Annotated in this window: 32 protein-coding genes and 6 tRNA genes; 12 read left to right on the top strand and 26 right to left on the bottom strand. The window is 50.3% G+C overall.

Features of this window, described 5'->3' with window-relative positions; genetic code table 11:
- Positions 1-660: 660 nt before the first annotated feature.
- From ACN0YN_RS29710 to ACN0YN_RS29700, 3 genes are all read right to left on the bottom strand, one after another.
- On the bottom strand, positions 661-9,447 hold the full coding sequence (locus tag ACN0YN_RS29710; protein ID WP_417388511.1) for a GH36-type glycosyl hydrolase domain-containing protein: 8,787 nt from the start codon (positions 9,445-9,447) through the stop codon (positions 661-663).
- A gap of 208 nt (positions 9,448-9,655) precedes the next feature.
- Positions 9,656-10,888, bottom strand: a complete 1,233-nt coding sequence (locus ACN0YN_RS29705) for a putative sensor domain DACNV-containing protein (RefSeq protein ID WP_417388510.1) — start codon at positions 10,886-10,888, stop codon at positions 9,656-9,658.
- Between the two features lie 159 nt (positions 10,889-11,047).
- Positions 11,048-11,596, bottom strand: coding sequence for a ThiF family adenylyltransferase (locus ACN0YN_RS29700; RefSeq protein WP_417388509.1), 549 nt, complete (start codon positions 11,594-11,596; stop codon positions 11,048-11,050).
- On the opposite strand from ACN0YN_RS29700, the gene ACN0YN_RS29695 reads away from it, so the two are divergent.
- Complete coding sequence (locus tag ACN0YN_RS29695) at positions 11,583-12,524, top strand: bestrophin family protein (RefSeq protein WP_417388508.1); 942 nt, start codon at positions 11,583-11,585, stop codon at positions 12,522-12,524. The two genes, ACN0YN_RS29700 and ACN0YN_RS29695, sit on opposite strands and share 14 nt — an antisense overlap.
- Before the next feature lie 277 nt (positions 12,525-12,801).
- On the opposite strand, the gene floA is transcribed toward ACN0YN_RS29695, so the two are convergent.
- The 11 genes from floA to ACN0YN_RS29640 form a co-directional block, all read right to left on the bottom strand.
- On the bottom strand, positions 12,802-13,842 hold the full coding sequence (gene floA / locus ACN0YN_RS29690; RefSeq protein WP_417388507.1) for a flotillin-like protein FloA: 1,041 nt from the start codon (positions 13,840-13,842) through the stop codon (positions 12,802-12,804).
- Complete coding sequence (locus tag ACN0YN_RS29685) at positions 13,839-14,255, bottom strand: Na-translocating system protein MpsC family protein (protein WP_417388506.1); 417 nt, start codon at positions 14,253-14,255, stop codon at positions 13,839-13,841. The genes floA and ACN0YN_RS29685 overlap by 4 nt, the downstream gene beginning before the upstream one ends.
- Positions 14,256-14,598: 343 nt before the next feature.
- Entirely contained in the window at positions 14,599-15,468 is an 870-nt protein-coding gene (locus ACN0YN_RS29680) for a CBS domain-containing protein (RefSeq protein WP_417388505.1), read from the bottom strand.
- Between the two features lie 509 nt (positions 15,469-15,977).
- Positions 15,978-16,496, bottom strand: a complete 519-nt coding sequence (locus ACN0YN_RS29675; protein WP_417388504.1) for a hypothetical protein — start codon at positions 16,494-16,496, stop codon at positions 15,978-15,980.
- A gap of 365 nt (positions 16,497-16,861) precedes the next feature.
- Positions 16,862-17,758: a bestrophin family protein gene (locus tag ACN0YN_RS29670; protein ID WP_417388503.1), complete on the bottom strand. Its 897-nt coding sequence runs from the start codon at positions 17,756-17,758 to the stop codon at positions 16,862-16,864.
- A gap of 277 nt (positions 17,759-18,035) precedes the next feature.
- Positions 18,036-18,665, bottom strand: a complete 630-nt coding sequence (locus ACN0YN_RS29665) for a class I SAM-dependent methyltransferase (protein WP_417388502.1) — start codon at positions 18,663-18,665, stop codon at positions 18,036-18,038.
- Between the two features lie 85 nt (positions 18,666-18,750).
- The gene (locus ACN0YN_RS29660; protein WP_417388501.1) at positions 18,751-19,395 is read right to left on the bottom strand and encodes a spermidine synthase; all 645 of its coding nucleotides are present in this window, start codon (positions 19,393-19,395) and stop codon (positions 18,751-18,753) included.
- A gap of 236 nt (positions 19,396-19,631) precedes the next feature.
- Positions 19,632-19,829 carry a cold-shock protein gene (locus ACN0YN_RS29655; protein ID WP_145185730.1) on the bottom strand — a complete coding sequence of 66 codons (198 nt, stop codon included), beginning with the start codon at positions 19,827-19,829 and terminating at the stop codon, positions 19,632-19,634.
- Between the two features lie 214 nt (positions 19,830-20,043).
- Positions 20,044-20,328 carry an SDR family NAD(P)-dependent oxidoreductase gene (locus tag ACN0YN_RS29650; protein WP_417388500.1) on the bottom strand — a complete coding sequence of 95 codons (285 nt, stop codon included), beginning with the start codon at positions 20,326-20,328 and terminating at the stop codon, positions 20,044-20,046.
- A gap of 584 nt (positions 20,329-20,912) precedes the next feature.
- Positions 20,913-20,985, bottom strand: a tRNA-Lys gene (locus ACN0YN_RS29645).
- Between the two features lie 195 nt (positions 20,986-21,180).
- A complete protein-coding gene (locus ACN0YN_RS29640; RefSeq protein ID WP_417388499.1) occupies positions 21,181-22,482 on the bottom strand; it encodes an O-acetylhomoserine aminocarboxypropyltransferase/cysteine synthase family protein in 1,302 nt (433 codons plus the stop codon).
- A 110-nt stretch (positions 22,483-22,592) separates the two neighbouring features.
- On the opposite strand from ACN0YN_RS29640, the gene ACN0YN_RS29635 reads away from it, so the two are divergent.
- From ACN0YN_RS29635 to glmM, 4 genes are all read left to right on the top strand, one after another.
- The gene (locus ACN0YN_RS29635; RefSeq protein ID WP_417388498.1) at positions 22,593-22,781 is read left to right on the top strand and encodes a hypothetical protein; all 189 of its coding nucleotides are present in this window, start codon (positions 22,593-22,595) and stop codon (positions 22,779-22,781) included.
- A gap of 102 nt (positions 22,782-22,883) precedes the next feature.
- Complete coding sequence (locus tag ACN0YN_RS29630; protein ID WP_417388497.1) at positions 22,884-23,960, top strand: sialidase family protein; 1,077 nt, start codon at positions 22,884-22,886, stop codon at positions 23,958-23,960.
- A gap of 21 nt (positions 23,961-23,981) precedes the next feature.
- The gene (locus tag ACN0YN_RS29625; RefSeq protein WP_417388512.1) at positions 23,982-24,659 is read left to right on the top strand and encodes a lysophospholipid acyltransferase family protein; all 678 of its coding nucleotides are present in this window, start codon (positions 23,982-23,984) and stop codon (positions 24,657-24,659) included.
- A gap of 105 nt (positions 24,660-24,764) precedes the next feature.
- Entirely contained in the window at positions 24,765-26,114 is a 1,350-nt protein-coding gene (gene glmM, locus ACN0YN_RS29620; protein ID WP_417388496.1) for a phosphoglucosamine mutase, read from the top strand.
- A 79-nt stretch (positions 26,115-26,193) separates the two neighbouring features.
- On the opposite strand, the gene ACN0YN_RS29615 is transcribed toward glmM, so the two are convergent.
- Positions 26,194-27,036: a sugar phosphate isomerase/epimerase family protein gene (locus ACN0YN_RS29615; RefSeq protein WP_417388495.1), complete on the bottom strand. Its 843-nt coding sequence runs from the start codon at positions 27,034-27,036 to the stop codon at positions 26,194-26,196.
- Between the two features lie 26 nt (positions 27,037-27,062).
- The gene (locus ACN0YN_RS29610) at positions 27,063-27,716 is read right to left on the bottom strand and encodes a hypothetical protein (protein ID WP_417388494.1); all 654 of its coding nucleotides are present in this window, start codon (positions 27,714-27,716) and stop codon (positions 27,063-27,065) included.
- A gap of 243 nt (positions 27,717-27,959) precedes the next feature.
- On the opposite strand from ACN0YN_RS29610, the gene ACN0YN_RS29605 reads away from it, so the two are divergent.
- The 4 genes from ACN0YN_RS29605 to ACN0YN_RS29590 all read left to right on the top strand — a co-directional run bounded on the left by ACN0YN_RS29605 (position 27,960) and on the right by ACN0YN_RS29590 (position 34,146).
- Positions 27,960-28,820 (top strand): NAD(+)/NADH kinase, encoded by an 861-nt coding sequence (locus ACN0YN_RS29605; protein ID WP_417388493.1) that lies wholly within the window; start codon positions 27,960-27,962, stop codon positions 28,818-28,820.
- A gap of 122 nt (positions 28,821-28,942) precedes the next feature.
- On the top strand, positions 28,943-29,887 hold the full coding sequence (locus ACN0YN_RS29600; protein WP_417388492.1) for a DUF6263 family protein: 945 nt from the start codon (positions 28,943-28,945) through the stop codon (positions 29,885-29,887).
- A gap of 341 nt (positions 29,888-30,228) precedes the next feature.
- A complete protein-coding gene (locus ACN0YN_RS29595; protein WP_417388491.1) occupies positions 30,229-31,158 on the top strand; it encodes a DNA integrity scanning protein DisA nucleotide-binding domain protein in 930 nt (309 codons plus the stop codon).
- A 267-nt stretch (positions 31,159-31,425) separates the two neighbouring features.
- Entirely contained in the window at positions 31,426-34,146 is a 2,721-nt protein-coding gene (locus ACN0YN_RS29590) for a hypothetical protein (RefSeq protein ID WP_417388490.1), read from the top strand.
- A 41-nt stretch (positions 34,147-34,187) separates the two neighbouring features.
- Here ACN0YN_RS29590 and ACN0YN_RS29585 read toward each other — a convergent pair whose 3' ends face one another.
- From ACN0YN_RS29585 to ACN0YN_RS29545, 9 genes are all read right to left on the bottom strand, one after another.
- Entirely contained in the window at positions 34,188-34,784 is a 597-nt protein-coding gene (locus ACN0YN_RS29585; protein ID WP_417388489.1) for an HNH endonuclease, read from the bottom strand.
- 25 nt (positions 34,785-34,809) lie between these two features.
- Positions 34,810-34,883, bottom strand: a tRNA-His gene (locus ACN0YN_RS29580).
- A 22-nt stretch (positions 34,884-34,905) separates the two neighbouring features.
- Positions 34,906-34,991, bottom strand: a tRNA-Ser gene (locus ACN0YN_RS29575).
- Positions 34,992-35,076: 85 nt separating this feature from the next.
- A tRNA-Ser gene (locus ACN0YN_RS29570) sits at positions 35,077-35,161 on the bottom strand.
- 57 nt (positions 35,162-35,218) lie between these two features.
- Positions 35,219-35,291: transfer RNA gene (locus tag ACN0YN_RS29565), tRNA-Glu, on the bottom strand.
- A gap of 20 nt (positions 35,292-35,311) precedes the next feature.
- Positions 35,312-35,383 (bottom strand) — tRNA-Phe (locus ACN0YN_RS29560).
- 374 nt (positions 35,384-35,757) lie between these two features.
- Complete coding sequence (locus ACN0YN_RS29555) at positions 35,758-36,453, bottom strand: GntR family transcriptional regulator (protein WP_417388488.1); 696 nt, start codon at positions 36,451-36,453, stop codon at positions 35,758-35,760.
- A gap of 150 nt (positions 36,454-36,603) precedes the next feature.
- Positions 36,604-37,995: a DUF1501 domain-containing protein gene (locus tag ACN0YN_RS29550; RefSeq protein WP_417388487.1), complete on the bottom strand. Its 1,392-nt coding sequence runs from the start codon at positions 37,993-37,995 to the stop codon at positions 36,604-36,606.
- Between the two features lie 57 nt (positions 37,996-38,052).
- Positions 38,053-41,280 carry a DUF1553 domain-containing protein gene (locus ACN0YN_RS29545; protein WP_417388486.1) on the bottom strand — a complete coding sequence of 1,076 codons (3,228 nt, stop codon included), beginning with the start codon at positions 41,278-41,280 and terminating at the stop codon, positions 38,053-38,055.
- A 344-nt stretch (positions 41,281-41,624) separates the two neighbouring features.
- Here ACN0YN_RS29545 and ACN0YN_RS29540 point away from each other — a divergent pair, with 344 nt between their 5' ends.
- Complete coding sequence (locus tag ACN0YN_RS29540; RefSeq protein ID WP_417388485.1) at positions 41,625-42,815, top strand: sialidase family protein; 1,191 nt, start codon at positions 41,625-41,627, stop codon at positions 42,813-42,815.
- 132 nt (positions 42,816-42,947) lie between these two features.
- Here ACN0YN_RS29540 and ACN0YN_RS29535 read toward each other — a convergent pair whose 3' ends face one another.
- Positions 42,948-44,852: an MFS transporter gene (locus ACN0YN_RS29535; protein ID WP_417388484.1), complete on the bottom strand. Its 1,905-nt coding sequence runs from the start codon at positions 44,850-44,852 to the stop codon at positions 42,948-42,950.
- Positions 44,853-45,490: 638 nt separating this feature from the next.
- Here ACN0YN_RS29535 and ACN0YN_RS29530 point away from each other — a divergent pair.
- A complete protein-coding gene (locus tag ACN0YN_RS29530; protein WP_417388483.1) occupies positions 45,491-46,459 on the top strand; it encodes a hypothetical protein in 969 nt (322 codons plus the stop codon).
- Between the two features lie 47 nt (positions 46,460-46,506).
- Entirely contained in the window at positions 46,507-47,637 is a 1,131-nt protein-coding gene (locus tag ACN0YN_RS29525; protein ID WP_417388482.1) for a zinc-dependent alcohol dehydrogenase family protein, read from the top strand.
- Positions 47,638-47,829 lie beyond the last annotated feature (192 nt).

The following is a 47,829-nucleotide window of genomic DNA, read 5'->3' as shown; positions in this document are numbered from 1 at the left end:
TCAGATCACCAGCACAGAAAGCAGGAACTACATTACACACTGTGGCTACCGCTACGGTTATCTGTGACGCGCTCTAGCATTGGAGATGTACTTCTTCTCGTCAGGAATTTCTAGGCCGAGAAAAGCGATTCTGAGCGGCCTGGAGCGCTGACGGCTTTATGTTTTCTAAGACCTGCTTACCTGCAAATTAAAAGAGCAAATTAGGTACACTTTGAAAACGGCCGATTTAGGTACAAATCAGCCAGACCTAAAAAAATGCCATAACCCGTTATGAGCCTAGGCCTTACAAGCATCCGTCCAGGAATCGAACCTAGAACTTACTGATTAAGAGTCGTTGTGGTTGGTGGAGTGCAGGTAGCATCCTGGCTCTGGGCTGTTTGTCGTTGCTGGGGATAGCGAAAGATGGGAAACAATGATTTGGGAAACAGTCCTGGGACAACATTCCGAGAAAGACCGATATCAACATATTCCAGAGCGCGTCGCATTTTTCCGTAGCGTGTTTCAAACTAATATACTCGGTCCAAATGATCTTAGAGACACTACAGTAAATCTGGACAGGGGGGCTAAAAATTCCTCTACCGTTAAAATGCCTGATTAGACACGGGAAAGATCAATAAATTTCTGAAGAGAGAGAATCTCTTTTGTGAATTATTACTGGCACTAACTCAGATAAATATTGCTGTCAAACTTGCCTGCAATGGTCGTAATAAGTACTTCATGGTCCAGGTGGTCGTCGACAAGGGGAATGATAAGATCTGGCAACTCGGTACCATCCAAAGTCATCAGGCTGGCTTCTGTGTCGGAGCCGTTGTTGTGAATGGTGATATGATAGAAGGTTTCGCGATAGCGATAATGCATTTTAAAAGTGGCCCAGTCGGCAGGCAGGTGGGGAGTTATCCGTAGTCGATCCACTTCCAGTTCCAGCCCCAACAGGGATTCTACAATCAGGCGGTACATCCAGCCGGCAGATCCCGTATACCACGTCCAGCCACCTCGTCCGGTATGGGGTTCCACTCCATAAACGTCTGCAGCTACGACGTACGGTTCAACGCGATAGACTGAAATCTCATCCGGTGTCGATCCATGGGATACTGGATTGATGAGTGAAAAAAGTTCCCAGGCACGCCTGCTGTCTCCCATTGCAGCTGTCGCCATGACAGTCCAGATGGCACTGTGCGTGTATTGACCACCATTTTCCCGTACGCCGGGAACATAACCTTTGATATATCCCGGGTTGAGGTCTGACTTGTCAAAGGGAGGATCCAGTAACCGGATCAATCGATCGTTGTCGTCAATCAGTCGGCGATCAACGCTTTGCATGGCAACCGTCGTTCGGTTTTCCGAACCGGCACCAGACAGAATCGACCAGCTCTGTGCGATGGCATCGATCTGACATTCTTCATTCGCAGACGATCCCAGCGGCGTGCCGTCATCGAAATAGGCGCGGCGATACCATTCGCCATCCCAGCCGTGCAGCTCGATATTATCGTGTAGCCGTTCTGCTTCCGCTGTGTAGCGGTCTGCAAGGGCTTCCTCTCCCAATTTTTGAGCGAGCCCTGAAAACTGGATGAGAACGTGATACAGAAAGAAGCCCAGCCAGACACTTTCTCCCTGTCCTGCTGCGCCGACCAGATTCATGCCATCATTCCAGTCACCACAGCCCATCAGGGGCAAGCCATGCTCACCGAAACGCAAGCCATTTTCGACAGCTCGAATACCATGCTCAAAAAGTGTCCCAATTTCATCAGATGTTTCCGGTAAATCGTAGTTGGACTCTTCGTCTTCGCGTAAGGGGCGTGAAGTGAGAAAAGGCACGCTTTCTGTGAGAATTCCAGTGTCCCCTGTGATTTTCACGTAGCGACAGATTGCCAGTGGTAACCACAGATAATCGTCGGAGAAATGAGTCCGCACGCCTCGGCCCACAGGGGGATGCCACCAGTGTTGCACATCTCCTTCCTGAAACTGATGCGCAGCAGCACGTAATAGATGCTCTCTGAGAAGCTGTGGCTGGGAATATACCAGGGCCATCGCGTCCTGCAGTTGATCTCGAAAGCCGAAAGCGCCTCCCGATTGATAAAATCCAGAGCGAGCCCACATGCGACAGGCTAAGGTCTGATAAACGAGCCAGCCATTTGCCAGGAAATTAACCGATGGATCAGGTGTTTCCAGATGGATAACCCCCAGGGTTCGACTCCAGTAATCCCACACACCTTCGATCGCTTGATCGGCACTTTCAACCGTCCGGTACCTTTGTGCCAGCGTCTTCGTCTCTGCGGTTCCACAAGCAGCACCGCTTGTGAAAGTAATAATCCGCTCCTGACCATCCGCCAGTTGCAACGGCGTCTGAATTGCAGCACACGGGTCAAAGCCAGCTCCCACGCGACCAGAGAGACGCACACGCTGCATGGCAAGAGGCTTAGCGAGATTTCCATTGCGTCCCAGGAATTCGGTACGATCTGCGGTAAATGAATGATTCATTTCACTGCAATTAAAAAAGGCAACCCGATCACTAAATTCCGGGCTATAGACATTTCGTGCCAGAATCGCATCGCTCATCGGATCTTTTTCTGTCACGATGTGCATTGCCGATTTGCTGCGTGAATCCCCTAATACCAGTTCCCAGAAGCCTGTCACTGACAGTTGTCTTGGACGTCCGGAGCGATTCGTGATTTTAAGCTTACAGAATTTGACCGGTGCATCGGTGGCCACATAAACACACAGCTCTGTTGTTAATCCGTCTTCGGTATAATCAAAAATACTGTAACCAAAACCATGACGTGTTATGTAAGTATGCTGTCCGCGTGCCGGGAGAGGAGAGGGGGACCAGAAATGCCCAGTTTCTTCATCACGAATGTAGATGGCTTCTCCACTAAGATCGGATACTGGATCATTATGCCAGGGAGTAAGTCGGAATTCATGACTGTTTTCTGACCAGGTATAGGCACTGCCCCCTTCAGAGACAACGGTTCCCAACTGTGAATTCGCAATCACGTTCACCCAGGGAGCAGGCGTTGTCTTTCCAGCAGGCAGAATTGTCACATATTCGCGACCGTCCTGGCTGAACCCTCCCAGGCCATTAAAATACGCCAGATCATATTGCGGATGGTTTCCAGGAATTAGTGGTGTCGTCGAACTCCGAATGGGAACCAGATGAGGAATCGGGACTTCAGTTCGCACGAAACGTTCGGCCTGATCCTGAAGTGTGCCTCTGTCGTCTGTCAAAATGATGCGCGCTACTGACTGCAGTAAGATGCGGTCTTCCTCTGACATTTGTTCGACTCTGCGGATAAAGATGCCTCCCGGTTTATCACAAAACCCTGCTTCAGGACTGGCCGCTATCAGGTCGGCGATTTCGTCTTGCAGACTTTGTCGATATACCGAATCATCTTCGTTCCAGATGACCAGATCGACAGCCAGTCCTTTCAGTCGCCAGTAAGCATGTGCTTTTACAGCCTGCCTGACAAGCTCGATCCTTTCATGAGTGCGAATACGGACCAGAACAATGGGCAGGTCTCCCGAGATCCCGTATGCCCAGAGACCGGATTGCCCCTGCCGATTGAGGCTGAGAATGCTCTTATTGGCACGCCGGAGAGATGAAGCATATAGGATCGAACTGGATAGTCGGCCATAAACCTGCGCATCCATTTCCGAAGCACTCAGCTGTTGTAGTAGAATGTGCCCATGAGTCCAGGCAAGATCAAATACACGGTCGGCCAGACTATGATCACTGTATTTTTCGGACAGAGCTTCAACGCCTGTTCGCGACTCAGAGACACCAGTTACAATGTCAATGCGCACCGTTTCGCTGGGCGCTAATAATACCGTTTGCCGGATACTCACGATCGGGTCAAGCACAGGCCCGGCACTATTCGAAAGTGGAGTAAAGTCATCTAAAGCGGCTGGCGATGCAAGTGTCCGCTGACGACCGATAAATTTCATCCGATCTGTCTCGTAAGAAGGCGTTCCAGTGGTGACACCTCTGACGGTCATCATATGTGTCATCCAGGGGGGATGTTCCTCAAGGGAGCGAGGACGTCGCGTGCAATAAATGGCCTGGTGGCGCTGAACGATTTCCGTCTGCACAAACAGATTGCTGAATGCCGGATGGGCTTCAGCCTGGGGTTGAGTGGCCAATACGACTTCCGCATAGCTGGTTAGATCGATCTGACGCGGCTTTTCAGAACGATTGGTCAAAGTAATACGCCGCAGCTCGATATCATCCTCTGGCGAAACACTGATCTGGGTATACGTTTCGATCTTTTCATCAGAACGGCGAAATTCAGCTCGTGCCTGTGTAAAGATCGCTTCATATCCTTTGGCCGGACTGGTTATAGGCTGCCAGGTATTAGACCAGGTCGAACCACTGCTCACGTCGCGCAGATAACAGAAGCTCCCGTAGTTGTCCCGAGTTGCATCTTCGCGCCAGCGAGTCACTGCCAGATCATGCCATCTACTGAAACCTCCTCCTGCACTTGTCACGGTAACGTGATAACTGCCGTTGGAGAGCAAATGGGCTTCAACGGTTGCGCTGGCTGGGTTGGAAATCACGCGCATACTACCCGTTTCTTCGGGTGAAGCAAGTGGTGCGTCCCGTGTTTCACTTTTGTGTGGAAGAACCGGCGCGATGGCCCGGGGAACCCGTTCCTGTAACAGCTGATCTGCAGCTCGTAACACGGGGTCAGACAGAAAACGACGCTGCATTGGTTTATCAAGCAGAACATACGCTAATGCCAGCAGGCTCATGCCTTCATGATGAGACATGAATTGTCTTACAGTGGCGCTTGTTGTGCCGGGAGGTAGCCTTGATGGCGTATAATCGATGGCCTCGTAGAATCCACAAGTTCCCAGCTGACCATCTGCATCCAACTGTTGTAGATTAGCACAAGCCGCTTTAGCATCGACCATCAGGGCCAGCACACTGGCATAAGGGGCAATCACGAGATCTTCAGCCAGACCACGCTTCAATCCTAATCCGGGAACACCAAACGCCCGATACTGATAGATTCGATGCTGGTCCAAGGTGTTATAACCAGACTCGGATATTCCCCAGGGAACTTTCAGCTTGCGTCCATATTCGATTTGTCGGCGCACAACGGAATGATAGGTACGATCGAGCAGGGTGTTCTCATAATTGGGCATGACCAGTAACGGCATCAGATATTCGAACATGGAGCCGCTCCAGCTCAGAAGCGCAGGCTGACTTCCTGCACTGGTCAGCAGACGCCCCAATGCAAACCAGTGTTCCTGGCCGAAATGCCCTTGAGCGATGACGATAAAACTGGCCAGACGCGCCTCGGAGGCGAGTAGATCATAGAAACCGGGATCAAGTCGTCGTTCACTGACGTTATAGCCAATAGCAAATAAGTCACGCGACTTATCATACAGTAAGCCAAAATCCATATCGGCGAGGTCGTGACTTTGCATCGCCAGTTCCTCAAAACCCCGGATTCTGGCAGCGGAACGCCCGGCAGCAATGCTTAATGATGCACCTAACTGGATAAGCCAGTCAGTGTACTCAGGACTTGACTTTTTAATCACGACCTGGATCAGAGGGACTACCGTGTATTGCAGTTTGGCTACGTCGCGCAGTCCAATCGTATTGTCGAGGTGCTGTAGCGCAGAAGCAAATTGATTTATTTCCACTCTTTGATCATCAGACTGAGGCTGGAACAATCCGTCAGGGGCCTCAGGCAGAGTGAGCCAGACTGCCAGATGCAACAGGTCAGCTCGATGATCCTGACACGATCGCTTATAAGCACGCGCCCACCAGGCAAGTTCCTCGTCACAGTCCGCAGTTTCAGACAGTTCAGCTGCTTCCATTTCCAGATCAGCTAACAGGTCATGTGCAGCCTGTAGTGTGACAGGTGCCTGATCCAGTATTTCAAGCTGCCTCTCAATCTTGCGATAAAAGAGGGCATCAATAAGTTTCCCGTCGATTCGACGTGCTACATCGCATAAAACGCGAAGTGTGTCACTCAACCCTTTGAACATACGCCTGGGCAGAATACTCGCCTCGCTCAATTCCTGGCATCCACTCCCGAGTATCAACAGATTCGCTGCTAAATTACCACTGTCGACCATGGAGATATATTGCGGATGCAGTGGTTTCAGTGATCGTGTGTCATACCAATTATAAAAATGCCCGTGATATCGTTCCAACTCATCAAGAGTCTTAAAAGTATTTCTGGTACGAGTGAGAAACTGAGCTGCAGAACAATAGCCAAAGTCATAGGCAGCCAGATTGGAGAGTAATGCCATACCAATATTCGTTGGGCTGGTACGCGTTGCAATTACCAGATCAGGATTCTGCTGAATATTGTCTGGTGGCAACCAGTGGTCTTCTTTAGTGACATATTCCTCAAAGTAGCGCCAGGTTTTTCGGGATAGATTTTCCAGAAAGTGTTGTTCTGATTGTGAAAAATGAATTTTTCGCCTGATTATCGGTCGACTGAGCCACCAGGCAATGACTGGTGATGCAAACCAGGCCGCCAGCCAGGGAGCTGCCCAGGTGAAGATAACCGGATCTTTGATATACAGTAGCAATGCCGTACTGGCGGCTATTCCTGGGGCGACCAGCATCTGATAAATGGTATTGCTCAGACTGCCCGTATTTCCGCGTTCAGAGTCACTTGCCGTTTTCCATTCGAGGAGCCGGCGTTTTGTCCAGCTGAGACGTACCAGCGTACGCATGATAGCGTCAATGCAAATGTACGATTCGTAGGGTAAAAACGCGAGAGTCAGAATATTCTGTCCCAACGGTCGTCCCGTCGCCTGCAGTGTCTCTCGCGCATGCATGCGAAAGGGTAAGTCGACCGGTTTGTGAAACAGCGTAGTGACAAAGTCCAGCATTGTGGGCAGGAAAACAACACAGGCGATGAACAGCATTGTACTTGCTGCCATGGCAGGTAGTATGAACCAGCTCACGAGCAATAAACTCAACATGGTCAGCGAAACCAGGCTGCGACGCAGATTATCAAAGATCTTCCACCAGGAAAGGGCAGAGATCGGATTCCTTACAGACTGACCTGCACGATTTCGAACCCGGGGAAGCAACCAGCCGGCGATCTGCCAGTCACCACGAATCCAGCGATGCCGGCGGCCGATGTCCGATAGATAACGCGAGGGATACTCTTCATATAAAGTTACATCGCTGACCAGCGCGGAACGACAGTAAGCTCCCTCAATCAGATCATGGCTCAGGATCGCATTTTCCGGAAAGTTACTGCAACACCGCTCAAAGGAATCCACCTCGTAAATTCCTTTCCCGATAAATGAACCTTCCCCGAACAGATCCTGATAAACATCCGATACGACCCGCGTGTAGGGATCAATTCCCGCTTCACCGGCATACAACTGGACGAATCGAGACTGTTGCGCTCTATTCAGGCTCACCCCAACCCGTGGTTGAAGAATCGTATGCCCGTCAACCACACGCGATTTCTGGACGTCATACACAGGTTGATTCAGCCGATGCGCCAGTGTGCCAATCATCAAGCGTGCGGCGTCACGAGGCAGCTGCGTATCGGTATCAAGTGTAATGACGTACTGCACGGTTTGTAGAATTTCAATATTGCCGACGACTTCAGAAAAACAGTTTTCACCACCGCGCAATGTCGCATTCAAGTCAGCCAGCTTACCGCGTTTACGTTCCTGCCCCATCCAAACCCCTTCCTGGGCATTCCACTTTCGTGAACGGTGAAAGAGATAAAAGATATCGGAACGATCATGTGCGTATCTTTCCTGCAGACGCTGCATACCTTCTCTCATCAGATTGATAAGGTGTGCATCAGCAGGCAGAGATTCCAGATCAGCGTCAACGAAATCGGTGATCAGAGCATAGTGCAAAGAGGGATCGCGATTGGCCAGATAGCGTAATTCCAGCCCCTCCAGTAAATGTTCCACACTCGCTACACTCGTCAACATTGTGGGCACTGCTACCAGGGTACGATGTTCGGGGGGGATTCCCTGTTCATAATCCATGCGAGGCAACGAATGAGGACGGAGCAGTTGCATCGATAACCAGTTGATCAGGCTTACTCCTGCCTGAGAAGCACAGATCAGAACCGGAATCGCCAATAACAGAAACCACTGCCAGTTCACTGTGAAATATTCCGCCACCGACTTGAATAGTAGTGATACAAAAAGAGTGACCAGGGTAACTGTTAACAGGTAGCTGATCAGTGGGGCTTTCTGATTCAATTTGTCCAGCATCACTCCAGGTGTCAGATGCATTTTGGCCAGAGACTCCAAATTCGTACGGCCGCGATCAATCAGATAATATCCGACGTGGCTTGCACGCTCTCCGGTTTGACCGCATCTATGATTCTCTGCCAGTTGAACTGCTTTAAGGGCAATCTCATTCTCGGTAAACTGACTGCGACGGGAAATCTCTTCCACCATTCGTCTGTAGCGATCACGCGTAGCAAAATCCATATTTGAATAAATTTGAGCTGGGTCTCTGGCCAGAGTCTGCTCCACCAGGCTGTTGTTTTCAACAAACTGGCGCCAGTCATTGGAGTTCAGGAATCGCAGGCTGTTAATACTGTTGCCGATTGAAACCTGATCGGCTGCCTGAGTCTGTCCCTCGGAATGTACGACTTGCTCGATGGTTAATAACTGATCAGCCAGACGGTGTTCGAGCCAGCTGTTGGCAAAGGCAAAATTCGGATTTTGCCCCTGTAAATGACGTGTTAACTCAGCCAGGAATGCCCCAGATAGTGGCGGGTTGGTGCGCGCCATGTCGGCTAGAACAAGGATCAGGTCCGTGGGTTTCTGCTCAACGACTTTTACCATACGGTCGGCCCAGTCGTTTGCCAGATCCCGATCACGCCGGGCAGAAGCGATCCGTACAGAAACGCGTCGAAGATTTTCGATCAACGCCAGTCGCAGCATCAATGGTAATGCCCATAATTCACCCAGCTTGAGCGTCTCGACTGATTGGTAAGAAGCAATAAAGCTGGTGAGACTGTCGGCATCAACTCGGCCGTCGACGTGAGAGATCAATTCGAGAGCGATAGCGTAAATTCGAGGAAAACTGACAGCGGTGCCACTTACCAGACGCGGCAATTCCCGACTGTAAGACGGTGGCAGCAGACGTCGGATAGCTCGAATCTGCTCTTCGATCAGATAGAAATTGTCGAGTAACCATTCAGCCGCCGGTTCGATCCGGCGGTTTTGATCGGCGGCGGCTGTAACAAGATCGTATGTCTCATTTAAGATTCGATGATTCTCATCGAGTCGCGGTAGTAGTTCGTCACGCGCCCTGCCAACTGCCAGACTGTGTAATCCGGCGATGATTTTCGCATGGCGTTCGAGCTGGTCTATACTAAAAAGTTCGGCGCGAAGCGGCGTTTCGTCGACGGGATGAATAAGCGGAGGTTCCTGTTGGCGAAACTGCCAGAAGAAAATCAACCGAGACAGTTTTTGCCAGAGATCTGGAACATGCATTAAGCCTCCTAAAGCCCTGCTCCATCTCCTGGAGTAAGGGGGAATCGTTCGATTATAGAGCGGTACCGGTAAATAAGCAATCAGGTACGTACTCTTTGACTGGGAACGTTTCTGAACTTTGCAGATATGTTTCTAGTTGACTCTTGTCAGGTCACCCGCAGAAACTCTTTGTAGAGGCAAGTTGCTCGCTATAGATCTACCTGTCAATTTAATTGAGAATCCCATCCCAGAAATAAAGCTGACCTTGCTCAGCCTTAACGGCTTTGACTTCGCCGTCTTGAGACACAATTAATCCGATAGCCTGTTCACATTTATGACAGAACGAAAATACTGACTGGTGGCGTAATCCCCATTGGTCGCACGAGTACTTTCGGCCGGAAAGTGCATCTACTATTCTTGAACCTGGTGGTAGTAAAACAGGAAACCGCACTCCAAACCCTTGAACCCGCAAGTGATCATCAAGGATGACCGCGCCATCTACAGCCGCTAACAGGCTGATTTGACTAATCCCGCGAATTAACTGCTGGCTCGCCCGTCTGAGCCCCAGTTCAATTTGACTGCTATGAACTTCGGCAGAAGACTCTGAATCTGTATCAAGATCACGTAACTGATTCACAAGATATTTATAGGCAACAATTTCATCGAACAATCCAGTATGTTCAGAGACAGTATAAGTAATATGAGCGAGTTGCTGGTCAAATGAGACTGGTGCGATGACTACGCTCCCTCCGTGTCGTTTCAAGCGGATTCGCTCCAGTATGGCCAGGATAGAAGTTGTATAAATATTCTGCAATGAGAATTGTCCCTCAGTCTCATCGGCGTTTCCTGCTAATTCCTGATACTGATCTCGAGTCAAAAAACGATTCACTAATTGAAAAAAGAAATCACCCAGTGGATTTCCTGTGGTCTGGAGCAGATTCACCTGCGGAAAAATCACTCTGCCGTTTCGTAAACGCACCAGGCCTGTTCGTCCCTGGGATACTGTCAATGCACCTGGCCCTTCTATTGTGATCATCAAACAGTCAGGTGGATAATCACCTGGTTGCATTGGTACCGCTGGCGGGTCACCTGCTGAGTGTCGTACCCACGCCTGGCCATGTTCGAAGAATCCCCAAATACCAAGCCATTCATCCACTTGATAACAACCAATAACGGTCTGACGATGTTGTGTTACCGGTGACAGGCGGACAAGTTCAGAATCCGTCATTTGCACAAGCTCAGTGAGCCGTAAAGCTTCTTGCGGAAGATCGTCAATGGAAACATATGCCACGACACACTGGACAAGTCTCTGCTCGCTGGTACGAAACGATGCATGATAACAAGTCTCTAGGAGCCGACTGAGAATTGTGTCTTCAGGCAATGAGAATTGTTCATCAGGAATGTTTTGCCAGCGTGTCTTAATGCTATCCAGCAAATCTCTGGGAAAAGAGTATTCACTCATGATTTCACCCTGATGGAACGGGTTGCTTGCTCAAGTTACATTAGCGGTTTGTGATCCGGCCCTGGAATCGTTTTTTTATAGATATGCCATTATGTCCGTCACCGCTCTTTTTACATAATGACTTTTTCTTAAAATACTGGCAAGACGCAGCCTGTTAAATCATTGGTTTCCTGACAAACGTGTAATCCTGATGTAAGCATGGCTGTCAGTCATGCGATTTGCGATGGTAGGGGCTCGTGCAAAATGATTATTCATAATGCTGACCGGGAAAAAATCGGTCACACACGTAGACGGACGAAGCCGATCTGGAATCGTCTCCACCTGAGTCAATTCATCAAGCTTCTGAATTGATCCGGCTGTTGCTTCTACTTTCACCTGACCCAGTTCCTGTCTCCGATATCCCTGAGTCGTAATATTGGTCAACTCGACCGTATCAAAATCTACAAGCTGAATCTGCGATGCCCCAATCGTCGCTAGTTGCAGGACCATCTGACGGCCGATGGCTCCCAAACCAATGACGATAGCCAAAATCGGAGAAATCATCTCCGTATCCGTCATCACGCCGCTGAAACATTGGGTGAAAAATTCGTTTATTGCACAACCTATCAGCGCCCGCCCGGTATTGTTATCATCCAAAGGTTGTGGTGTGCCCACCCGCAGCACTGAAGTATTTGCTTTTCCGGAAGGCCCAAGCATGTCATCAAACATAAAGTCACAGCCCTTCAATAAACCAAGCTATCAAACCCGAAAAGGATTCTGGAGGGAGGCGATAGCTCTTCAAGGTTCTGTTACCGTTCAAGTCATACCGTCCATATTATTCTGTGGTTTGCTTGCCATTGCTGTCTGTGGGATTGTTTGGCTCATACGGAGGTTGTCCGGCTTTTCCTTTAATCTTGATATCAGTCTCTTTGGTATTGCTGGAGCGGTCTTGGGGATTCTCCTCGTTATTCGCTTGAACGCAGGTTATGACCGCTGGTGGGAAGCTCGTACTATATGGGGAGGCATTGTCAATCAGTCACGCAATCTCGTAGTCAGTGCAATGGCTTACGGACCGAATGACCCGGAATGGCGAGACAACTTGGTTCGGTGGACTGCAGTTTTTCCACATGCTGCTCACCACAGTCTTCGAAATGAAGCTCCGTTTGCTGAACTTGACAATCTCATTGGCATTGAGAATGCAAAGCAGTTAACCGCAGCAGACCACATGCCGAGTTATGTAGCATTGCGGATCGGAGAGTTACTACGGGAGGCTACTGAACGATTTGATATGGACAAATTCTTCTACTTACAAATCGACCGAGAGCGGGGCTTGCTACTCAACCATATCGGGGCATGTGAACGAATCTTGACGACTCCGTTACCACGGATATATTCCATCACCATCCGGCGTTTCATCCTTTTGTTTCTCATAATGCTTCCAATAGCACTTGTCGATCAGGTTGATGAGGGCTGGCTCGTCCCGGTCATCACCATGTTCGTCGCATACCCACTACTAACTCTGGATCAGATCGGTGTAGAACTTGAGAATCCATTCTTGTCAAGTAACCTTAGTCATTTACCGCTTAATGACCTATCGGCGAAGATTGAACGGAATCTGTTCGCTGTCTTGAGAATAAAGCGGGCAGAGGCTCCTTAAAGAGGGGGATCGGATAAGGGGTGATTACTACATGACGTGATGTGATCAGATAAAGAAAACAGTCATGCAGAAAAAAGAACCCTGTTGCATTTGTCAAAGACTGTGAACCTGCAAAGGTATGAACTTTAACAACACGGAAATACATATCGTCAATTGGGATGTTCTCGGTCATGTGTTACAGCCTCGACAGTAAGACTGTGAATTGATCTGACTTTTGAAAATGTGATCTACCACATTTTTCAGATGTGCAGGTCAGTGAAAATGATCACAGAGCAACTTACCCAATGTTTTTCTGATTTCGAAACGAATAGTATTTGAGAGCGGGAGCAAAACTCGATTTTCTGTCCTGTTTGGTGTCCTTTGTCAGATCGACTTTCTGTGTCCGGCCTCGCTCCTGTAATGGTTTTGAATACAGTAGACCTGCCCGGAATGTATCAGCCATGGCGAGTGGTATTTGCGCCTCTGCCAGCACAACCAGGGCCTGGTTCTCTTGAGTAAGGGCCACCATTTCCTGTTCCCGGGCCACTGCCATTGCCCGCCGTCCTTCTGCTTCTGCACGAGCGACATTAACATCGGCATTGGCCTGTGTGATTCGCAACTGAGCTCCAATGTTCCTGCCTACTTCTATGGAAGCGATATCAATGGAGATAATTCTGAATGACGTCTGTGAATCCAGGCCTTTAGCGATGACTTTTCGAGAGATCAATGTCGGATCGGCCAGCGCCTCATGATAACTGTCACAGGCACCGATCGCGGAAACGATTCCTTCACCAACTCGCGCAATCACGGTCGATTCCGCGGCACCGCCGATGAGTTGGGTGAGATTGGTCCGGACAGTCACCAGCGCTCGAACATTCAGTTGAATGCCGTCTTTGGAAACGCCGTCCAGTGTGCTGCGGACTCCAACGATCTCCTGGGGACAGTAGATCACTTTGGGATTTACGCTGACTCGAACTGCTTCCAGGATATCGCGTCCCGCCAGATCGATGGCAGCTGCGGTATCCCAGTCAAGCTCAATCTGAGCGCGTTGAGCCGCAATCAAGGCAAGTGTAATGCGACGTACGTCTCCCCCTGCCAGATATTGTGCTTCCAGTGCGTCAGTCGAAATATCGGAGAGCCCCACCTGAACGGCCATGATTTTGACCTGGACAATGACTCGTGGGTCGACTTTTCTTAGAGACATCATGATCAGAGACAACAGGCGAATGCGAGTTCCCGTGACATAGGCTTGTAGCCACAATGAGAAATATCTCATTCCAGCAAAAAACAGAACACTTGCGATAGTGATTGCGATCACCAGAAACCAGAAATTGTTCATGCTGAATCACTTTCACTTCCGCTCCATGTTTCCCCGGACAATCCACCTGTGAGCTTAAACACTTGCAACAGAGTTCCTGTAGTAAAAATATGGACGATATCACCCGTTGCCGGTTCAATGTCCGCTACCACTTCTTGCAGGGCAACTCCGGCGATTCGTTCGATTTCTGTTCCCAGAGGTCCGAGCGAGCCCCGGATCAAATCACGATGAAAGTCCCGTAAGTCGGCCAAACCTTTGTCAGTCTGACAGAGAATGAGTTCTGCCGGAGTCAGTGCCTCATGTAGCGTGACCACCATCACCCCTTCACTGAGAACTACTGTTACGGATTTGGGAGTATGGCCAGTGCGCTGTTGTTGAAAGTCGCGTACCGTATGAGCCACTTGAGCTGTCATGGTGAGTGGGGAATAATTCATATAAAGCTCTCCCTGCAGCTAACGCAGCCAGTCTCTGGCAGGTCAACTTCAATGTTATTGATAACAATGGTGATACCACATTGTTTCTTAACAACTTCCTGGACCTGTTGTTTACTGTAATACGTGCTGACACGTCCCCAGAGAGTCACACCAGTCGTACATTCGTCGATCCGAAAGCCATCAATTAAATATCCTAAACGATTTTGCACACACGAACTGATCTGCTGAATTAAATTTTCATTCAAGTTCAGTTGATCGATCGGATTAGTATTGGGAGAAAGCATGTCGTCTATAGCCTGATGTCATTCCAGCGGAACCGTAAATCCACTTATTTAAAGGTACATTACTTGAAAAGTTTGATTGCAGAACACAATACATCACATCGATTCACCAGGCCAATGAGATTCCCTGCTTCGATAACCGGGAAACGACGATGTGGTGAATCAAAAAACAGTTGCGCGACTGAGAGCAGACTCATTTCAGGGCCGATCGTATTAGAATTCTCTTCGATGAATACCGAGACAGGCCGATCCAGGAATGTGTCGTGTGCTTTTAAATAAGACGCAGTCCTTGCCTCAGGTATTCCGTCATCGATATGAGGTGCATTCAGCCGAGATTGCATGATGTTGGAAAGAATTGTGGAGTGCTTGAGCACGTCTCGTCTGGAAACCTGTCCGGCGATTTTATCGTTCTGTATGACAGGCAGACGACCATAGAAAGTCTCATCAAAGATGCTTGTAATCTTATGGAGACTGGTTTCCGAATCAATTAGTCGATTACTGTCCGCGTCGGTAAATCCCTGCACCTTCGCAGACGGTACTCTACTGTAGATCGCTTCGATCACGAATCCGAGACATGTTCTTTCTGAGAACACTCCCAAACAGCGTCCCTGTGAATCAACCACTGGTGCTCCTGTGTATTTTTTCTCAAGCAATGCTGAAATTGCTGAGATGACATCGTCTTCCGGATTCAGCATGAACAGTTTGTGACGGGGAATCATCACATCAGCAGCCCGAAAAGAAGTATGCTGTTTGACGTCAATCAAATCCGCCAGGTTTGAGATGATTTTTACACAACATTTTTCAGAAAACATTCCGCAGTACTCGCCTGACTTGTTCACAATCGGCATTTCAGAATACGGCCCGGTCAGTAACTGATGCATCCCCTCAGGAATGGGAGTGGCTGGTAACAGGGAATGGAGCTGCTGCGACATAAGATTTCGCGCAAGTACCAATTCCGTTAAAGGTTGATTGAGTTTCATCCTGCCGGCTTTCAAAATTCAATTGATTAAAACAGGGCATCAAAACAGGCAAGTGTGAAATCTCTATAAGCAATTTGATGGACCAGAACTGCAGATAATATTCAGCCTGATGCAGCCCGTTGACAACCACATCATTTTTTTGATCTGCAAGATCAAAATGAGACTCATAGTTCCGTTGAGCCAGATTCCTGCCCCGGAGAACGGCGATTCAAGTTCCTGAGAACTGAGAGGAACCCACTTGTCGGAATGTATAAATCAAATACACTTAGGGACATTTCCTCTTCCTGTATGTACCTGTATTCCGATGCAGGTGACTGCAGTTGTAGCGAAAGGATTACTATTGGTTAACAGCAGGTTCAAGCAGAAAATGTAATTTCTTGTGAACACAAATGTCGTAGTTCATCACGTGACTCGTTTCAACATTAGAGTACTCTAGCGGCATTGTTCTTTCGAAGAATTACCTACGCTTCCATCGATAGTTTTTGAGGATCAACGCAGTTATCGAACTGCTCACATTTTTCCTTGACAGACAGAAACGGCATACCCTCTGTTTTGCGATAGCGTTCTCCTCGGTTAAACCAGAATGCCAGTCCTCCCGTATTGTGTCTGGGGGTTCGGGTTTTCCTGGGGGATCTGACCCCTAGTGAACCTTTGCGGCCAGTCTTCTCCCATCCGTGGGCTTCCATGATGATTCGTACCAGAACTCCAATGGCCTGGCGGAATCGCATACTTCGCTGGATATGGACACCGGAAAGAAACTGATCGACTTCCGGTAAGGCTTCAAGTTCACGAACGACGCCAGCCAGGGGAGACCGATCGTGATGCAGTTCAGATTCTTCCATCCTGCGTTGCCGATCCGGACATTCAAAAAATCTCAGGACTGCTTCAAACGGCGCATCAGATTCATTAAACACATCTGAGAAAGTTCGGCCCTGACTGTCTTCCAGAAATTTCTTCTTTGTAATTTTTACTTTCTGCATCAGTCAGATCCTCTGTTTTAAGGTATTGCATAGCTTTTTATTGCAGGTACAATATTGGCACCTGCAATTATTGTATCTCCACAGCACAGGAAGGCAATAGCAATAAACAGGGATTGTATAAGTAAGTAAGACAGAGCTAGAGATTCGTCAGCTTATCGGCCCGGCGTTGACCAAGAGGGGGAGGTGAAATATGAGCGGGTTTTATTCGAATTTCGAATCGATTAAATCCGATCATCTCAAAGTTCGGAGAATCTATCTTGAGATCAGGCGCATTTTTGCCAGAAGTGCTCATGTGCGTAATGCGACCATGTAACTTTCAGCTGCAAGCTCGATCTGTCAGGGATGTCCTCTGCTCATCAGACATCTCACTGTTTCAGATGCAGGAAACTCAACAGGTTTCGTTCGATCGTTGTCGAAATATCATTAAGCGGCAGGTGGCTATGATTTGCTGTCGAAAACGGATTCTCTAATTCGACGCCAATCTGGTCGAGCGATAACAGGGGGTAGGCGATGAGCATCGTGAGTATTGGGATCCACCAGCTTGTATTTAACTGAGGGATCATGGCCACAGGTAGTATCAGCAGGAACAGAAGAATAAAATGCCTGATTTTGAGTGAATAAATTTGAGGAAGTGGCGTCAGCACAATTCTTTCGCAAGCTCCCAGATGATCGATCAGCAATGCACGTTCTCGATCAATTTGCATAAATGCGAAACTGTCTAATTCCCCTTGCTTTGTAGCGGTATGAAGCAGTTCTCCTATTTGCATCGCCACGGCGCTTGGCATATGCCCAGAAGCTGTGAGATTACAGGGAGCGTCTGGGCCGATCAAATTAATGACTTCATCCGAAAGAGGCTCACTGCGCAGAGTATGACGAGCCACATGCGGAAAGGCTGCCGTCCACCTGACTATGTTATCTCGCCAGGTTTTGCTCTCTGGCCCGTATGTAATCGCACTAATGATAAGATTGCGAGATTGGTTGACAATGCCTCCCCAGAGCGTGCGAGCTTCCCACCATCGGTCGTAGCCAGCATTCAATCGAATGACCAGCAGTATTCCCAAAGCTACTCCAGCGAATCCAAAAACACTAATATCAAGTTCAAACGAAACTTGAAAGTGATCCTTCATAATTGAAGCAGCACCACAGATAACACTTGAAAGAATACCAAAAATCAGTACCGAGGGAATCACTTTAAGTGTAACCGCCCCTTCCAAAGCAAAGGCCTCATGCCAGAACCCTTTGCGAGTTTGATAACTTGTCATTTTCTTTCTCCTAAACGCAAGACAGAATGTCAGAATTACGACATGCATTGTACGTGGTATCTAATTAACTTCTTTCACACTATTCACATTTTAATTTCCATTTTTATTTAGTGGTTCTAGTCTTGCTCATCCACTGAGAGGCACTTTGAAAACTCAATGTTGATCGTGAATTAATTCAGTGCAGGGGGAACCGTTTCTTCTTGAAATCAAACGTCAGAAAGTCAATCTATGCTTTGGGATTGTGCAGGGAAACCCGAGTAACCTACGAACCCGCTGGCTATTCACCCTGCTTCCTGAGCAGGCGTATTGTTTGAGGGTAGTCGTACGTCAGCAACAGTGCCCCCTCGGCGGCATACTTCTCAAACAGACTCGTAAATAGATAATCTTCGCCGGGCCAGGGATAGGCAAAAATTATGTCAAACTCGTTGAGACCACGTTGGAGTTCTTTATAACCCTCTTCCGCATCAGTGATGAGCCAGGAAAAGACGGAGTTGTTGTCGGTATAGGCTTCCTCAGCAAGTGCTGCGGCACCCGCGGGAATAAAGCTGCCCTGAACGAACTCGACGGGGAGGCCAAAGTCATCTGCTAGTCTGCGGGATTCTTCTACCAGATCCTGTTCGATCTCAATGCCACAGGCCATAAGCTCAAGCATTGAAGCTAACGACGTTACCACTCCGAAACCGCTCCCCCACTCGCACAATGACGTTCCGCAGGCAAGGCTTTCGTCCGTGATTGCTTGCAAGGCGTGATAAACTTTTTCGAAATGACTCGGGACGAAACCTGTGGCGGCGCACGGACTGTTCTCAAGATAATGGCGGATTCTTGCTTCAGCTTCACTGAGAAAATCAATGATCGCATCGGGCAAGACTGCAGTCTGAATTGAGAGTTCAATTTCCACCAGAGGCACAATATGTATTCCTGTTAGATTTTCATTTAAGGGCAGGGGGCCACGGCTTGTTCAGAAACAGTCGATCAAATTGGTTGCAGTAGACTTAGTCACGAGCAAAAAACAGCCAGTCGGTCTGCTGTTCGTTGATCAGATTGTTGAAAACAGTCACGGGTTCAATCCGAACTTCGCGGAACACCTCGTGCAGTGCATCGACAAACCGGGAACTCTCTGCGTAAGACCAGACACCGAGCACCCCGTTTTCTTCCAGATGGAGCTTTGCCCGCTGCAATCCATCGGCTGTGTAGAAATGGCCATTCCCATCATCGAGTTTCTCATCCGGTGAATGATCCACGTCGATGAGAATCAGGTCATGCCTCTTGTCCGGCGGGCTGGCGAGTTGCTGATAGATGTCACTCTGGGTGATTGCGAGACGCTTGTCTGCGTTCAGCTTTCCAGACAGCGGAATCATACCTTGCTCCAGCCAGTTGATCACCTGTGGTAGAAACTCGACCACCTCGCATTCTGATACGCGATCAGAGTTCAGCGCTGTCCAGGAAGTATACCCCAGACCAAGGCCACCAATCAGCACGCGCAGGCTGGCTCCAGGGTGCATCTGCAGCGCGATTTCCGACAGGGCCATCTCGGAAGATGTCAGGTAACTGCTCATCAGAAATTCGTGGTTGAGTGTGACTTCGGTGACGATCGTTCCTGGTTCGCACAGCAACTCACGCCGCCGTAGACACAACATTCCGAGATCCGTGGGTTCATAGGCGAGTATCTCGAAGAACGGAGGTTTCATTGTAGAGCGGCTTTCGTTGCGTATGAAGTTAGCCGCCTGACAGGCAAGAGCGAGGATCTGTCTGTTATATTCTCGTGTTTACGTAATCCGGGCTAACCTTGGATTCAGCAGGACCTTCAAGATGCAGACCCTGTTCGCTCACGTTCATTCTGCGTTGATTTAAAACTGAATTTCTCTCAGTTCCGTCAGATCGGTCTCACGTTTTCAGCACACGGCCCTTTGGGGCCACGTCCTTCAGTGTAAGACACTCGCTGACCAGTCTGGAGCTGGTCGAATGGTATTCCTTCGAGATTCGACGAGTGGAAGAACAGGTCCTTACCAGTTCCGGTGTCGATAAATCCAAAGCCCTTCTGCATCACTACCTTGATCGTGCCTTCAGCCATATTAAGTCCTGTTCCTCTAAAAGAGATACTATGCGGGGCTGCCTGACACTACATTGGAGAGACCATTTCGCCGCGTAGACGAATCGTACCGGACTGAAAGTTGTGAGGTCAACAGGCAGAGGCAGTGTTTGTTTTGAGTTCTAAGATTAAAGCAGAATGTCTGAACTGAGAGCTTAGAAGAAATTCCAGGGGTGAGTTCGAGAAACGGAAGTGCTTACCAGTCCAAAAAAGTTAAGTGTACCTGTACCAGAAAAGCGGAAAATCGTGGTTTCAATACATGAGCGACGGTCCCCCCGGGTGCGGAATAGACGCCGGTCTCACGAATGAGCTGACCGGCGGCGACAAGGGGACAAGACGGTCTGCCCTCGTCAGGATAGATTCCGGCGTTGTTGATAAGAACGTCCAGGCGGTCAGCGATCTCTTCGAAGCGGCCAGCGGCGGCCTCAATGCTTTTAGAACTGCTGACATCCAGAGGCAGAATGCTTGCCTTCTCGCTCACAATAAGTGCATAGCAGTCAACAAGGGAGGCAGGCTATCCTCCAGTGAGCCCAGCTATGCCGAGGACGGTCACCATATCATCGAACTAATCAAGTTTCTTCAGACAGAGTCTTCCGTTAAGTGATTAAATCCTCCACGAATCTCATCAATTCGCAAATGCACCAAAAACGACCCTTTTAGCTGGCGCATCATCTTGGCCTGGAATGACTACGTTAAATCAACAGTGAATCTCATGCTCGAGCGGTTGAGAATGAACAATCGGTAAGCTTCGCCCCATCCTGATTCGACAAACAAATTACCAATTGACGCAAATTGCTGAATAACTTCCTGTCATGATATCAGTCAGTCCTCGGACAGCCTCCAGAGATGCTCCCAGAGCGATTCAGGAAGGTTCACGTTTGCAGTTTAGCAGGCAAGAGAAGTAAATTCTGGGCTGCCTGGAGCGCTGACGGCTTTATGTTTTATAAGACCTGGTTACCTGCAAATTAAACGAGCAAATTAGGTACACAGTGAAAACGGCTTATTTAGGTACAAACCAGCCAAATTAAAAAAGCCGTAACTCATTGTGAGTCACGGCTTTAAAAGTGCCCCCGCTAGGAATCGAACCTAGAACCTACTGATTAAGAGTCAGTTGCTCTGCCGATTGAGCTACAAGGGCGTTTGTGTGGTGCTTATTCTAGTTCGGAGAAAATCATCCGGCAAGAGTAGCGCGGCACCTTCTCTCGGGTGATACTAATAATTATCGTCCGAGAGGTCGTTGAACATCGATAAACTTATTTGAAAATCAGGAACCGGCTGCGATTTCACAGCCGATTCCTGCATAAAATCTGAACTCGCGTCAAGCGGGCCGGGATCAGATCTGATCCAGAGCCTGTTTGAGGTCGATGATCAGGTCTTCCTGATCTTCGGTTCCGACTGACAATCTGATGAAATCAGGTGTGACGCCGGAGCTGGCCTGTTCTTCCGGCGTTAACTGCTGATGCGTTGTGCTGGAAGGATGGATAATCAAGGATTTACTGTCTCCCACATTGGCCAGGTGTGAGAACAGTTTGACGCTGTTAATCAGTTTCACGCCATTGGCCTGTTGTTCTTCAGGGGTTGCTCCCTGAATACCAAAGCCGAAGACTGCCCCGGCTCCCTTGGGCAGATATTTTTGAGCCAGTTTATAGGAAGGATGTGATTCCAGTCCGGCATAATTGACCCAGGAGACTTTAGGATGACTTTCCAGGAATTTCGCGACAGCCATGGCGTTCTGACTGTGACGCTCCATTCGCAGGTGCAGCGTTTCCAGTCCCTGCAGGAACTGGAAGGCGTTGAACGGACTCATTGCCGGTCCCAGATCCCGCAGCAGTTGCACGCGGATTTTCAGGACGTAGGCGATATTCATGCCACCAAAGGTCTCGTAGAATTTAAGACCATGATAGCTGGGATCGGGTTCGGTCATGCCGGGGAATTTTCCGTTATCCCAGGGGAAGCCACCCTTTTCGATGATGATACCGCCGATGGAGGTTCCGTGACCGCCAATGAATTTCGTACAGGAAGCCACAATGATGTCGGCTCCATGCTCGAAGGGACGAACGAGAGCAGGGGAGGCGAGGGTCGTATCGACGATCAGCGGGATACCTGCTTCGTGGGCGATGGCAGCGATGGCTTCGAAATCGGGAATGTCACATCGAGGGTTGCCGATGGCTTCGACATAGACGCAGCGGGTGTTCTCGTCGATGGCCTTCTTGAAGTTTTCGGGATCGCTCTGATCGACAAACTTGGTCTGAATACCGAATTTGGGGAAAGTGTAGTGGAACAGATTGTAGGTTCCGCCATACAGACTGGAGGAAGAAACAATGTTCTGACCGGATTCGACGATGTTCAGAATTGCCAGAGATTCCGCAGCCTGACCAGAGGCAACCGCCAGGGCACCGGCTCCCCCTTCGAGCAGGGCAAGACGTTTTTCGAGGACGTCACAGGTAGGATTCATCAGGCGGGAGTAGATGTTTCCGAATTCCTGCAGGCCAAACAGTCTGGCCGCGTGATCAGTGTCGTTGAATGTGTAGGATGTTGTCTGGTAAATGGGAACGGCGCGGGAGTTGGTCGCGCTATCGGGTTCCTGGCCGCCATGCAGACACAGAGTCGCTAGTTTCAATGCTTCGGCATCCATTAGTTAATACCTTTTTATTTGATAATTCTTCAGGCTTGTTTAAGCACGATTGCTTTCAAGGGAGCTCATCTGTCGGAAAAACACAATTGGAGTCGGCAGAAAGATCCGAGATGAGTTGGAAAGAGGCGGTTTTCCTGCTGGAAATGCCTCAATTGGTAATGAGCCATCGTATCGATGTTGATCGTAAAAAACAATTCGCCCGCGAGATGTATCGGGTACTAAAACTCAAGCCTGAAAACCACCATTATTTCCAGACTTACGATGAAATCCGTCACTATTTTCCGTTTTACGAAGATTAGAATTTCGTTCTAATTCCACTTTTCTACAATGAATGATACTCTGAACAGAGAACTCTGTATTCCCATCTCAAACTGCTGCCCCCTGGTGAAGAAGGTACCACTATGAGACGCTTACCAATTATGAAACTGTCGGCATGTCTGCTGTCTGCTCTGACTGTCTGTGTTGTGAGCCAGACTCAATCGTTTGGAAAAGGGCCGGAAAAAACCACTCCCGATCAGCCGGGGCTTGTCATGCAGGAATTCATCTACGACCAGGCACCGTTTCCGTCGTGCCATGCTTCGACGATTGCTGAGACTCCTGAAGGCATGGTTTGTGCCTTTTTTGGTGGAACGGCCGAGAAGAATCCGGACGTCGAAATCTGGCTGTCTCGAAATACCGGGGATGGTTGGTCGGCTCCTGTCAGCGTTGCGGATGGGGTGAAAGATGAATCGAAACGCTGGCCGTGCTGGAACCCGGTTCTGTTTCAGACGAAGCCCGGCACACTGTTGCTGTTTTATAAGGTCGGCCCTAATCCGAGTGAATGGTGGGGCATGCTCAAGATATCTCACGATAATGGTAAGACCTGGAGCAAAGCCCAGCGTCTGCCCGATGGCTTTGTCGGACCGGTCAAGAATAAACCGTTCCTGCTGTCGGATGGCACATTGCTCTGCCCGGCGAGTACCGAACACAATGGCTGGCAGTTGCAGATGGAATGGACGCCCGATCTGGGGAAAACCTGGCATCGCACTGGTCCTTTGAACGACGGACGTGAAATTGGTGCCATCCAGCCTTCCGTGCTTCAATACGGCGATAAGCTGCAGATTCTCTGTCGCAGCCGTCAGGGGAAGATTGTTGAAGCCTGGTCCGACGACAACGGTCGATCCTGGAGCAAAGTCACGCCGACTTCGCTGCCTAATCCGAACAGTGGAACTGATGCAGTCACTCTCAAAGATGGGCGGGCGCTGCTGGTCTATAATCCTACGAAAAAGGGACGCAGCCCGCTGCACGTCGCGATTTCAGAAGATGGCAAGCACTGGCAAACCGGCCTGGTACTGGAAAACAAGAAGGGGGAATACTCTTACCCGGCTGTGATCCAGACAGCGGACGGCAAAGTGCATATCACCTACACCTGGAGACGGGAACTGGTGAAGCACGTGGTACTCGACCCCGAACAGCTGGAACTTAAAGAGATTGACTGAGAGGCGGAGAAATTGGCTGAAGTGAATCAGGTTTCTCCTTCCCGTAGAAATCGCAGGAATCTTCCCTGGATTCTGTTTCAATGGATCCTGCAGGTACTCTTTGCGATCTGGCTGCGCTATCAGTCACGGGGCAAGGAGAACCTGCCGGCCGAGGGAGGCGGGCTGCTGGTGAGTAATCACCAGAGTTTTCTCGACCCGTTGCTGATAGGCCTGCCTCTCAATCGGCCCGTCAGCTTTATGGCCCGTGATTCTTTGTTTCGAATACCGATTCTGGGACCGTTTCTGCGTTACGAATTTGTGATTCCGATTAATCGTCGGTCTGCGAGTTCGCAGAGTTTCCGTGCCGCGATTCTGAACATCGAGAGCGGGAATTATGTCGGTATTTTTCCCGAGGGAACGCGTTCGACCGACGGCGCCGTCCAGCGTTTCAAACCCGGATTTCTGGCTCTATTGAAACGCACGGACAGCGCCATCTACCCGATTGGAATCGCAGGTGCATTTCGTGCATTACCCAGAGGTGCGTACTTTCTGCGTCCCCGTCCGGTCCGGGTTGTCTTTGGCGAACCGATTCCCGCAGACTTAATTCGCGAGTACTGCGAACGCGGTGCAGAAAAAGAACTACTGGAGCTGACACACCAGCGGGTGATCGCATGTCAGCAGCAGGCAGAGTCCTGGCTGAACCCTGATTCCGACAATTGAGTTTCTATCCGAGAAGGGATTGTCAATCTCAGTCATCTAGACTATGTTTCTCGTAACATCGATAGATTCACACAACCTTCTCCTCCAGCTCAATCAGGTAATTTCATGTCAGAACGGATTCTCAGTATTTCCGGTTTACGCGGCGTGGTTGGTAATGGACTGACTCCCGATTATTTAACGCGATTTGCCGCCGCCGTGGGTACGATTGCGAATCAGGGAACGGTCGTTCTGTCACGTGATGGCCGAGGCAGTGGTGAAATGGTCCGCCATGCGGTCATCAGTGGACTGCTGGCAACCGGGTGCCGCGTGATTGATGCAGGGATCGCCACGACTCCCACTTGCGGCGTGCTGGTGACTCATTTAAAAGCGGCCGGGGGAATTCAAATCACCGCGAGCCACAATCCCATTCCGTGGAATGGTTTGAAGCCGTTCTCGTCTGAAGGCTCTGTTTATAATCAGGAGCAGGGGGAAAAGCTGCTTTCTGTTTTGAACGACGAAACCTTCAATTATGTCGGCTGGGACCAGTTGGGATCGATAGAAACTCTCCAAGATGCCGCCGGCCCGCATATGGCTCGTGTTTTTGAACTGGTGGACCGGGATAAGATCAAACAACGAAAATTCAAGGTCGTTCTGGATTGTAATCATGGATCAGGGGCGGTTTCGACTCCCCAGTTTCTTGAGTCTCTGGGCTGCGAAGTCATCGTACTTGGCGGAACAGCAGACGGGAATTTCGCCCATACGCCTGAGCCACTCAAAGAGAATCTGACCGGCTTGAGTGAAGCCGTTGTGAAAGAGGGAGCCGATGCCGGTTTCGCTCAGGACCCCGATGCCGACCGCCTGGCGATTGTAGATGAAACAGGCCGCTACATCGGCGAAGAGCTCACACTGGCTCTGGCCGCTGATTATGTGCTCGCACGGACACCCGGCCCGGTGGTCGTGAATGGTTCCACCAGTCGCGTGACTGCAGACATCGCGGCGAAATACAACTGCCCCTTCTTTCGTTCTTACGTAGGAGAAGCCCACGTTTGTGCCAAAATGAAGCAGGAATCAGCAATTCTTGGCGGAGAAGGAAACGGAGGTGTCATCGATCCGAAAGTTGGATATGTACGTGACAGCTATGTGAGCATGGCGTATGTTCTGGCTGGACTGGCTACCTCAGGGCAGAAATTAAGCGACTGGGCGGATTCGCTGCCGCAATACAGTATCGTAAAAAACAAAATCACCTGTCCTCGAGAAAAAGTGGACGTTGCCTGCAAAGCTTTAGAAACGCATTTTGACAGCGCGACCGCATCTCAGGGGGATGGTCTGCGTCTGGACTGGGATGATCGCTGGGTACAGGTAAGGGCCAGTAATACGGAGCCGATCATTCGTGTCATCGCGGAAGCACCTGAGAGCGATGCGGCGGAAGCGCTCTGTGAATCAGCCATGCAGATCGTCGCTGAAGCTGTGAACTGAAATAAAAAATGGAGTAAACATTCAGCACGATGTTTACTCCATTTTAGTCTGGTCAGAATTCTGAACTACTGAAAAGGATCTAACCTTCCCAGCGGGATTTCATGAATTCCAGCCCCTTTGTTGCCAGATGCTCTTCTGAAGGGAACATTTTACGCCAGATACGAGTGGCGGCAGCGAGATCAGGCAAAGCCAGACCGAAGGCCTCAATCGTCATCCAGCCATCGTAGTTGATTTCTTTCAGAGCAGAGAACGTCTCATCCCAGTTCACACCCCCTTCACCCGGAGTGGAGCGATCATTTTCCGAAATATGCACGTGCACCATCTGGTCGGCACAAGTCTTAACAGCGGAGGTGATGCTTTTCTCTTCAATGTTCGCATGAAAGGAATCGTACATCATTTTGAGATAGGGGTGATTGACTTCGCGCGTGAACTGTGAACAGTCTTCGGCGGTATTCAGGAAGTAGCATTCGAAGCGATTCAGATATTCGCAGACGAGCATCACCTTGTGTTCCTGAGCATAGTCGGCTGCTTTGGCCAGAGTCTCTTTGCCGTACTTCCATTCATCGGCAGTTCGACCTGAGCCGGAGAATTCACCCAGAGCCGAATGAATCGGTCCACAGAGATGAGTCGAACCAGCGGCGGCACACATATCAATCATGCGTTTCAGGCGTTCCAGACCGGCTTCGCGGATTTTCGCATCACCGGAGATGGGGTTTTCGTCAGGAGTACAAACTGTGACCGCTGTACTTTCCAGACCCAGCTCAGACAGTTTCGCTCCGACCTGAGCAAACTTCTTTTCATCTGCTTCAAATACGGGAAGTTCAACGCCGTCGTATCCCCAGCCCTTAATCTGTTCCAGAAGTCCAAAATGGGATTCATTGACATCCGAGGTCCAGAGCAGCATGTTTAAGCCGTACTTCATCGTTGTTATCTTTCAATCAATTGAGATTAAAAATGCTCAGGCGGCAACAAATCGTTGAGACGCTTTTCGACGATCTTCCGCCCTGTATTTAAAACCGATATCGTTTCTGCGGGCAATGGTTGTAGTTTGACCCGATTCATGACCTGATTCAAGCGTACCAGCATTCTTTGTGAATCGAGGTAATCCTTTAAAAAAGCTTCTTTAGAAAAATGGCTCAACCAGAGCTTCAGTTTGTCGGTTGCTTTTGTCGCCATTTTGTTAGTTGCGATTTCTGTCTGCAGGGGATCAATTTCATTGAAGGCAGCGTAATACTCGTCAATGAGTCCTGGATTTTGTTCGATTAAAACACGATCCAGTAATAACTCGGTGACAATGTGCCCCAGGAAACCAACCCGGGCTGTTTCATCATGAGCAAAGATCTGACGGAATAAAATTGACAAGTCGGTACTGATTTCCAGGAACCCCTGAGTCGAATGGAACCAGTGATCGTCGTCGAGATGCTGCTTGATCCCCGATGCCAGTTCTGCTTCGATGGAAGCATCTTCACTGACAAAAGGGGCGACATTCCTGATTCGCAGTCGCGCGCGTCGATCGACCACCGCCATCAGATCGGGCAGGGCAGTTCCGACCATAAAATAGGGACGGTCGACAAACCGCATTCCATGAGCAAAATAATTCATATAGACACAACACCATTCAACTTGATTCACGATGCCCGAGCACGCTCAATCCTAGCTCATCTGAATTGAAATTCACAGTTTGCCCCTGCTGTATCCTCACTGAACGGGTCGTTTTGTGGAAATTATCACAAATGCAATAAACCAGAAGCAGAGCCACATGATTGGATACTGATTCCAGTATGCGTATAATGCCTGACACACGCCTGTGTTCAAAACTCATTGATTCCGTGCTGAAAGTGGGATATGTCTGAATCGCCATTAAATCTGATGTTTCTTCTGCGTGATCAAAGTACGCATATCCAGACTGCCTGGGAGCAGATCCATACCTACATCAAGGCACAAACTTCCGTTTATGTTTCTTCTGTTTCGGTGATTGAAGATTTTATTCCCGATGATTCCGAAGCCGATCTGGTCGTCGTCCTCGGCGGAGACGGAGCGATTCTCCGAGCATGTCGACAGATGCGTCTGAAACAGTTACCCATGATTGGTGTCAATCTGGGACGGCTGGGATTCCTGGCAGACTTGACTCCGGAGGGATTCTGCAAAAATTTTTCGCTGCTGCTGGATCGAAAATATCGCATCGTCGAACACCTGATGTTTGAATGCAAACACTTTCTCGCGAACGGAACCGTCAACACGTACCTTGGCTTGAATGAAGTCGTAATCAGTTCCGCAGGCGCCATGGCAATGATCGATGTCGAACTGGCGGTCGATAATGAAATGGTGACCACCTATAGCGGCGATGGGTTGATTATCAGCACTCCGGTAGGCTCGACGGCCCACAGCCTGTCTGCAGGCGGACCTATCTTAAAACAGGACCTGCAGGCGTTCGTTATTACACCGATCTGTCCTCATACCCCTTCGAATCGTCCGCTGGTCGATAACGCTAATGCCCTGTATTCGCTGACTGCTGCGAATGTTCCTGAAGGGGCCATGCTGGTGATTGATGGACAGATTAAAGTCCCCTATTCCTCCGGTGATCGACTGGAAATCACTCGTGCTTCTGTGACATTCAAACTGGCGCGGATTCCCGGTTTCAACTACTATACAAGGCTCAATCGCAAACTTGGCTGGGGCGGACAGCCTAAATACGGTGCAGAATAAGCTTTTCTGTCAGATTTTCTGGCCGCGACTGAAAAATGCCCTCCCCATAAATTGACGGATCTGCTAACTTTCGCACAGGTTAAGGAGATTTATCAACCAGTTTAAGAGGGAAGGAGTCCCTGATGCGGTCTTTTGTGTTCTGTCTGCTTTCACTTTCTATCTGCCAGTTACTGGCACCTGTTTCTGTATTACATGCAGAAGAAGACGCAACCAGCTACTCACTTCGCTTCAAGTTTACGCCTGGTGAATTTGTGCATTACACAGTGGATGCACAGAATCAGTTCACTGTCCAGTTAAATCAGGATAAAGAAACCACAATCAACTCGACGCAAACTCAAAAACACTATCGGGTGGTAGCCGTTGATGAGTCTGGCAATGCCACGCTGGAAACCATGATCGACCGCGTGCAGATGAGCGTGCAGTTCAATAATGGTACTCCTGCCACGTTTGACAGTATCCAACCCGTGGAAAAAGATCTGGAACAGTTTATCCCGATCCGCAGAACCATCGGTCGCCCTTCACGTATTGTTTACTCACCAACAGGTGAAGTCATCGCGGTGCTCGAACTGCAAACAACTTCCGAAGGCTCTACTTTTAAAGAGACCACAAAAAAAGGACCGAAAAAGCTCGAAAATGACAAAACTCGCAGCCTGGGATTCCTGATTCCCCTTCCGGAAGATTCAATCAAAGTCGGCGACAGTTGGAATGAAGATTTTGAAGCGGAAGTCTCAGTCGGCGACGTATTGCGCAAAAAAGTTCCCATCCGCCGGATCTTTACTTTGAAATCGGTTGAGGATGACGTGGCAGTCATCACCTTCAAAACCAAGATCATGGAACGGCTCAATGACCCTCAATTCAGTATCCAGTTGATTCAAAAGACCCCCTCCGGAACAATCAAGCTGAACCTTGAGAAGGGGGTAATCACTTCCCAGGATGTTTCCCTGGATAAAGCTGAGGTTGGAGTTTTCAATGGACAGGGAGCCATGCGGGCTGTGACGCACGTTGTGGAAACCCTGGTTGATCCCGCTTCCCTGGCTCAAAAAACGGCTGAGACAGACTCTGAGTGAACCGTTCTCAGGGCTGAAACAACCAAATCTCATCTAACCTGTGGAAACGTCTCATTTTTTGAGTGCCGACCGGTGGTTGTGCGTTGACGCTGACAAGAAATATTTTAAACTTGGAGATCGCCGTAAAGGTATGTAAATCCTTGCAACCAACCATTTCACGTAGCAAACAGCCTGGTCCACCTCACACGTGAACACAGACTGTACAATGTCCCTGCCTGCAGTGTACATACACCGCGACATAAGCAGATAACGCTATCTTATTAAATGGTCAAATACCTGAAATGGCACGATCAACGAAATCACTGTGTCATTAACCACCAGCGCTGCGATTGAGACCGGATATGAAACGGGTAGAGCTTTCTCCACAATTGACCAGCTTGTTAAAAGCGGCCAAGCGCCTGGCCAGTGATTGTGAGATTGAAGTCGTCTTCCTGTTAGCAGACATTCCTTACGACTTCCTGGAAATCAGTAAATCGCTGAGCAAATTGCGACTGGTCGTCTCCTCAGATAAGCCAGATGTCCAACGCGCTGCCCAGGAAGATGGAATCGCTTTGGTTCCGTTGATCCATGAACCGCAGACACGGCAGGTTCAGATCAGTCAGGCCATCCTGGAAGCCATCGCAGATGAGATCCTGGCTTCCGGTGATCGGATTATTGCATTGTATGCCGGCTTCGAACGGGAACATGCAGATTCACTCAGCATTGTCAGTCTGGCTGACCATCTGGCGAAACTGACTTCGCGGGACTTGCAACGCCTGGAAACCAAAGTCCCCCTGCAGACATTACGGGCCGTCGTCGATCTGGCCGTTGAGATTGGCCGCGAAGGACGTGAAGGAAAACCCGTTGGTGCCTTATTTGTAGTGGGAAATCATCGTAAGGTCCTGGCAGCCTCACACGAACAGGTTCATGATCCATTTAAAGGCTACTCCCAGAAAGACCGCATGGTAAATAACCCGCGCGTCAAAGAGAGTATGAAAGAGCTTGCTCAGATTGACGGAGCCTTCATCATCAGTTCCGATGGAGTTGTGCAATCAGCAGGACGAATTCTAAATGCCTCGGCTGAAGGGTTAACCCTTTCCAAAGGCCTGGGAGCCCGACACTGGGCTGCTGCTGCCATCTCTAAAGAAACGGGGGCGATTGCGATCGCCGTTTCAGAGTCGACCGGAACTGTACGTATTTTTCAGGACGGGTATGTCGTTCTGCGTATCGAACCGATGAGCAGCGCCATGAAATGGTTCGATTTTGATACCGAACCTCCGCAGTCTGAATAAGCCGCGCGTCTTCTGATTTACGTGCTGAGAGCTCTATCATCATCTTTTGCAAGCAGATACGTAAATTTTCGCAAATATTCTCTTCCCCTGAATTGTAAATTTTGCTATGAAACCCCCGCATGTTGTGGTGTTCATGTTTAAATAGAGTCTGAGACCACATTTTGCAGCATCCGAGGTAACAGAAAACGATCTGGATATCATGTAAGAAATTGATGCCTGTCAGGTTTCTGTAGAACTTAAGAGCTTATTCACCGGGAAGGGAGTCCCATGCCGAATGTAGCAATCAAGCTGGTCGCTGTCGCCGGAGTCGTAGGGCTTGGCGTATTAATGTTTCTTCAGGCGCAAAAAGGAATTCAGTCCGGCAGTCTGGAACACCAGATGAGCCAGATGAACGTTCTGGACTCGGAACAACCATCAGCAACGCCTGAACTTTCATTGGGTGAATCCGATTCAGTCCCCTCGGATCAGGTACCTGCTGAACTTTCTGAAATGGCAGCGCGGAATGCACTCCCTCTCAAAGCAAAGAAAACCGTCAAAGATGATTCTCCGTTTGCCCCCAATTCGAATTCCCCGCTCTCAAAAATCAGACTCACTGCCGCCACACAAGAAACTGCTCCCAGTGATCAGGAATCAACAGCTGCCAGTGAATTTGAACCCGTCGAGAAGGCTGAACAGCTTTCCCCGGTAAAAGGTCTGGATTTCCGGGAGCCTCCCGAAATGAAAACCCCTGATCTCTCAGAGAACCCTTTCACCATCCCTGAAGACAGCCCCGCTGTTTCTCAGAAAGAACCTGCAGTTCCTTCCACACCGGTTCTCCCCGAATTCGATGCGGGCCCCCAGTTTGGATCTCCCACAACAGGGAATGCTGTCGTCCAGGAAAACCCGGTTACGAAGGTTCCCCCGAGAGAAGCCTTTGCCGAGAAGTCAGAAGCTTCAAATCCGTTTGACACACCAACAGCCAATCAACCTGCAACTCGTCCCGAGCCTGCCCGAATCAATCTGGAACCAGAAACGGAAGAAAGCCCTTTCAAATCAGGCAGTTTGCCAGCCAAAATGGAACTCCCCGAACCCGATAACGGCCCCAGACCTGTCGAGTCGCTTGAGACGCCAACACCTGCCGTCGAGCGGAACCCCTTTGAAGATGCACCGAAGAATGAGCCTCAACCAGCTCCAGTAGCCAAACCGGAAACTCCCGTACCGACACCGACTGTGGAACCGGATTTCAATCCGTTTCAGTCCGAACCGGAGTCTACTCCCGCCAAACCGGCAATGGAACCAGAGTTTAATTCCACTCCCACTCCAGAACCGGAGCCAGTGAAATTACCTGAAACGAAACCAGTCCCATTTACAGTGGAACCATCTGCGAAACTCGAACCAGAGCCGGTCCCTGCTAAAGCAGAACCGGATGTTGTCATTATCAAAAAACGTCAGCCGGAATCGAATCTGCAGGAGCCCCCTTTATTTTCTGTTGAGGGAATGGACAAAACAGCAAAGGCATCACAACCACAGCCGATTGAGATATCACCGGCTGAAAACACAAAACCTCTGAGCCTGGTAGAAGGTAATCAACCGCTTACCCGCGAACCGGCGGCTGCTGCAGTCCATCTGAAAACTCAGTCCCCCAAAATGACCATTCAGAAGATGGCGCCCCCTGAAGCGGTGCTGGGCCAGCCATTCATTTATCATGTTCTTGTCAAAAACAGTGGCACAACATCAGCCCAGTCGGTGATTGTAGAAGACCGGATCCCCCAGGGAGCAAAGTTGACGGGAACCATTCCCCGTGCCGAGCAAATTGGCGACCGGATCATCTGGCGACTGGGAGAAATGGGCCCGGGAGTGGAAAAGAAAATCTCAATCCGCGTCATCCCGGAACACGCCGGTCAGATCGGCAGTGTCGCCACCGTCAATTTTGTGACGGAAGTTGCAGCAGAAACAAAAATCACGTCCCCGAAGCTGGTGATTAAGTCGGATCAACCCGAAGCCGTAAAACCAGGCGAAATCACGGTCGTCAATTATACAATTACCAACAGTGGAACCGGTGATGCGAAAAACGTGTATGTCCGCAGTATCATCCCCCCTCAGTTCTCACATCCGGGGGGAGACGATCTCGAGTACAGTGTCGGCATCATTCCCGCTGGTGAAACCAAACAGATTCAACTGCAGCTCAAAGCTGTAAAACCTGGTGCCGGCAAAAATATTTCCAGCGTGGTAGGCGATGGGAATCTCAAAGCAGAAACGGAAGTCCCCCTGAAAGTCATCGGGAATGGGGAGCAGTTTTTGCTGACCCGCAAAGGGCCCAAAAACAGATATCTGGGGAGTAAAGGGGAGTACGAGAACTCAATTACCAATAACACCGAAAACACGATCCAGAATATCTCGGTATTTGAGTCGATCCCCCCCGGCATGAAGTTTCTGTCTGCTTCCAATAACGGCAAGTTCGATCAGGTTCGTAGCGTTGTTCAATGGGACCTCAAAGAACTGGCTGCCGGCAGTACACAAACTCTTTCGATTGAACTCGAACCAACGGAAGTCGGCAAAAAAATCAGCACTCTCCAGGTAGTCACTGATAACAACACACAGTTTTCCGCTAATCTTCAATCGGAAACCGTTGTGATTGGTCAAGCATTACTGAAAGTGGAAACCAGTGAATTGAAAGGTCCGCTGGAAGTCGGCGAGAAAATGGCCATGCAGGTGCAGCTCATCAACCAGGGAAGCGCCTCTGCCACCAATGTTGAGTTTCGGGTCAAAATTCCGAAAGAACTGGTCTTTGTCGCAGCGAAAGGACCAGGACGCTATCAGCAGGCCGGTTCCTATATCATCTTCGAACCGGCTCAGGAACTGGCAGCTAAACAGGCACTCAACTTTGAACTGACACTGGCAGCACGCGACAAAGGAGACGCGCGTGTTCTTGTTCAAGTGCAGTCCAAACAGATGGAAAAGCCTCTCAACCAGGAAGAAGCAATCCCCGTCCTCGACAAACTGCAATAAAAAAGTCCCCCTGAGCCATCACTCAGGGGGACCGGTCTGCTTTAAGATTCCAGTTCTACATTCCAGTAGGTCTCGCTGATAAAGCGCGACCAGCTGTCAATCCGCATATTCTGCATGGCGTAGAACGGTTTCCATTTCGGTCGAACCGGTTCCTTCTGCAGCTTCATACCAGCCTGACCGGGAGTACGGGCCGCTTTGCGCGAATTGCATTCCACGCAAGCCAGCACACAATTGCTCCAGGATGTTTCACCCCCCTGAGAACGGGGAGTAACGTGGTCAATCGTCAGCTCTTCACTTCCGGGCTGACAGCCACAATACTGGCAGGTGAAGTGGTCACGTTTAAAAACATTCCGTCGACTGAACGTCACCACGTTGCGGGGCATTCGGTCATATTTCAGCAGCGTGATCACTTCGGGAACCCGGAACCGGGAATGACTGCTCTGGATAGCCAGCTCGTCATCCTCTGGTTTGAGCTGCGCCCAATCAGCCCAGGAATAGGTCTGATAGTCAGACGGATCAACGATCCGCGCCGTCTCGTTCCAGATTTTAACCACAGCCCGGGCCACCGTCGTTACACCGACTGGTTGCCAGTTTCGGTTAAGTATCAGCGTTGGCCGCTCCAGCGTTGATGACACCATGTTGGATTCCTGTCTTTTCTAAAGGGGTGTTCGGGGGGAATTGAACCCGCCTCTTTAACAGTCACAGTGTTATGTGCAAAACCATTACACTACGAACACCATATCGTATCTGGTTATAAAGCGGAAGGCATGGGATTCGAACCCACACACCCTGGCAGGCACACGCATTAGCAGTGCGGTCCGGCAAACCGTATCCGGCTACCTTCCAATTACTTAAAATTCACGGTTTTTTCATCTTTTTCAATCCAGCTGCAGACCTCATTCAGACCTGCAGTCTGTTACTACATTCAAGCGGAAGCCGTGGGACTCGAACCCACAAGCACTATTCAGCGCCCCCTGTTTTCAAGACAGGATCCTCATCCGGCCGGTTGACTTCCTTGATCTGTTTCATTGGTTGAAATCTATGATTCCAGTCACATTTGAAATAACGTGAATACCCCGTGCGGGAATTGAACCCAGCGTCTCCGGCGTGAAAGGCCAGTATCCTGTCCGTTAGAAGAACGGGGCGGAATTCTCTGTAATAAAAGTGGATCGGGAGGTGCTCGAATCCTCGTCTGCGGTTCTTCAGACCGCCGCTAAACCATCTCAGCTACCGATCCCTGTAAAAAAAGCCCGATGTCAGAGAACACCAGGCCGATATGACGATGCTTATGGAACGACCTGTTGCTACAACGGGAGCGTAAAATCTCCCTTGGACTCTTCACTTCTCAAATGAAGAGTTCCATCACTGCCGTTCTGTAAAGCCAGGTATCGCATTTTTAAATTCTATCCTCTGTTGTTCCTAACGCTCACTCTGATGCAGACGACTGCCAAGTGATTCATCTTAAAGACGTCATGACGCAAGAAAAGTTCGCGCGCGGGATAGCTTTTTTTGAGCATAGTCAAAATTCAAAAGAGCAGGCACATGACTCAGAGGAGCCCAGCAGAAATAATTCAACCGGAATTCTTCTGGCAATTCGAAACTCGATTCGAACTATTTATTGAGAATTCGATCCTGCATATGTTTCTCAACCACTTCGGCTGTCTTGCGAATATGCTGGTCCATCTCTGCAGCCGCGTTCTCACAATTCTGGGACTGCAGGGCAGCTATAATTGCGGTATGATCAGACAATGCGATTTCCTGTGCCTGGCTTTCATTATCTACGACTTCCCGAATCGCCTGCACCAGCGTATTATATCGCCGTAATTCGTCCTGCAGTCTCATGCTGCCACAATGCTCGGCAATCAGAGTATGCAGTCTGATGTCCAGCGACATCGCCTTCTGCGACCAGTTGACGTCGCGCGGCTCATCTTTAATCGCCTTGAACTCACTCGCCAGTACGGACAGCTGCTGCGGGTCAATCTGACCACAGGCATTGCGGACCGCTTCGACTTCGAGGATACGCCGCAGTTGATAAATCTCGCGAATCTGCGTGACGCCAAAGTCGCGCATCACTGCACCACGATTGGGAAGATTCTCGACTATCCCAATGGAAGCCAGTTCGACCAGCGCCTCACGTACGGGCGTGGCACTCACTCCGAACTGCTCTGCCAGATTCTGGATCACCATCCGGTGCCCGACAGGAAATTCGCCGCGGATCACTGCTGCCAGAATTCTCTGCACAACAACTTCGCGAATATTCCCTCGCGGTACGAGCGAAAAAGAACCGGGGAGATTGGATGTCGACATTTCGTTTCCTCAAACAGCCTTGTAAAGGCTTATCATAAATAGACTAACACTGCGTGTATATTATATATGATTCATTGAGGAGAGAAAAGGAGTCTCTGCAGAGAACTCAAAAGTGAAGAGAACTGAGACAACAATCAACCATAATCTGCATCAGGCAATGATGTTATGTACAACCTCGCCGGCGACATCCGTCAGTCGGAAATCCCGACCGGAATAGTGATAGGTCAACCGCTCGTGATTGATGCCCATCAGATGCAGGATCGTCGCGTGCAGATCGTGGACGTGAACCTTATCCTGCATCGCACGGAAACCGAATTCATCCGACTCGCCATGTACGGTTCCCCCTTTGATCCCACCACCGGCCAGCCACATGCAGAATCCGAACGGATTGTGATCCCGTCCGTTAATCCCGCCCTGCGCCGTTGGGGTACGGCCAAACTCGCCTCCCCAGACCACCAGTGTTTCGTCCAGCAGTCCACGCTGCTTCAGGTCGGTCAGCAGTTGTGCAATCGGCTGATCGATATCCTTACACAATCGCTCGTTGCTCTTATCATGATTACTGTGCGTATCCCAGGGCTGACGATTTCCATAGTAAACCTGCACAAACCGCACGCCGCGCTCACTTAATCGCCGTGACAATAAACAGGCCTTGGAAAATTCGCTTTTACCATAAGCTTCCTGAAGCTTCTCTGGCTCTTTAGAAATATCAAAGGCATCGGTCGCTGCGAACTGCATCCGGTAGGCCAGCTCCATTGATTTGATGCGTGTCTCCAGCTCATTGTCGCCGGCACGTTTCACCAGATGCTGCTGATTGATCGCCTGAACCAGATCCAGCTGCTTTTTCTGTTCGGCAGAAGTCATGACTTCGTTCTTCAGATACGGAATCATCTGCTCGGGAGTCAGATCTTTGTTGTTGATATGGGTCGCCTGGTGTTTACCGGGCAGGAAAGCGCTCCCCCACAGCTTGGGACCCACAACAGGTTTCCCCGGACATAACGCCAGGAAACCCGGCAGATTCTGATTCTCCGTTCCCAGTCCGTAAGTCAGCCACGAACCCAGGCTGGGTCGAGTGGGTGTCAGCGTTCCCAGATTCATCATACACAACGCCGGCGCATGATTGGGAAAGTCCGTATGCATCGAACGAATGATCGCCATATCGTCGATATGCTCTGCGGTTTTTGAAAAATACTCTGAGACCGGAATCCCGGATTTCCCCGCGTTAATGAATTTGACAGGGGAGGGAAGCAGGCCCATTGTTTTAGACGCAGTTCGAATATTGGCAGCAGCAGGACGCTGGCCTTCATACTTCTTCAACAACGGTTTCGGATCAAAAGTGTCCATCTGAGAGGGACCACCACTCATAAACAGAAAGATCACCCGCTTCGCTTTCGGTGCGAAATGAGGTTTCTGCTGTGGCGTTTTCTGAGCTGCTCCCTCGGCGGAAGCCAGCATGCCGGCCAGGCTCATCATGCCAAAACCGCTGCCGACCTTCTCCAGAATTTCGCGACGATTGAACAGGTCCTGTCCGTTTATATTCATCATGACTCAGATCTCGTTTTGTTTTTGGAAAAAGTGCTGACCAGACCAGGCGACTCGAGGTCAGTCAACATACATCATTTCATTACTGCAGAGTAACGCCAGGCAGTATCGCTGCCAGCTTGTCAATTGTTTCGGATCAATGTCCTGGCGTCCTTCGTAGACACCATTGTTTTTGTTCCCTGTGATATCCACGGCCTGGGACAGATTGGGATTATCAGTCCGCAATGGCCAGCAGGAAAGGGGATCCGAAGCCAGAACCGACGCGACATAATCTGCATGCACCAGTTGATCCTGCTTCAGCTTTGCAGCAGCAAAATGTTTCTGCACTTCGTCCGTGCTCAATGCACGATTGAAGACAGCGACTGCTCCCAGTTGCCCTTGGAAATTCGAGAAATTGTCATTGCGACCGGCGATGATCAACTCAGCGACACCATCAGCATATCCGGGATCTGCTTCCCCCTGTATTTCCGGCTTCGGGTTGCCATTCAGATAAACTGAGATCTGTTTTTGATTGCGAATCAGCACCACGTGATTCCACGTGCCCGGCTGGATGACAGAGTTTCCAAACAACGCGTCCCGTTTCAAATCGCCATTGTAAAAGAACAGTCGTCCGGCTTTGTTGGGACGATACTTCCCGGCGATCCCCAGATGATCGCCGGCTGCCTTCGCCGCCGCATCTTTACCCCGGGAGAAGAAGTAACCGGTAATAATTCGCTGCTCGTTGGGAATCTGATTCTTAACCCATAATTCGACGGAATAAGAATCGCCCAGTTCTTTCACGTCGGCTTTCATCCGTTTGCCGGCAAAAGTCGGAATCTGTTCGATCTTATGTTCTGATTCCCCCGTGGTATCGCTGTTTTCCAGGAACTTCAGGCCAATCTGCACTTCAGAAGGTGTCGGCTCCCGCGAGAACAATATCCGGTAAACATCGTTGACCCGTTTTTCAGAAGATTCTCCCTCCAGCCGAGAAGCCAGTTGCTGAGCCTGTTGCCTGACAAAAGGAGAGTTCAACACAAACAGCTGCTGCAGCGGTGTCGTTGTTTTGGATCGACGAGCCGCATGAATCGCCGGATCAGGAAAATCATAAGACTGCAGGAATGTACTGAGTTTATGCCGAGAGACGGTCGCATAAATTCCACGCCTCTGAAAGGCAGGATCATCAATATCACCGGAAGGCCCCGCCTGTCGCGCATCCAGATTGTTCCCCGCTGCCAGCAATGCATCACGATAAATTTCCGCTTCCAGCCGACGACGATTGAAATACGAGAGCAATCGGTTGTTCGGATCTTGCTTCATTTGCAATTCCGACAGTTCGACATTGGAGGACTGCTGATACGTCGCCGACAGCATGATCAATCGATGCAGTTTCTTCATCGACCAGCCTTCGTCCATAAACCAGACAGCGAGATCGTCCAGCAGTTCCGGATGACTGGGCAGGGAACCCGTTTTCCCAAAATTACTCGGCGTATCGACGAGTCCTTCACCAAAATGATGCTGCCAGATCCGATTCACCATCACGCGGGCAGTAAGTGGATTCTCCCGACTGGCGATTTTCTGAGCCAGTTCCAGCCGACCGCTGCCGTTATGGAACGGTTCGGGCTGACCGTCTGACAGTACCCGCACAAATCGACGGGGAACCAGTTCTCCCAGATTGGCCGCATTTCCGCGAATGAAGACATTCAGGTCGCGCGGCTTGGGATAATAGACGATCTTCATCTTATCTTCGGTGATCTCTTCCACTCGCACCTGTTCTTCGGTGAGAGCGTCTGCCAGAGGCAGCTCAAATCCCGGCGTTGATTTCTTGATCTCTTCGGCCTGTTCTTTATTGTCTTTGATCGTCTGGTTATGAGCTGCAATCAACGTTGTATTCTGTTTCAACTCTTCAGGGGGAATCGGAAACCGGACCGTCGTCTGCTTCTTGACATCTGGACGGGACGCGATCAGCGGGAACCCGGCATCACCGGCCTGTTTGATCAAATTTTTCAGCTCGGCATTTCGTTTCGTCAGTTCTTTCACTTTCGCCGCCAGATCGGTATTTGCTTTATTTAAAGCGTCCACTTTATCCCGGGCAGGTTGTGTCTTCGCGACTTCTTCCTCAGGAATAATCGGTCGTGTGGTCTGTCGTACGGAAGCAAATACTCCCGCAATCCCATAATAGTCTTCCACTGTTAACGGATCATATTTGTGATCGTGGCAGCGGGCACAGGCCATCGTCAGCCCCAGCAATCCTCGGCACAAACTGTCGACGCGGTCTTCCCAGTCATCCGCATAGCGGTTTTCCAAAGTCAGACGCGACAGAGCCACTTCCTTATGATAGGAAGGTCCCAGTCCCATGAACCCCAGGGCAGGGTAATCTTCGGGACCGGTTTCCGGCAGGAAGTCCGTTGCCAGTTGACGAACCACAAACTCATCGTAAGGCATATCTTCATTGAACGCCTTGACCACCCAGTCTCGATAGCGATAAGCATGTGGGTACGGTCCGTTGTGCGGCCCCATATTCGTATTGTCTTCCGCATACCGTGCGACATCCAGCCAGTGTCTGCCCCAGCGTTCCCCGTAATGCGGAGACTGCAGCAACTGATCGATCAGACGTGCATAAGCATCCGGAGATTCATCTTTCAGGAAGGCATCAACTTCAGCAGGAGTGGGTGGCAGCCCGATCAAATCAAAGTAGGCCCGTCGAATCAAAGTCTGCTTCGAAGCTCGCGGAGCAGGGGTAAAACCTTTCGCTTCCTGTGCCGCCAGGATGAAAGCATCAATCCTGTTTTGTGGCCAGGCTTTCTGTTTGACTTCAGGAGCCGGGTAATGTCGAGGCACCTGGAACGACCAGAATTCTCGAGCCTTGTCGAAATCGATCTCTGCCTTCGCTGTCTTTTTTGATGACTCAGTCCGCGGATCTGCGGCCCCCATCGCGATCCATTTTTCAAAGTCGGCGATAATCTCATCGGACAGCTTCCCTTTCGGAGGCATCTGGTAGCTGTCTTCACCGTACTTCATCGTTTCCAGAAGCAGACTCTCACCCGGTTTTCCCGGAACCAATGCAGTCCCCGAATCGCCGCCGTCCAGCAGTCCCTGTCGGGAATCGACCAGCAGACTCCCTTTCAGATTTTTCGAATCGGCCGAATGGCATTCGTAGCAATGCTGAATCAGAACAGGTCGGATCTTCTTCTCGAAGAAATCCAGCTGCTGTTGAGTTGCTTTCGAATCGGCAGCGGAGAGAGAGACAGCGGAGCAGAGGAACAGGCTCAAGCATACAATGACGGCTGTCACTTTTCGCAAAGTTTTCATAGTCATGTCTACGATGTTAGAGTCAGGTGGGAAAAAGCCGCGCAGGCTGGGGATGATTCAACTGTATCTCGTTAATTCACAATCAGATACATCAAGTCATATTGATATCGTATCGGGAATTCTGTCGAATAACAATATATTATTTAAAAAAGGCTCCGTAATCGGGAAAGATTCAAAGTTTTCCGTTGATTCAGGACATTTACCCTGAGAACCAGTATTGAACCCTCCTCAGCGTGACGTTAGTCTTAAAATACATGCTGATCAACAATACAACCAGCAGGACGGGCATTGTGATTCAGGTCGATTTACTCTGATTTCAAACACCTCTGACGTAAGGACTTGCCATGATTCCTCAAGTGTCCCTCCCCGCGAAACTGGCAATGTGTTACGCCCTGATCGTCAGCGGACTCCCCAACGGCCTGATCGCAGCTGATCCCCCGCAAGCAGCGCCCAAGGCACCCGGATTCAGCATCCCTTACATCGACCTCGATGCCCAGTCGCATCGCCAGACCGTCGTCGATCGCGAAGAAGGCCAGTACCTCGGTCATCCCACCACCGTTTTACTCGAAGACAATAAAACCATCCTCTGCGTCTATCCTAAAGGCCATGGGAAAGGAGGCATCGTTTACAAACGCTCCACCGATGCCGGAAAAACCTGGAGCGACCGTCTGCCCACTCCCGCATCTTGGGCAACCTCCCGTGAAGTCCCTACGCTGCATCGCGTCGTCGATGCCTCCGGTAAAAAACGAATTATCATGTTCTCCGGTCTGTATCCTGCCCGCATGGCGGTCTCCGAAGATGACGGCCAGACCTGGAGCGAACTCAAACCGATCGGCGACTGGGGCGGCATCGTCGTCATGGGCTGTGTCGAACCGCTCAAAACCGGCCCCGGTCATTATATGGCTCTGTTTCATGATGACGGTCGTTTCATCTCCAAAGATTCCAAACAGCAATCACCGGTTGTATTCACTCTATATAAAACTCTCTCTACAGATGGTGGCTTAACCTGGTCAAACCCGGAAGCCATTCACAAATCATCCGAATACCATATCTGCGAGCCCGGCATCATTCGCTCTCCCGATGGCAAACAGCTGGCCGTCCTCCTCCGCGAAAACAGTCGTCGTCACAATTCACAAATCATCTTCTCCAACGATGAAGGCAAAACCTGGACCGAACCCCGTGATCTGCCCGGCTCGTTGAATGGTGACCGACATACCGGCAAATACGATCCCGTCAGCGGTCGTCTGCTCATCTCCTTTCGCAGTAACACTCCCAAAGGCCACACTGCTCCCACCGAAGGAGACTGGGTCGCCTGGGTCGGAACCTACGATGATCTCGTCAACGGCAAAGAAGGGCAGTACCACGTCCGTCTCAAAGACAACACCAAAGGAGCCGACTGTGCCTATCCCGGCGTTGAAGTCCTTCCCGACGGCACTTTCATCATCACCACCTACGGCCACTGGGAAAAAGACAAAGCCCCCTACATCCTCAGCATCCAGCTCAAACTCGCCGAACTGGATGAACTCGCAAAATAACGAAACAACGTTTGCACTCAATTTCTCCCCCCATCATGGGTGGTCCCGAATGCAATTCGGGATTGTCGTAAGACAACAGGAAATAACTGTGTAAGCCTGCAATAAAGTAAAACCATCCTTCTCAATCACAGTCTAAGCCGTAGCCGGTATCGATTCCTCATCATCCACAACCAGAGTTTTCGAAGTATCCACACACAGCGATGCCACACCCGCGATCAGAAACGCAATCGCACACGTGATAAACGCCATGCTCCAGTTGTGTTCCTTGCCGATCACAGCGATCATCAACGAAGGTGCTACCGCCGCCCCCAGATTTCCCCACATATTCCCCCAGCCCAGCACCGAACCAACGTGTTTACCGGCGATATCCTGGTTAAACGCCCACATCGCAGGCGAACCGAAATCGGTTGAAAACGCCACAATCGAAAACATGATCACCGAAGTCCAGGGTGAGATATCCATCAGACAGACCAGGTACGCCGCCATTGCAGTAAATCGCGAGATCGCAATCGGCAGCACACGACTCCAGCGCAGACTGATATGCTTCATCAACCAGTCGGTGACTTTCCCTCCCGACAAAGTTCCAAACCAGCCCACCGCCAGAGCAAACGTGATCATCTTCCCGCGCTCTTCCAGCGGAACCTGATACGCCTCGTCCAGAAAACGAGGAAGCCAGGTCACCAGAAACAGCCAACCCACATTCGTGCAGAATTGCGACAGGGACAGCAGCCACAAACTCTGGTTTTTCATGATCGCCTTAAAGGGAATTCCGCCGATCTGCTTCGAATGATCTTTATCCGACTCCAGACGACCATGTTCAATCAGCTCCAGTTCCTGTTCTGAACAGGACGGATGGGCGCGGGGATAATCGCGAATCACCCACCAGAAAATCACGGCAACTGCGATGCCCACCAGACCGTAGGTCATCATCATCTTGCGCCAGCCTTTTCCCTGTACTTTGCGAACGTCGGCGGCGTACCGTGCTTCAAACAGCAATCGATTCAACCGGGATTTCTGCTCGACGTTCAACTCTCCCGGGCTCACTTCCAACAGCTGTTCCGCCTGCTTATTGAGCGTCAATCCTTCAAAGTCTGCCGGATTGTAAAGCTGCTGCTCCTGCAAAATCGAATTCAGATTCACCAGGAAAGAACTCTCTGCTTTCGTAAATGATTTCACCAGCGCTTTAGCTTCAACCGCAGCATCAGCGGCAGCAGCTGCCTCTGCCACTGCTAACTCCGCTGCAGCGGCAGCATTCTTAGCCTCGGTTTCAGCCAGAGCTTTTTTCTCACCACTGGCATTTGCAGCTATTGCGGCCGTATCTTCAGCTACTTTCCTGGCTGTAGTCGCAGCTTCAGCGGCAGCCTCCGCCTTAGCGGCTACAGCCTCCGCGTAGAGATAGTTTTTACTTTCCGGCGTCAGTCCCGCATAGATCTTCGTTTCAAACTCCTGTTTTTCCTCCACACGTTTCAGAAACGTCGTCGCCAGACCATGCGGATTCATAATATCCCCGGTCGTCAGATCCGAAGATTCCGTCAAAGGCACATACATGATAATCAGTAACGCGGTCAACACCGGCGCCAGTGCACCACCAATCCGCCCACCGACGGTGACCATACTGCTGGCAAAGCCGCGTTCCGTTAAAGGCATCCACTTGCTGACAATGTTGGCACTCGTCGGATAGGCACCGGCCTGACTCAATCCAAAACCCAGGCGAAAGATCAGCAGCGAGATGAAACCGGTTGCCAGCCCCGTCATCGCCGTAAACAGGGACCACATGAGAATGTAGATCGTCAACATTTTCCGGGAACCAAAGCGGTCACTGAACCATCCGGAGGGGACCTGGCATAATGCATAAGAAACAAAGAATGAACCGAGCAGAATGCCGATCTGCTCATCGCTCAAGCCCAGTTCATCTTTGATAAAGACCTCGGCGAAAGAAATACAGAATCGATCCAGGTACAACAGAACTGCCATCAGCATGCAGACAAAAATCACGCGATAACGAACATACGAATTGGTCGGTTCCACACTGGCCATTATTAATTCCGCTTTCATTCAGAGTCGGTGCGCATTATTCAGTGGCAGCAGTATAACAGTAGAAATTCCTGAAAACGAGCATCAAATCTGTTCCTCTCTACGAGTTTCTTAATGAAAACCACTGCACTTCACCTGAACTTGCTGTCGTCTCTTCAGCTTGACAGCCTGCTGCCCCTCGATAATTTATGCCTCAAGCGCGTCGCGCGCGTGGAGAATTTTTTAACAGGGTCTATCGTCATGAGAATTCAGCGGTTACCACAATCATGCCTTGAACCGAATCAATCACTCTCATTCCCGTTTGCTGCCTGGATTAAAGTATTTTTGTGCTGTAATAGTAGATTATATTCAATGTCACGAACCGCGTTAGTTCACTCTTTTCACGATCGTATAACCACAGCTATCGACACACCATCGCCATGCTGTCGACCCTCGTCGGCTCACTTTCGCCGGTCTATCGCCCCTGTATCAACTTGTATCAACCACTCCTTTTATCCACTTGCTCAAAACGGACCGATTTCGTTCACGGGCAAACAAAATGCACACCCTCAATTCAATCTGGTCAACAGAACAGATTTCGCTTACTATGCGGCGGCTCGATCTTACGAACGGTTTCAAAGTCGACAAAGAAAGGATTCACGATGCTCCCTCGCCTGCGAAATTCCATTCTGGCGATTCTACTCCTTGGCAGTGGCTTACCAGTTACTCAGGCTGCCGAGAACCAGCCCCTGACAACCGAAGTCATCAACCAAACCTGGAAAGCACGACGCGAGCGACTGCAGGCAATGCGGATCGAACTTTCACTGGATGTCACGCGCAGCAAACTTCCCTATATGAAGTCGGCTGCAGATGGCGTTGATGAAGTGCTACCGTTAACGGAAGAGGAAACGCTGCATTATCTGAATCAGACCGTCAATTTTAAAACACACTATTCACTAATCCTGGATAGTCCCCGCATCCGCTGTCGTCAATGGGGACGTGTCCCGACTCCCCAGTTAGAGCAAATGCAAGACCTTGACATGACTTGGTCAGTCGACGGAAATACCGCTGCCATTGCCTATAAATACGAAGGCATCCGCCACCTGACCATCTCTAAATCATCGGTACCTCCCATGCTGCCTCTTTTTGGTCTGAATCCACTTCGCTGGTCACTGTTGGCAGGCGATCCGGTTTATGGGTTCACACTTGATCAATACAAAGTCTGTCCGCAACTCGAGCAGGTGCAGGGCATCGCTTGCACTGTCCTGGAAAAATCCGAGGTGTATGGCGGTCTAAAACGCTTATGGGTCGCACCGACGGAACGGGAATGTGTCGTCATGAAATATACAGGTGAGCAATCCGACCAATATCACAGCCAGCATGATTTCTATTATGTCGATCTCCCGAACGAAGGTCCGAAACCGAAATTCTGGACCACAAAATCGTATCAACATAAATCGAATCAGGATATCCTTACTTTCGGTTGCCGCATCAATGTCGATACCTTAGATTCCCAGGCAACAGTCACCCCCGCCGACTTTCAACTGGAACTAACGAAGGGTACGCACGTGACAGATACCAGAAAACGAAATCCCCAGGGCGGGGAACTCATTTATGATGTGAAATTATGATGTGAAATAAGCAATTACCCATCCTCTTTCACCAGGGAACGCTCCCCATGTTGACTCGCGCCGCCGTCCTGTATGAAATGGAAAAACCGACTCCTTATGCTGAGTCAAAACCGCTGGTCATCGAACAGGTCTCACTCGCTGATCCCGGTCCGGGGGAAGTGCTCGTCGAGATGGCCGGCGCCGGCCTCTGTCACTCCGACCTCTCAACCATCGACGGTTCCCGTCCGCGTGTGATGCCGATGGTCATGGGGCACGAAGCCAGCGGCATCGTCCGTGAAGTCGGTCCCGGCGTCCACGACCTCCAGCCTGATGATCACGTCGTCTTCTCGTTCGTCCCCCTGTGTGGTCACTGCATTCCCTGTGCGACAGGGCGGCCCGCGTTGTGTGAACCCGGTGCCCGCGCCAACACGGCCGGCACCTTACTCTCCGGCCGTCGTCCGTTTCGCAATGCCTCCGATCTGGAAATCAATCACCACCTCGGCGTCTCCGCTTTTTCCGGACACACGGTCGTCGCCCAGGAATCGCTGATCAAAATCGATTCGCAACTCCCCCTCAGCACCGCCGCGCTGTTCGGTTGCGCGGTGATGACGGGCGTCGGCGCGGTCGTCAATACGGCAAAGATCGAACCGGGTTCCAGCGTCGCCGTCTTTGGCCTGGGCGGCGTCGGCTTAAGTACGGTGATGGGCGCCCGCGCCGCAGGGGCCGAAACCATCTTCGCCGTCGATCTGCTCCCCGCTAAACTCGAACGCGCCATCCAGGTCGGCGCGACGCACACGATTAACGCCAGTGAAGAAGACCCGGTCGAGTTGATCAAAGACCTCCAGAACGGCGTCGATTATACGTTCGAAAGTGTCGGCAACGAACGCGTGCTCCAACAGGCCTACGCCGCAACCAAACGGGGCGGCACCACCATCACCATCGGCCTGCCACATCCCGCCAGGATGTTTTCCGTCCCCGCCGTCAGCCTTGTCGCCGAAGAACGCACCATCAAAGGTTCCTACATGGGCTCCGCCGTCCCTCGCCGCGATTTACCCCGCTTCATCGCCATGTACCAGGCCGGCCTGCTCCCCGTCGACAAACTGCTGACCAGCACCATTCAACTGGACGAAATCAACACAGCCTTCGACGCCCTCGCCAACGGCACCGCCGTCCGACAGGTGATTACGTTTGAGAAGTAACCGACCGGTGATCTGCAATAACAACGGCTAACACCGGCGACTGATTTTTTACAGTCTTCTTCCAATAAGCATTCTAAGTTTTATTATGTCCAAGAGCACGAACAAGGCCTCCCTGATTAGCCGAAGGGCGTTAGCCTAATGGCACTTACTTTAAATTAAGTTGGTTACCCCTGCCGTTTGGTATGGGATTTG

This window comes from Gimesia sp., assembly GCF_048260065.1.
In the GTDB taxonomy this organism is placed as follows: Bacteria; Planctomycetota; Planctomycetia; order Planctomycetales; family Planctomycetaceae; genus Gimesia.
The sequence above is the reverse complement of the archived record's forward strand: the minus strand, read 5'-3'. Positions and strand labels throughout refer to the sequence as shown.

Bases quoted from the DNA above. Each gene is read 5' to 3' on its own strand.
- ACN0YN_RS29685 (WP_417388506.1), bottom strand. From the start codon at position 14,255: ATGAATTATTCCCCACTCACCATGACAGCTCAAGTGGCTCATACGGTA.
- ACN0YN_RS29590 (WP_417388490.1), top strand. From the start codon at position 31,426: ATGCCGAATGTAGCAATCAAGCTGGTCGCTGTCGCCGGAGTCGTAGGG.
- ACN0YN_RS29700 (WP_417388509.1), bottom strand. From the start codon at position 11,596: ATGTTTGATGACATGCTTGGGCCTTCCGGAAAAGCAAATACTTCAGTG.
- ACN0YN_RS29680 (WP_417388505.1), bottom strand. From the start codon at position 15,468: ATGTCGCAGCAGCTCCATTCCCTGTTACCAGCCACTCCCATTCCTGAG.
- ACN0YN_RS29695 (WP_417388508.1), top strand. From the start codon at position 11,583: ATGTCATCAAACATAAAGTCACAGCCCTTCAATAAACCAAGCTATCAA.
- ACN0YN_RS29640 (WP_417388499.1), bottom strand. From the start codon at position 22,482: ATGGATGCCGAAGCATTGAAACTAGCGACTCTGTGTCTGCATGGCGGC.
- ACN0YN_RS29525 (WP_417388482.1), top strand. From the start codon at position 46,507: ATGTTGACTCGCGCCGCCGTCCTGTATGAAATGGAAAAACCGACTCCT.
- ACN0YN_RS29550 (WP_417388487.1), bottom strand. From the start codon at position 37,995: ATGATGAATATAAACGGACAGGACCTGTTCAATCGTCGCGAAATTCTG.
- ACN0YN_RS29545 (WP_417388486.1), bottom strand. From the start codon at position 41,280: ATGAAAACTTTGCGAAAAGTGACAGCCGTCATTGTATGCTTGAGCCTG.
- ACN0YN_RS29660 (WP_417388501.1), bottom strand. From the start codon at position 19,395: ATGTTGTGTCTACGGCGGCGTGAGTTGCTGTGCGAACCAGGAACGATC.
- ACN0YN_RS29535 (WP_417388484.1), bottom strand. From the start codon at position 44,852: ATGGCCAGTGTGGAACCGACCAATTCGTATGTTCGTTATCGCGTGATT.
- ACN0YN_RS29670 (WP_417388503.1), bottom strand. From the start codon at position 17,758: ATGACAAGTTATCAAACTCGCAAAGGGTTCTGGCATGAGGCCTTTGCT.
- ACN0YN_RS29655 (WP_145185730.1), bottom strand. From the start codon at position 19,829: ATGGCTGAAGGCACGATCAAGGTAGTGATGCAGAAGGGCTTTGGATTT.
- ACN0YN_RS29530 (WP_417388483.1), top strand. From the start codon at position 45,491: ATGCTCCCTCGCCTGCGAAATTCCATTCTGGCGATTCTACTCCTTGGC.
- ACN0YN_RS29555 (WP_417388488.1), bottom strand. From the start codon at position 36,453: ATGTCGACATCCAATCTCCCCGGTTCTTTTTCGCTCGTACCGCGAGGG.
- ACN0YN_RS29705 (WP_417388510.1), bottom strand. From the start codon at position 10,888: ATGAGTGAATACTCTTTTCCCAGAGATTTGCTGGATAGCATTAAGACA.
- ACN0YN_RS29635 (WP_417388498.1), top strand. From the start codon at position 22,593: ATGAGTTGGAAAGAGGCGGTTTTCCTGCTGGAAATGCCTCAATTGGTA.
- ACN0YN_RS29540 (WP_417388485.1), top strand. From the start codon at position 41,625: ATGATTCCTCAAGTGTCCCTCCCCGCGAAACTGGCAATGTGTTACGCC.
- ACN0YN_RS29605 (WP_417388493.1), top strand. From the start codon at position 27,960: ATGTCTGAATCGCCATTAAATCTGATGTTTCTTCTGCGTGATCAAAGT.
- ACN0YN_RS29595 (WP_417388491.1), top strand. From the start codon at position 30,229: ATGAAACGGGTAGAGCTTTCTCCACAATTGACCAGCTTGTTAAAAGCG.
- ACN0YN_RS29610 (WP_417388494.1), bottom strand. From the start codon at position 27,716: ATGAATTATTTTGCTCATGGAATGCGGTTTGTCGACCGTCCCTATTTT.
- ACN0YN_RS29630 (WP_417388497.1), top strand. From the start codon at position 22,884: ATGAGACGCTTACCAATTATGAAACTGTCGGCATGTCTGCTGTCTGCT.
- ACN0YN_RS29600 (WP_417388492.1), top strand. From the start codon at position 28,943: ATGCGGTCTTTTGTGTTCTGTCTGCTTTCACTTTCTATCTGCCAGTTA.
- ACN0YN_RS29710 (WP_417388511.1), bottom strand. From the start codon at position 9,447: ATGCATGTTCCAGATCTCTGGCAAAAACTGTCTCGGTTGATTTTCTTC.
- floA (WP_417388507.1), bottom strand. From the start codon at position 13,842: ATGAACAATTTCTGGTTTCTGGTGATCGCAATCACTATCGCAAGTGTT.
- ACN0YN_RS29615 (WP_417388495.1), bottom strand. From the start codon at position 27,036: ATGAAGTACGGCTTAAACATGCTGCTCTGGACCTCGGATGTCAATGAA.
- glmM (WP_417388496.1), top strand. From the start codon at position 24,765: ATGTCAGAACGGATTCTCAGTATTTCCGGTTTACGCGGCGTGGTTGGT.
- ACN0YN_RS29585 (WP_417388489.1), bottom strand. From the start codon at position 34,784: ATGGTGTCATCAACGCTGGAGCGGCCAACGCTGATACTTAACCGAAAC.
- ACN0YN_RS29675 (WP_417388504.1), bottom strand. From the start codon at position 16,496: ATGCAGAAAGTAAAAATTACAAAGAAGAAATTTCTGGAAGACAGTCAG.